This is a genomic window from Peptoniphilus ovalis (assembly GCF_018919265.1).
Classification (GTDB): Bacteria; Bacillota; Clostridia; order Tissierellales; family Peptoniphilaceae; genus Peptoniphilus_A; species Peptoniphilus_A ovalis.
Window position 1 is genome coordinate 173,015 of sequence record NZ_JAHLQO010000001.1, and the last position, 57,671, is coordinate 230,685.

Annotated in this window: 56 protein-coding genes, 2 pseudogenes and 1 other annotated feature (2 of these 59 running past the window's edge); of the genes and pseudogenes, 19 read left to right on the forward strand and 39 right to left on the reverse strand. The window is 30.4% G+C overall.

Annotated features, from left to right (window positions below):
- From KQI68_RS00785 to KQI68_RS00820, 8 genes are all read right to left on the reverse strand, one after another.
- A protein-coding gene (locus tag KQI68_RS00785; protein WP_216548068.1) for an FAD-dependent oxidoreductase crosses the window boundary here: on the reverse strand, positions 1-1,412 show its 5' portion. 1,036 nt of this gene lie to the left of the window's left edge; 1,412 of the gene's 2,448 nt are visible here — the first part of the coding sequence; its start codon is at positions 1,410-1,412; the stop codon falls past the left edge of the window.
- The gene (locus KQI68_RS00790) at positions 1,412-1,708 is read right to left on the reverse strand and encodes an ArsR/SmtB family transcription factor (RefSeq protein WP_216548070.1); all 297 of its coding nucleotides are present in this window, start codon (positions 1,706-1,708) and stop codon (positions 1,412-1,414) included. Before KQI68_RS00790 ends, KQI68_RS00785 begins: the two co-directional genes overlap by 1 nt.
- 117 nt (positions 1,709-1,825) lie before the next feature.
- Positions 1,826-2,281 carry an SsrA-binding protein SmpB gene (gene smpB / locus KQI68_RS00795; RefSeq protein WP_216548072.1) on the reverse strand — a complete coding sequence of 152 codons (456 nt, stop codon included), beginning with the start codon at positions 2,279-2,281 and terminating at the stop codon, positions 1,826-1,828.
- Entirely contained in the window at positions 2,274-4,376 is a 2,103-nt protein-coding gene (gene rnr / locus KQI68_RS00800; RefSeq protein WP_216548074.1) for a ribonuclease R, read from the reverse strand. Before rnr ends, smpB begins: the two co-directional genes overlap by 8 nt.
- Positions 4,377-5,549, reverse strand: a complete 1,173-nt coding sequence (locus KQI68_RS00805; RefSeq protein WP_216548076.1) for a D-alanine--D-alanine ligase family protein — start codon at positions 5,547-5,549, stop codon at positions 4,377-4,379.
- Positions 5,550-5,552: 3 nt separating this feature from the next.
- Positions 5,553-7,106 (reverse strand): UDP-N-acetylmuramoyl-tripeptide--D-alanyl-D-alanine ligase, encoded by a 1,554-nt coding sequence (locus KQI68_RS00810; RefSeq protein ID WP_216548078.1) that lies wholly within the window; start codon positions 7,104-7,106, stop codon positions 5,553-5,555.
- 9 nt (positions 7,107-7,115) lie between these two features.
- Positions 7,116-7,886 (reverse strand): alpha/beta fold hydrolase, encoded by a 771-nt coding sequence (locus KQI68_RS00815; RefSeq protein ID WP_216548080.1) that lies wholly within the window; start codon positions 7,884-7,886, stop codon positions 7,116-7,118.
- Positions 7,873-8,274 carry a hypothetical protein gene (locus KQI68_RS00820; RefSeq protein ID WP_216548082.1) on the reverse strand — a complete coding sequence of 134 codons (402 nt, stop codon included), beginning with the start codon at positions 8,272-8,274 and terminating at the stop codon, positions 7,873-7,875. Before KQI68_RS00820 ends, KQI68_RS00815 begins: the two co-directional genes overlap by 14 nt.
- A 108-nt stretch (positions 8,275-8,382) precedes the next feature.
- Here KQI68_RS00820 and KQI68_RS00825 point away from each other — a divergent pair, with 108 nt between their 5' ends.
- Positions 8,383-8,622 carry a glutaredoxin family protein gene (locus KQI68_RS00825; protein ID WP_216548084.1) on the forward strand — a complete coding sequence of 80 codons (240 nt, stop codon included), beginning with the start codon at positions 8,383-8,385 and terminating at the stop codon, positions 8,620-8,622.
- 118 nt (positions 8,623-8,740) lie between these two features.
- Here KQI68_RS00825 and KQI68_RS00830 read toward each other — a convergent pair whose 3' ends face one another.
- From KQI68_RS00830 to KQI68_RS00870, 9 genes are all read right to left on the reverse strand, one after another.
- Positions 8,741-9,625, reverse strand: coding sequence for a hypothetical protein (locus KQI68_RS00830; RefSeq protein ID WP_216548086.1), 885 nt, complete (start codon positions 9,623-9,625; stop codon positions 8,741-8,743).
- Between the two features lie 733 nt (positions 9,626-10,358).
- Positions 10,359-11,471 carry a 5-methyltetrahydropteroyltriglutamate--homocysteine S-methyltransferase gene (locus KQI68_RS00835; protein ID WP_216548088.1) on the reverse strand — a complete coding sequence of 371 codons (1,113 nt, stop codon included), beginning with the start codon at positions 11,469-11,471 and terminating at the stop codon, positions 10,359-10,361.
- A gap of 68 nt (positions 11,472-11,539) precedes the next feature.
- Positions 11,540-11,760: a binding site (T-box leader), on the reverse strand.
- A 74-nt stretch (positions 11,761-11,834) separates the two neighbouring features.
- The gene (locus KQI68_RS00840) at positions 11,835-12,239 is read right to left on the reverse strand and encodes a hypothetical protein (RefSeq protein WP_216548090.1); all 405 of its coding nucleotides are present in this window, start codon (positions 12,237-12,239) and stop codon (positions 11,835-11,837) included.
- 62 nt (positions 12,240-12,301) lie between these two features.
- Positions 12,302-13,903 carry a potassium/proton antiporter gene (locus tag KQI68_RS00845; protein ID WP_216548092.1) on the reverse strand — a complete coding sequence of 534 codons (1,602 nt, stop codon included), beginning with the start codon at positions 13,901-13,903 and terminating at the stop codon, positions 12,302-12,304.
- Between the two features lie 94 nt (positions 13,904-13,997).
- Positions 13,998-14,279 (reverse strand): hypothetical protein, encoded by a 282-nt coding sequence (locus KQI68_RS00850; RefSeq protein WP_216548094.1) that lies wholly within the window; start codon positions 14,277-14,279, stop codon positions 13,998-14,000.
- The gene (locus KQI68_RS00855; protein ID WP_216548096.1) at positions 14,276-15,466 is read right to left on the reverse strand and encodes a pyridoxal phosphate-dependent aminotransferase; all 1,191 of its coding nucleotides are present in this window, start codon (positions 15,464-15,466) and stop codon (positions 14,276-14,278) included. Before KQI68_RS00855 ends, KQI68_RS00850 begins: the two co-directional genes overlap by 4 nt.
- A 2-nt stretch (positions 15,467-15,468) precedes the next feature.
- Positions 15,469-16,431, reverse strand: coding sequence for an ATP-binding protein (locus KQI68_RS00860; RefSeq protein WP_216548098.1), 963 nt, complete (start codon positions 16,429-16,431; stop codon positions 15,469-15,471).
- Positions 16,415-17,416 carry a DnaD domain-containing protein gene (locus KQI68_RS00865; protein ID WP_216548100.1) on the reverse strand — a complete coding sequence of 334 codons (1,002 nt, stop codon included), beginning with the start codon at positions 17,414-17,416 and terminating at the stop codon, positions 16,415-16,417. The genes KQI68_RS00860 and KQI68_RS00865 overlap by 17 nt, the downstream gene beginning before the upstream one ends.
- Before the next feature lie 14 nt (positions 17,417-17,430).
- The gene (locus KQI68_RS00870; protein WP_216548102.1) at positions 17,431-17,991 is read right to left on the reverse strand and encodes a GNAT family N-acetyltransferase; all 561 of its coding nucleotides are present in this window, start codon (positions 17,989-17,991) and stop codon (positions 17,431-17,433) included.
- Between the two features lie 183 nt (positions 17,992-18,174).
- Here KQI68_RS00870 and KQI68_RS00875 point away from each other — a divergent pair, with 183 nt between their 5' ends.
- The 8 genes from KQI68_RS00875 to KQI68_RS00910 all read left to right on the forward strand — a co-directional run bounded on the left by KQI68_RS00875 (position 18,175) and on the right by KQI68_RS00910 (position 25,613).
- Positions 18,175-18,669: an Lrp/AsnC family transcriptional regulator gene (locus KQI68_RS00875; protein ID WP_216548103.1), complete on the forward strand. Its 495-nt coding sequence runs from the start codon at positions 18,175-18,177 to the stop codon at positions 18,667-18,669.
- A gap of 14 nt (positions 18,670-18,683) precedes the next feature.
- Complete coding sequence (locus tag KQI68_RS00880) at positions 18,684-19,388, forward strand: response regulator (protein ID WP_216548104.1); 705 nt, start codon at positions 18,684-18,686, stop codon at positions 19,386-19,388.
- Positions 19,388-21,199, forward strand: coding sequence for a HAMP domain-containing sensor histidine kinase (locus KQI68_RS00885; RefSeq protein ID WP_216548105.1), 1,812 nt, complete (start codon positions 19,388-19,390; stop codon positions 21,197-21,199). Before KQI68_RS00880 ends, KQI68_RS00885 begins: the two co-directional genes overlap by 1 nt.
- On the forward strand, positions 21,192-22,529 hold the full coding sequence (locus KQI68_RS00890) for a hypothetical protein (RefSeq protein WP_216548107.1): 1,338 nt from the start codon (positions 21,192-21,194) through the stop codon (positions 22,527-22,529). Before KQI68_RS00885 ends, KQI68_RS00890 begins: the two co-directional genes overlap by 8 nt.
- Before the next feature lie 4 nt (positions 22,530-22,533).
- A complete protein-coding gene (locus KQI68_RS00895) occupies positions 22,534-23,385 on the forward strand; it encodes a two-component system regulatory protein YycI (RefSeq protein ID WP_216548109.1) in 852 nt (283 codons plus the stop codon).
- A 49-nt stretch (positions 23,386-23,434) separates the two neighbouring features.
- Entirely contained in the window at positions 23,435-24,220 is a 786-nt protein-coding gene (locus KQI68_RS00900) for an MBL fold metallo-hydrolase (RefSeq protein WP_216548111.1), read from the forward strand.
- Positions 24,221-24,241: 21 nt separating this feature from the next.
- A complete protein-coding gene (gene surE, locus KQI68_RS00905) occupies positions 24,242-24,988 on the forward strand; it encodes a 5'/3'-nucleotidase SurE (protein ID WP_216548114.1) in 747 nt (248 codons plus the stop codon).
- Between the two features lie 139 nt (positions 24,989-25,127).
- Positions 25,128-25,613 carry a DUF4825 domain-containing protein gene (locus KQI68_RS00910; RefSeq protein WP_216548116.1) on the forward strand — a complete coding sequence of 162 codons (486 nt, stop codon included), beginning with the start codon at positions 25,128-25,130 and terminating at the stop codon, positions 25,611-25,613.
- 464 nt (positions 25,614-26,077) lie between these two features.
- On the opposite strand, the gene mgtE is transcribed toward KQI68_RS00910, so the two are convergent.
- From mgtE to KQI68_RS00925, 3 genes are all read right to left on the reverse strand, one after another.
- Entirely contained in the window at positions 26,078-27,400 is a 1,323-nt protein-coding gene (gene mgtE, locus KQI68_RS00915) for a magnesium transporter (protein ID WP_216548117.1), read from the reverse strand.
- Between the two features lie 286 nt (positions 27,401-27,686).
- Positions 27,687-28,220: a helix-turn-helix domain-containing protein gene (locus tag KQI68_RS00920; RefSeq protein ID WP_216548118.1), complete on the reverse strand. Its 534-nt coding sequence runs from the start codon at positions 28,218-28,220 to the stop codon at positions 27,687-27,689.
- Positions 28,221-28,318: 98 nt separating this feature from the next.
- Positions 28,319-29,524 carry a helix-turn-helix domain-containing protein gene (locus KQI68_RS00925; protein WP_216548119.1) on the reverse strand — a complete coding sequence of 402 codons (1,206 nt, stop codon included), beginning with the start codon at positions 29,522-29,524 and terminating at the stop codon, positions 28,319-28,321.
- A 133-nt stretch (positions 29,525-29,657) separates the two neighbouring features.
- Between KQI68_RS00925 and KQI68_RS00930 the strand changes: the two genes are divergently transcribed.
- Together KQI68_RS00930 and KQI68_RS00935 are read left to right on the forward strand one after the other, a co-directional pair.
- Positions 29,658-30,986: a YjiH family protein gene (locus KQI68_RS00930; protein WP_216548121.1), complete on the forward strand. Its 1,329-nt coding sequence runs from the start codon at positions 29,658-29,660 to the stop codon at positions 30,984-30,986.
- A gap of 22 nt (positions 30,987-31,008) precedes the next feature.
- Complete coding sequence (locus KQI68_RS00935) at positions 31,009-31,680, forward strand: flavin reductase family protein (RefSeq protein WP_216548123.1); 672 nt, start codon at positions 31,009-31,011, stop codon at positions 31,678-31,680.
- Positions 31,681-31,792: 112 nt separating this feature from the next.
- Here KQI68_RS00935 and KQI68_RS00940 read toward each other — a convergent pair whose 3' ends face one another.
- Both KQI68_RS00940 and KQI68_RS00945 read right to left on the reverse strand, forming a co-directional pair.
- The gene (locus tag KQI68_RS00940; protein ID WP_216548125.1) at positions 31,793-32,266 is read right to left on the reverse strand and encodes a hotdog domain-containing protein; all 474 of its coding nucleotides are present in this window, start codon (positions 32,264-32,266) and stop codon (positions 31,793-31,795) included.
- Positions 32,267-32,336: 70 nt separating this feature from the next.
- The gene (locus KQI68_RS00945; RefSeq protein ID WP_216548127.1) at positions 32,337-33,899 is read right to left on the reverse strand and encodes a BCCT family transporter; all 1,563 of its coding nucleotides are present in this window, start codon (positions 33,897-33,899) and stop codon (positions 32,337-32,339) included.
- A 202-nt stretch (positions 33,900-34,101) separates the two neighbouring features.
- On the opposite strand from KQI68_RS00945, the gene KQI68_RS00950 reads away from it, so the two are divergent.
- The 3 genes from KQI68_RS00950 to KQI68_RS00960 all read left to right on the forward strand — a co-directional run bounded on the left by KQI68_RS00950 (position 34,102) and on the right by KQI68_RS00960 (position 37,450).
- On the forward strand, positions 34,102-34,947 hold the full coding sequence (locus tag KQI68_RS00950) for a pirin family protein (RefSeq protein WP_216548129.1): 846 nt from the start codon (positions 34,102-34,104) through the stop codon (positions 34,945-34,947).
- Between the two features lie 59 nt (positions 34,948-35,006).
- Entirely contained in the window at positions 35,007-36,692 is a 1,686-nt protein-coding gene (locus KQI68_RS00955) for a DUF2207 domain-containing protein (protein WP_216548131.1), read from the forward strand.
- A 122-nt stretch (positions 36,693-36,814) separates the two neighbouring features.
- Positions 36,815-37,450 carry an L-2-amino-thiazoline-4-carboxylic acid hydrolase gene (locus KQI68_RS00960; RefSeq protein WP_216548132.1) on the forward strand — a complete coding sequence of 212 codons (636 nt, stop codon included), beginning with the start codon at positions 36,815-36,817 and terminating at the stop codon, positions 37,448-37,450.
- 192 nt (positions 37,451-37,642) lie between these two features.
- Here KQI68_RS00960 and KQI68_RS00965 read toward each other — a convergent pair whose 3' ends face one another.
- The 6 genes from KQI68_RS00965 to KQI68_RS00990 all read right to left on the reverse strand — a co-directional run bounded on the left by KQI68_RS00965 (position 37,643) and on the right by KQI68_RS00990 (position 42,860).
- Positions 37,643-38,926 (reverse strand): O-acetylhomoserine aminocarboxypropyltransferase/cysteine synthase family protein, encoded by a 1,284-nt coding sequence (locus KQI68_RS00965; RefSeq protein ID WP_216548133.1) that lies wholly within the window; start codon positions 38,924-38,926, stop codon positions 37,643-37,645.
- A gap of 356 nt (positions 38,927-39,282) precedes the next feature.
- Entirely contained in the window at positions 39,283-40,518 is a 1,236-nt protein-coding gene (locus KQI68_RS00970) for a carboxylate--amine ligase (RefSeq protein WP_216548134.1), read from the reverse strand.
- An 81-nt stretch (positions 40,519-40,599) separates the two neighbouring features.
- Complete coding sequence (locus KQI68_RS00975) at positions 40,600-40,818, reverse strand: hypothetical protein (RefSeq protein ID WP_216548135.1); 219 nt, start codon at positions 40,816-40,818, stop codon at positions 40,600-40,602.
- Positions 40,819-40,875: 57 nt separating this feature from the next.
- Entirely contained in the window at positions 40,876-41,256 is a 381-nt protein-coding gene (locus KQI68_RS00980) for a hypothetical protein (protein WP_216548136.1), read from the reverse strand.
- A 73-nt stretch (positions 41,257-41,329) separates the two neighbouring features.
- Positions 41,330-42,118: a class I SAM-dependent methyltransferase gene (locus KQI68_RS00985; RefSeq protein WP_216548137.1), complete on the reverse strand. Its 789-nt coding sequence runs from the start codon at positions 42,116-42,118 to the stop codon at positions 41,330-41,332.
- A gap of 97 nt (positions 42,119-42,215) precedes the next feature.
- Positions 42,216-42,860: a vWA domain-containing protein gene (locus KQI68_RS00990; RefSeq protein WP_216548139.1), complete on the reverse strand. Its 645-nt coding sequence runs from the start codon at positions 42,858-42,860 to the stop codon at positions 42,216-42,218.
- Between the two features lie 221 nt (positions 42,861-43,081).
- On the opposite strand from KQI68_RS00990, the gene KQI68_RS00995 reads away from it, so the two are divergent.
- Positions 43,082-46,912 carry an S-layer homology domain-containing protein gene (locus tag KQI68_RS00995; protein WP_216548141.1) on the forward strand — a complete coding sequence of 1,277 codons (3,831 nt, stop codon included), beginning with the start codon at positions 43,082-43,084 and terminating at the stop codon, positions 46,910-46,912.
- A gap of 53 nt (positions 46,913-46,965) precedes the next feature.
- Here the strand turns inward: KQI68_RS00995 and KQI68_RS01000 are convergent, their stop codons facing one another.
- The 4 genes from KQI68_RS01000 to KQI68_RS01015 form a co-directional block, all read right to left on the reverse strand.
- Entirely contained in the window at positions 46,966-47,922 is a 957-nt protein-coding gene (locus tag KQI68_RS01000) for a macro domain-containing protein (protein WP_216548143.1), read from the reverse strand.
- 150 nt (positions 47,923-48,072) lie between these two features.
- On the reverse strand, positions 48,073-48,594 hold the full coding sequence (locus tag KQI68_RS01005; protein ID WP_216548145.1) for a DUF308 domain-containing protein: 522 nt from the start codon (positions 48,592-48,594) through the stop codon (positions 48,073-48,075).
- Between the two features lie 336 nt (positions 48,595-48,930).
- Positions 48,931-49,179 (reverse strand): hypothetical protein, encoded by a 249-nt coding sequence (locus tag KQI68_RS01010; RefSeq protein ID WP_216548147.1) that lies wholly within the window; start codon positions 49,177-49,179, stop codon positions 48,931-48,933.
- A gap of 108 nt (positions 49,180-49,287) precedes the next feature.
- Entirely contained in the window at positions 49,288-49,455 is a 168-nt protein-coding gene (locus tag KQI68_RS01015) for a 2-hydroxymuconate tautomerase (RefSeq protein ID WP_216548149.1), read from the reverse strand.
- A gap of 857 nt (positions 49,456-50,312) precedes the next feature.
- On the opposite strand from KQI68_RS01015, the gene KQI68_RS01020 reads away from it, so the two are divergent.
- The 4 genes and pseudogenes from KQI68_RS01020 to KQI68_RS10295 all read left to right on the forward strand — a co-directional run bounded on the left by KQI68_RS01020 (position 50,313) and on the right by KQI68_RS10295 (position 52,762).
- Positions 50,313-50,564, forward strand: a complete 252-nt coding sequence (locus KQI68_RS01020) for a hypothetical protein (protein ID WP_216548151.1) — start codon at positions 50,313-50,315, stop codon at positions 50,562-50,564.
- Positions 50,485-50,961: a P-II family nitrogen regulator gene (locus KQI68_RS10520; protein ID WP_425516591.1), complete on the forward strand. Its 477-nt coding sequence runs from the start codon at positions 50,485-50,487 to the stop codon at positions 50,959-50,961. The genes KQI68_RS01020 and KQI68_RS10520 overlap by 80 nt, the downstream gene beginning before the upstream one ends.
- Positions 50,961-51,580, forward strand: a pseudogene (locus tag KQI68_RS10290) (DUF1538 domain-containing protein); the annotation flags it as partial. The gene KQI68_RS10520 and the pseudogene KQI68_RS10290, both read left to right, overlap by 1 nt.
- A 165-nt stretch (positions 51,581-51,745) precedes the next feature.
- Entirely contained in the window at positions 51,746-52,762 is a 1,017-nt protein-coding gene (locus tag KQI68_RS10295; protein WP_246541214.1) for a DUF1538 domain-containing protein, read from the forward strand.
- Between the two features lie 607 nt (positions 52,763-53,369).
- Here the strand turns inward: KQI68_RS10295 and KQI68_RS10300 are convergent.
- The 7 genes and pseudogenes from KQI68_RS10300 to KQI68_RS10525 all read right to left on the reverse strand — a co-directional run.
- Positions 53,370-53,516, reverse strand: coding sequence for a hypothetical protein (locus KQI68_RS10300; protein ID WP_246541200.1), 147 nt, complete (start codon positions 53,514-53,516; stop codon positions 53,370-53,372).
- 1,243 nt (positions 53,517-54,759) lie between these two features.
- A complete protein-coding gene (locus KQI68_RS01040; protein ID WP_216548154.1) occupies positions 54,760-55,323 on the reverse strand; it encodes a hypothetical protein in 564 nt (187 codons plus the stop codon).
- Positions 55,295-56,122 (reverse strand): hypothetical protein, encoded by an 828-nt coding sequence (locus KQI68_RS01045; RefSeq protein WP_216548156.1) that lies wholly within the window; start codon positions 56,120-56,122, stop codon positions 55,295-55,297. Before KQI68_RS01045 ends, KQI68_RS01040 begins: the two co-directional genes overlap by 29 nt.
- Before the next feature lie 212 nt (positions 56,123-56,334).
- Entirely contained in the window at positions 56,335-56,553 is a 219-nt protein-coding gene (locus KQI68_RS01050) for a hypothetical protein (protein ID WP_216548159.1), read from the reverse strand.
- Positions 56,554-56,820: 267 nt separating this feature from the next.
- Positions 56,821-56,979 (reverse strand): hypothetical protein, encoded by a 159-nt coding sequence (locus KQI68_RS01055; RefSeq protein ID WP_216548161.1) that lies wholly within the window; start codon positions 56,977-56,979, stop codon positions 56,821-56,823.
- Positions 56,969-57,325, reverse strand: a pseudogene (locus KQI68_RS01060) (recombinase family protein). The gene KQI68_RS01055 and the pseudogene KQI68_RS01060 overlap by 11 nt, the downstream one beginning before the upstream one ends.
- Positions 57,326-57,628: 303 nt before the next feature.
- Positions 57,629-57,671: the end of a recombinase family protein gene (locus KQI68_RS10525; RefSeq protein WP_216548513.1), read on the reverse strand. It continues 74 nt past the right edge of the window; 43 of the gene's 117 nt are visible here — the last part of the coding sequence; the start codon falls outside the window, past its right edge; it ends in the stop codon at positions 57,629-57,631.

Sequence of the window (57,671 nt, forward strand, 5' to 3'; positions counted from 1 at the left end):
ATTGTATAATTTGATTTATTTTCTTTTAATTCCTGTAAAGTAATTGGTTCAGTTAATCCCTCTAATATATTTGTCGCCACATAACCTGCAAAATTAACTGGATCTTTTGCACTTGAATAAGGCGGAGCATAGCCAAGTTCTAAATTACTTAAATCATATACATTTCCATTAAAATATATTGATGTTGCTATTGTATCTATTCTCTTATCCACTCCGTCATAGCCTACTATTTGAGCTCCCAATATTTTCGCACTCTTGTCGAAAATTAATTTAATAGTCATTGGAAGCGCTCCTGGATAGTAACCTGCGTGAGACATTGGGTGAACTAGGGAGATAAAATAATCCTCTTTGTATTTATAGCCATTTTTATTGAGCGTTTTTTCATTTGAACCAACTGTTGCAACTGTCATGTCAAATACTTTAGCAACACTTGTTCCCATTGTTTTTTTGTAAGGGTCCTCTTTTTTTGATAAAATATTTGACGCTACAGACCTTCCCTGTTTGTTGGCAGGACCAGCTAAAGGAATCATAGTATCTGTACCTAGTATAAAGTCTTTTACTTCAATTACATCTCCAACTGCATATATATTTTCATCAGATGTTTGTTGAAGTTCATTTACTTTTATGCCACCTTTTTCATTTAATTCAAGTCCTGCATTTTTTGCAATTTCACTATTTGGTCTGACTCCAATAGATAAAATTGTCATATCTGTTTCCAGTTTTTTTCCAGATTTTAATTTTATAATTTCTCCACTGTTTTCTGTCCCATCAAATCCTTCTCCAAGCATTAGATTTATGCCTTTATTTTCTAAGTGATTTTCTAAAATTTTTGCCATATCTTTATCAAGTGGTGGCATAACTTGATTAGACATTTCAACTAGAGTTACTTCAAGACCTTTTTCATATAAATTTTCTGCAGTTTCAAGACCAATGAATCCTCCGCCTACTACCACTGCTTTTTTTGGTTTTTCTTCTTCTATAAAGTTATAAATTGCATCTACATCTGGAACTGTCCAAAGTTTAAATATATTCTTTTCATTTATTCCTTGAACATCTGGGATGAAAGGACTTGATCCTGTTGATAAAAGTAATTTATCATAATTTTCTTCGTATTCTTTTCCACTTACATGATTTATAATTTTAACTTTTTTATTTTCTTTATCTATTGATAGAACTTCATTTTCCGTCCTAATTTCTATATTATATTTATCTTCGATTGATTCTTTAGTTGTTACAAAAAGAGAATCTCTCTGTTCAATTGCCCCACCAATATAATATGGAAGACCACAATTTGCAAAACTTACATACTTTCCTCTTTCTAATAAAAGAATCTCAGCATTTTCGTCAAGCCTTCTAAGTCTTGCTATTGCCGTTGCACCTCCAGCAACCCCTCCGACAACTATTATTTTCATTATGCACCCCTCATTATCACATTTACAATTGAAATCACATCTTCTCTTTCAATTGAATAGTAAATTAAATTTCCTTCTTTTCTCGCTTCAACTATTCCCAAGTCTCTAAGTTTTGATAAATGCTGAGATAAATTTGATTGAGTTACATCCATACAATCCACTATTTCAGTGACATTTTTCTCTCCTTCATTTATCAACTTATCAAGTACGCATAGTCTAACTGGATGAGCCATTGCCTTAACTAAGCTTGCTCTGTCTTCTATTAATTTTTTATGTTCTTTTGAAACTTTTTCCAAAATAAACTCACCTCTAATATTTAACTATATTAGTATATTAGCAATTTCTAATATGCTTGTCAAGTTAATATTTTTTTTATTTATATAGTAGAAATTAGATTAAAAAATAAGCACTCATCAGTACTTGAGTGCTTGGCGAAGTTTTTTATCAACTTCTCTTTTCTTAATTGTATCTCTTTTGTCCCAAAGTTTTTTACCCTTGGCCTTTCCTATTAGAACCTTAACTTTTCCCCTCTTTAAGTAAACTTTAAGTGGAATAATTGTGTATCCATCTTGAGTCTTTACCTTTTCAAGCCTTAAAATTTCTGACTTGTGAAGGAGAAGTTTTCTCTTTCTAACAGGATCGACATTGTAAATATTTCCCTGCTCATAAGGGCTTATGTGCATATTGTGCACGAATATTTCCCCATTTTTTATATCGCAATAGGAATCCTTTAAATTTATCTGTCCTGCTCTTATAGACTTAACTTCTGTACCCTTAAGTTCAATTCCAGCTTCATAAGTATCTTCTATAAAATAAAGATGATGTGCCTTTTTATTATTGGCTATTGCGTCATTTTTTTCTTTACTCAAAATTATCACCAACTATTTTGAAATCTATATTTCCCATATTTAAATCAACAGAGGCCACTTCAATTTCTAACTCATCACCAATGTGAAATTCAATTTTTGTCTCGTAGTCCACTGCCTTGTAATTTTCTTCATCAAATTCGTAATATCCGTCCATGGATTTGTAGCTCACAAGTCCTTCGATTAGATTTTCAAGCTCTACAAATATTCCAAAACTTGTAATTCCTGAAACACGTCCTGTATATCTTTCTCCAATTCTCTCAGACATATATTCAGCCATTTTTATTGACTCAACTTGTCTTTCTACATCTTGTGCAAGTTTTTCTGTGTTGGAAACTTGTTCTGCAATATCTGGAAGTTCTGCTTTTATTTTTTTTATATAGCCACTTGAAAGTCTGTCTTTTAAATGTCTTTTTATAATTCTGTGAATAGTTAAGTCAGAGTATCTTCTTATCGGAGAGGTAAAATGTGAATAGTGAGAAAAACTTAGCCCAAAGTGAATGTCATTTTCCGCTGAGTACTTCGCCTTTTGCATTGAGCGAAGTGTAAGAGTTGATATAAACATCTCCTCTGGCATGTCCTTTGCCTTTTTTAAAACTTTTTGAACATCTTTAGGTTTAACTTCATTGTCGTAATTTACCATGTAGCCCAAAGCTCTAATGTATGAGTTGAGTTCAGAAATTTTTTCTTCCTTAGGTCTTTCGTGAATTCTATACAGAAATGGAATTTCTTTGAAGTAATACTGTTTTGCAACGCAGACATTGGCAAGAAGCATGAAGTCTTCGATTAATTTATTGGCAACTCTTCTGTCTCTCTTGTGAATATCTGTTGGCCAACCTTTCTCATCTACTTCAATAATTACCTCTGGTATGTCAAAGTCAATGGCTCCATCATTTTCTCTCTTTTCTTGTAATTTTTTTGAAAGCTCATACATATTTGAAAGTATATCTTCAAGTCCTCTTATAGATTCGTGGACTTCGCCCTTTTCTAAGTAATCAGATACATTTTCATAGACAAGTCTTCTGTGAGAATTTATTACAGTTTCTTTTATTTCATAATTTATTATATTTGCATCTTTATCAAGCTCTGCAAGTACTGAAAGAGTAAGTCTATCCACTCCCTCGTTTAGAGAACAAATTCCATTGGAAAGTTCAAAGGGAAGCATTGGAATAACTTTGTTTAATAAATAAACTGAATTTCCCCTTTTGTATGCTTCTTCATCTAGCTCTGAACCTTCTTCAACATATTCTGCAACATCTGCTATGTGAACTCCAAGTCTGAAGTTTCCGTTGTCTAAAGTCTCAAGAGAAATCGCATCGTCAAAGTCCTTTGAATCAGCTCCATCAATTGTAAAAGTTACAAGATTTCTTAAATCAAGTCTGTTTTCGATTTCAAATTCTCTAACTTTTTGCGGGATTTGCTTTGCTTCTGAAAGTGCAGCTTTTGAAAATTCCATTGGAATATCCATTGCAATTGCAACACTTAGCACGTCTACATGTGGGTCTGTTGGAAATCCTAAAATTTCTATAATTCTTCCCTCTGGACTTTTATTTTTTTCAGGCCATTTTTCAATTTTTACTACAACTTTTTGGCCATCAATTGCACCATTCATTTTCTTTTTAGGGATGTAGATGTCCATTGCCATCTTGCTCTCATCAGAAATTACAAATCCAAAGTCCTTTTTCTTTTGAAATACTCCAACAACTTTGGTGTTATTTCTTTTAACAATACTTACAACTTTTCCCTCTGGCTTTTCTCCAGAAGTTTCAGAGTATTTTTTAACAATTACTGCATCGCCATTTAAAGCTGAATTTAAATTATCTCTAGCAATATAAATGTCAGTATCAAGATTTTCGCAAATCAAAAATCCAAATCCCTTAGATGTAGTTTGAACTTTTCCGTAAAAATATTTTTCATTGTCAACTATTCTGTATTTATTTCTCTTATCTAAAAAGATTCTGCCATCTTTTTCCAATTCTTCTAGTATCTTTATAAATTTTGACTTTTCTCTATTTTTAATTCCCAAATGTTTTAACAGTTCGTCTTCTTTTCTCGGTTTTGAATTTTCAATTATTTGTAAAATCTTTTCTTTAATCATTTATATTTTCGCTCCATAACTTGTCATATTGAATAAGTTAGAATCGTAGGAATAATTATTTTCTGCTCTTTCATCATGTCTTTTTCTTCCAAGTTCTATTAATTCTGTTATAAGATTTTTAATATCTAGTCCGTCAACTTCAAATAAATAGAAAGAAATTGATCCAGGAAGTGTGTTTATTTCATTTACATATGCTTTGTCATCTTTTACTAAGAAGTCAATCCTTGCAACTCCTGAACCGTCAATTGCTCTAAAGCTTTTCTTTGCAAGATTTTTAATTTCCTTTTCAAGTTCTGGGCTCAAGTCTGCTGGAAGTTTTTTGTTTTGGAATTTTTGTGATGACTTAGCTCCCTTTGATCCAGAAACATATTTATCTTCGTATTTTAAAAGGTCGTGAAAACCAAGTGGTTCTTCTGCTGCAGAAACTCTCAAGTCATTTTCATATCCTAGCACTGCAACATTTATCTCACGTGGCTCAACTACAGCTTCTTCTACAATTATTTTTCTATCATACATTGAAGCAACTTCAAGTGCCTTTGAAAGTTCAAGTGCATCTTTTACCTTTGAAATTCCAATTGATGAACCTAAATTTGCAGGTTTAACAAATAGTGGGAAGTTCAAATCTTTACACTTTTCTGTCACAGATTTTAAATTTTTAAGTTCTTCTTTGTAGAAATATTTGTACTTAGTCATTGGAATGCCCTCTGATTCAAAAACTTTTCTCATTGTTACTTTGTCCATACCAACTGCTGCAGACATTACGCCACAACCAGTGTATGGCATTCCCATAAGTTCAAAAAGTCCTTGAGTACATCCATCTTCGCCAAAAGTTCCGTGAAGTGCAAAGAAAATCATGTCTATTTTTTCATAAACTTCAATAGAATAAGTCTCAGGTTTAAAAAGTCCCTTTTCATTGTGTTTAATGTAGTATAAATTTCTATCGCCAAATTCTGGCTTAAAGAAAACTTCAGTTGCATCGTGGAAGTCCCCATTTTTGTATGATTTAAAGTTCTTTAGGCTTTCTCCTGATAAGAACTTTCCATTCTTATTTATATAAATTGGAATTGGATTGTATTTTGAACGATCCATATTTTCAATTATTTGCATGCCGGTGATAACTGAAACTTCGTGTTCAACAGATCTACCACCAAAAATTACTCCAATATTTTCCATAGATTACTCCTCGTTATAATTATCTGGCAAGTCATTTTCAAATAACACAACATCTCCTGCGTGAGAAATTTGTGCAAGTACAGTTGTGGCTTCATTTAGTGATGAAACTTGATATATTTTATTCTTGTCAAAACCCTTTTTAGTCATGCCTTCATAAATTGGCATTGTTCTCTTCTTCCCTACTAAAATTGCAAAGTCCACAACATCTGCCATGACCTCTCCAATTTTTTCATTTTCAGTAATTTCCATATCGCCAAGCTCAACCATGCCCGGTGTAATGATTATTTTTCTATGCTCTTTAAATTCTCTTAGCACATCAAGTGCCGCCCTAAATCCAACTGGATTAGAATTAAAAGCATCATCTATAACAATTGTACCATTACTTGATGGAATTAGTGAAAGTCTGTGTTCAACAGGCTCTACTTTCTTTATACCACTTGCAATTTTTTCAAGACTAAGTCCTAAAACATAGGCTGCAGTTGCTGCTGCAAGTAAGTTTGAAATATTGTGCACACCTAAAAGTTTTGTCTCGCACATTATTGAGCCAACTTTTTTAATGTGAAGCATAAAGTTTGAACCATTTTCTGTAACTTCAATTTTATCTGCATAGACATCTAGCTTTTCGATATCCTTAATTCCGTATCTATAAGTTTTCTTTTTAGTCTTATCTGCAAGTGGCTTTACATAATCATTGTCATAATTAAAAATTGCAATTCCATCTTCTGGCAAGTCTTCGATTAACTCATATTTAGTCTTTTGAATATTTTCAATAGTCTTAAAAAGATGCATGTGAGTTGGTCCAATTGCAGTTATAATTCCAATATCAGGTTGCACAAGTTCTGCAACTTCGTGAATTTCACCAGGCACCTTTGCGCCAAGCTCTGCAATAAAAACTTCTCTATCTCTTTCAAGTTCATTGTTTATAATTTTTGAAAGACCCATTGGCGTGTTAAAAGATGAAGGAGTGTTTTTAACCCTTAGTCCTTCACTAAGTATTGTATCAGATATAAATTTAACTGAAGTTTTTCCAAAGGATCCTGTAATTCCTAAAACTTTTAAATTTTCCTCTTCTTTAAACTTTTTAATCTTAGCTTGAGCCTGTTTATAAAATCCCATGTTGATTCTATCTTCCTTAGGCTTTGCAAGTTTATTTGATAAAATTAAAATTCTATATTGGTAAAAATAAACTAAGAACGAAAGAATAAGTGAAGCTAGCCCCCCAAAAAGTAAACTTCCTGTACGCAAATGAATAATACTTGACATAATCACTATAATTACAAATATAACAAAATTTACTTGTTTGTGTTTTTTTAAAAGTCTTTTTGCTCTGTCAGTCCATACAAGTGGAGTCTTTGGATTTTTCTCCATTTTGTAGACTAATTTATTCATCTTATCCTTATTATTTTTTAAAAATGTTTTGTATTCATTATTGTCGTATCCTTCAAGTTGAAGCATGTGAATTGGAAAATTGCTTCTTATATATGAATAAAAAAGTGCAACAATAATAATTACAAAATTTATAGCATCCATTGGCAAACCAGATAAAATATATTCCATTAAATTCTCCTATCCTAAAAAGTTATTTATTACTGCATTAAAAGTTCCATAATCATCGAGATAGGAATAATGTCCTGCATTCTTTAATACAACAAGACCTGAGTTTTTGATTTCCTTTTCAAAAATTTCTCCCATATAAAGTGGAGTTGCATCATCATTTTCGCCCCATATAAGTAGAGTTTCTGCATCAATATTTTTAAACTCTTCCCTTGTCGATTCATTTACAACTTTTACAAAGCATTTTCTCATTATCCCATCAGCTGCTTGATAATCATCTGAACCATGGCTTTTATAAAATTTCTTTAAACTCTCTTTGTCATTTCCATGAGTTAGCATATAAATTTTCTTTGCAAGCTTAAAACTATATACCTTGATATAATAAGACAATTTCCTCTTAGGAATAACTCCCGATGCATCAATTATAATGAGTTTTTCAATTAAATTTTTATTTTTTGATCCAAGTATTGTAAGAGTTTTTCCTCCAAAGGAATGACCAATAAAAGTTGCTTTCTTTATATTAAACTTCTCTAAAAAAGCTAGGAGAAATTTGTAGTAATCATAAGTTCCCATAACCTCAGTGGGATTATCGCTATCTCCAAATCCTGGTGCATCATAAGCATAAACTGTGTAATCCATTGGGATAGAATTTACAATTGGCATAATTGATTCAATAAATGCACCCCAACCATGAAGTATGACTACAACTCTATCTCCGCCATCTCTTTTTATATATGCAGTTTTTATATTATTTATCTCTACAAAATCTTTATTTACTTTCATCACTATCTTCTATAAATATTATAGACCCTTCACCTTCATCATCTTTTTTAATTTCCTCATCTTGAATCAAGGAAATATCATCTGTGTTTATATTTTTATTTATTTCATAACCCATCTCTAGAGAAGAAACTCTTGAAGTATGTCTTTCTATTTCTTTTACAATTTCTTCTACATCAAGGTCTGAATTTTCATTTTTCATAAGTTTATAACTATGAACTCCGAGCTTTTCATATAAATCTGAGAGAATTCTCTTTTCATTTAAGATTTCATATTTTAATTTCGCCGCTTGTTTTAAATCCTGCGACTCATTTAAAAGTTTCTTAGACAAAAATTCTAAATTTTCTCTTATATCTTTTAAATTTTCATCAAGATTATCAAAAAATCCCAAAAATATCACCTCGAATCTATGTTATTATATCAAAAAATAGCCATCTTTTAAATACTTCTAACTGTTTATGTTATCTTGATATGGGTAAATTATAAAGGGAGGTAGATTATGGAAAAATTAACACTTTATGTGGGTACAACTTGCCCATTCTGCAAAAAAGTTGAACAATTTATGGACGAACACAATATTGATGGTGTAGAAATTAAAAATATTGACGAAGATAAAGAAGCAAGAGAATACCTTGTAGAAAAGGGTGGCAAGAAACAAGTGCCTTGTCTATTTATTGGAGACAAACCTCTTTACGAATCTCTTGATATTATTAAATATCTTAAGGAAAATGTAGCTTAATTAAATTTCAATTATTACAACGAGCAGACCTAAGGGTCGCTCGTTTTTTCCTTTTGTTTTAAAACATTTTTCTGACCAGTACCTGAAATCACATTAACACATCAAAAAAGAGAAGGAATTACCTTCTCTTTTTGTTTTTATTTCTATTTCTCTTTTGTCTTGATATCAAGATGTTTTTTTCCTTTAAGATATAATAAGTATTTATAATTAGATTAATAACATTGCAAAGAATTATAATATTATTCATAAAAGTGCCAGGTATAAAATAACTTGAAAGCACAATAAAAGAAATAATTGTAAAAATATCAACAAAGTACTCAATATAGAGTATCCTTGAAAGAATTGTGTTCTCAGACATTTTAAGATTTGCCCTCAATACATTTATAAAAAACAAAAACATTATAAAAGTATAAGTGACAACGGAAATGTCAATTGTCGCCGTAATTATATATATTTGCAACATAAAAAACATTGTAAACAGCGTTACAAGTAAATAAATTGCATATTTTCCAATTTTAAAATCCTTGGATTCGTAAAGATTTTCAATATCCCACTTTTGCATCAATGCCTTTAAAATCTTCGTAGTCTTAATTTTTTCACAAATCCACGAAGGAAGTAAACTAAGGACAAAGATGCTAATTAAAATTGTCTTGAAAAGATCATATAAATTTATATTTTGTAATCTATTAAAATAATTAAAAACAAATAAAATAAAGCCTATTACAGCAGAAGCTGTAAGCATCTTTAAAAAACCTATAAAAAGCTCGTAATTTTTGCCACTTAATAAAAAATTTCCAATATCAGTGTAATTGCTAGCAAATTCATAGGGGTTTCCCATTTTATTTAATTCATTTTTTAAATCTTCTTCAGTAAAGTTTCTATCTAATCTATCAGTTAAAATACTCAGAAAATCCTCTTCAGCCTTTCTTTGCTTGTCATAAGGAATGTATCTTTGTAAATAATATATATATCTATCGACGAGTTCATGTTCTTTTAATTTCATAAAATCATCCTATCTAATAATTATATTATAAAGGATAGGGGATTCTTTTTAAATGATTTTGTGTGATTTTAAAATTTATATTTTTTTAATATTTTAAAAATTTATTATTAAAAGATAATCTTGGCTCTTCAAACGGGAGCTGTCCTTTCCTTTTAACTCCAAAATTTCTTAGGATATTATCTTTTAAGAATGAATACTAAATCTAATAAAAAGGGCTGTCCATTTCTTAATATTCTGTTTATTATATTCAAAATATAAATTTTATTTTTTAATTTTATTTTTGAATCCAAAGGATTCATTAATTAGGGGGAAGACTCTTGATTGTCTTCCCCCTAAAACCCCCTTTTCAACGCACTGAATGTCCAAAAAATAGACACATGCTAAAAATTAAAAACTCACTTACTTCACTCGTTCAAACAATTTAATTTTTTTAACGCATGTCTCTATTTTTTGCTTATGAAGCACAGTTGCCTACGTTTTGTAAATAATAAGGTTAATAAGAATATAACTACTTCTTAAAGTTTTAAAACTTAAATAGATTTTGCCAATAATTAACTAACTACTCGGTCGATAAGCAAATGAGCTGTCTCATTCATCCAGTTTCCAAACCAAATAGGACAGCCCCTTTTTATAAATTTATGCTTCTCTTTTATTATCTTTAATTTTCAATAACACTTCATTTCTATTTACAAGGGACAGCCCTCGGGCTTTTAATTCCCTATCGAAAAATAATTTAAATCAATACTTCTTCTGCAACTTCTCTAATGAGTGCTATCTTCTTCCATTGGTCTTCATCTTTTAAAGCATTTCCTTCTTCTGTTGAAGAGAATCCACATTGTGGCGAAATACAAATATTTTCTAGTGGTATAAATTCAGTGGCTTCTTTAATTCTTCTCTTAAGCTCTTCTTTGTCTTCAAGTTCTGGTCTTTTGCTTGTTACAATTCCAAGAACTACTTTTTTACCTTCTGGAATTTTTGCAAGTGCTTTAAAATCTCCACTTCTTTCGTCATCATATTCAAGATAAAATGCACTTACATTTTCCCTTGCAAGTACATAATCAGCTACATGATCGTATGCTCCTTTAAAGTGGAATGATGATTTGTAATTTCCCTTGCAGATGTGAGTTGTAATATTTAGTCCTTCTGGTGCATGGCTGATTGCCTTGTTGTTTATTTCAAGATAAATTTTCTTTAAATCTTCTGCACTTTTTCCATGTGCTTCGTATTCTTTTATTGCATCTTCATCTACAAGTGCACCCCATGTACAGTCATCAAGTTGAACATTTCTACATCCTAGTTCGTAAATTTCTTTGAAGAAATCTCCATATGCCGCAGCTATATCATCTACAAATTCTGATTCCTTTTCATAAACTCCGCCTTCTGTGATTTGTTTATACACGCCTCTTAAAAGTTGTGCAGGAGCAGGGATTGCTTGTCTTGCAACTGTGTTTTCATCTTCAAATTGTTTTACGAATTTAAAATGTTCTAAGAATGGGTGATTCTTTCCATCGACTTTTCCCACAATTTTAACTCCATCTGGACGAAGTGTTTCACCGTGGAATTTAATTATTTCATCTCCAGTTAATTCGTATTTTTCAATACCGTTAATTCCCCAGAAAAAGTCGTAATGCCACCAGCTTCTTCTAAACTCACCATCAGAGATAATTTTAAGTCCTGATTCTTTTTGTTTTTCAACAAGTTTAGTAATTTCTCTGTCTTCTACTTCTCTTAATTCATCTGCAGAGATTTTTCCATCTCTAAAATCTTCTCTTGCTTGTTTTAACTCCTTAGGTCTTAAAAAAGATCCCACTACATCGAATTTACTTGGTGCTAAAATATTTGCCATTTTTACTCTCCTTTTATTTTTTTTATTCTTGAGAAAGCAATAAAAAAGTCCTTACTGTTCAATTGAACAATAAGGACGAAATTTTTCCGCGTTACCACCTATTTTGCATAAAATGCCACTCTCAAGTACCAACATACTCTAGCTCTGTAAGGGGAGCTCCCCTATAAGTCTAAATATCGACTCATCCCATCAGAGGCCATGTTCATCTAATAGCTCTTTTGCCCTTCTCACCTAACGGGCTCTCTGTAAAAATTACTTACTAAATTACTCTTCTCATTCTTTGGTTTAAATTGGTTTTAATTTTTCATTATCATAGCATCATAATTTTTAACTGTCAACACTTATTTCAAAATTTTTTTATTTTTAATTTAATTTTTTTAAAATTTCGTCAACTTTTTCATCTAAATCCATTAGATTTTCTCTAATTTCTTTGATTTCTGAGTTGACCCTCAAATCAGTAAAAATATTGTCAAAAAATATATCAAAAAAATTATCCCAGCCTGTATCAGAAATTTCACTTTCAAAATTTATATCTACATCAGAAAGTTCTTCCTTAGCTACCATTAGTTTTGATTGTAATCTCTTTAAGTCGCTATTAATATCTTTTATTTTATTTCTTTTAACCATGCTTGTAAGCATTGAGTCCATAAAAATATCTGCAATGCCCCATCTCTTGGCGTTGTTAACTTTATCAAGAATATGTCCAATTTCTTCTTTGACATCTAAAAGTGCAGCTTTAGCTTCATTAATTTCTTTTAAATCGCTCATATTGTCACCTCAACTTATCTTTACCCAAATTATAAAAATAAAAGACTGCAAGAGCAGTCTAATTATTCTGGATCAGCTATTTCATTTATTTCTTTTGAAATGACAGCCCTATCTCCAGGATTTAAAATTGTATTTCCCCTAGGAACTATAATGTCACCATTAGGTTTTTGAATCATTATTATAAGTTCATCTTCATCAATGTCAATATCTTTAACTTCTTTATTAGACCATTTATGATTTTCGCCGATTTTTATTTCAAGTAAATCTTGACCAGTCTTGTCAAAATAGGCTTCTCCACCAATTACAATTGTGTCCCCATCGTGTAAAACAGTGTTTCCTCTTGGGACAATTGATTTATTGTCTCTTTCGATTTTTGCAATAATGACATTAAAGGCAATTTGAATCTCGGAAATTTTTTTGTCGACCCATGGTGATGCCTTTGTTACAGTTGTCTTAATAAATTCAATTGCAGTTTTGTCTGAATAATAATTAAATGTCCTTAAAACTGAATCATTTGGATCAAACATATCCAGTTTTTTAGTTGCAAAGGGAAGTATTGTCCCTTGAATTAATAATGAGAATATACATATTACAAAGACTATGTGATAAACATCGATTGAAAGATTTGCTCCACTGTTTACAGCCATAATTGCAAAGGCAATAGCTGCTGCTCCACGAAGTCCTGCAATTGAGATTAAAGCAAGCTGATTCTTTTTCATTTTAAAGGGCGCCATTAATCCAAAAACTGAAATTGGTCTTGCGATAAATAACATAAATAGCATAACTATTAGCCCAACTGGAAGTGCTTTTAAAATCATATTCACATCAGATAAAAGTCCCAATAGGAAGAACATTGCTATTTGAAAGATTGATGAAAGTCCGTCGTAGAAAAATACAACATCTCTTTTCTTTTCAAATTCGTGATTTCCTATGTAGATTCCAAGAATGTAAAGTGCAAGGAAACCATTACCTCCCAGTGTTGATGTTATTGAATATGTCCCAAGCATAATAGTTGCTATAAATACTGAAAATAATCCGTCATCATCAAGGGATAAAATTTCTATTATCTTGAAAAATATTATTCCAAGTAAAAATCCTGCCGAAATTCCTATTACTACCTGCTTTAATACAAGTACTGGAACAGAAATATCAGTGCCCATAATAAGCGATAAGAAAACCATTGTCATAGTATAAGCAGTAGGGTCGTTGGAACCACTTTCAATTTCAAGAAGTGGTGCTGTGGAATATTTTAAGTTTAAATTTTTTGAAACTAGTATTCCCGATACAGATGCATAATCAGTTGATGCAACAACTGAACCAAGTAGCATTGATTCTAATAGGCTAAATTTTAAAATAAAATAGCAAAATCCTCCAGTTATAAACGCAGTTAGCACAACTCCAAGTGATGCCAAAACTATTGCCTCTTTGGCAGTAGGCTTTGCCATATTCCAATTTGTACCAAATCCGCCGTAAAACATAATAATCATAAGTGCAACTGTTGCGATTTGTTCTGCTATGTGAAAATCATTAAAATTTATTCCCATAGCTGAAAATACTACTCCCAAAAATAAGAATAATAACAGCGATGGAAGTCCTGATCTATTAGATACATTTGTTGCTATAATTGCTAAAAATAATACCACTGTAATAATTAATAAATTCATGCTTTCCTCCAATCCTATTTATTTTTAAAAAAAAGAGCCGCAAGTAGCTGCAGCTCCTTTAAACAATTATATCATACTTTTTAAATATAAATCACTAAATTCTATTTGCTGATCTAAAAACAACAAAAAGTACAGACATTAATGCATAAAAAATTAATAAAACTACAATAAGAGATTTGTTCTTATCAATGATTGCCATTATTAGAGAAAGTACTGCCACTAAAATTATTAAAACAATTTGGATTTGTCTTAAATAAAGATTAATTGAGCCCTCACTTGTCTTAATATATTGATTTGCAAGAACTGTAATCATTATAAGTGTGACAATTCCAATTATAACTTTTTCTAAAATCTTCTTTATCTTTTCTTTATTCATAGGCTATTATACGCCTCTAATCCAAGTCTTAAAATTTTCATACTTCTTCTTATGGCATCTTCATTTAATACAAAGGCAATTCTAACCATTTGCTTGCCATCTTCAGCGTCTTTAAAAAATCCACTTGCCGGCGCAAACATTACAGTTTCTCCATCTACGTCAAACTCTTCTAAAATCCATTTTGCAAACTTTTCAGTATCATCAACTGGAAGCTTTGGCATTACATAAAAGGCTCCCTTTGGTTTTTTTACAGTGACACCAGGGATTGCTATTAATTCTTCGTAGATTACATCTCTTCTTCTTTGATATTCTTTGTTTACAGTTTCAAAGTAATCTTTGTCTATTCCGTAAAGTTTTGAAGCTGCAAGTTGTTCAATAGTAGGAGCTGCAAGTCTACAGTTGCATAATTTATTAATTCCATCTAAAAATTCTTTATTCTTTGATGCCACAGATCCAACTCTTGCACCACAAGCTCCAAATCTCTTTGAGATTGAATCGATTAAAATTAAATTTTCTTCAATTCCATCGATTTCTCCAAAAGAAGTGTAGTCGTTGTCGTCATAGATAAATTCTCTATAAACTTCATCTGCCACAATGTATAGATTGTGTCTTTTTGCAACATTCACAATTCTTTCGATTTCTTCTCTTGAATAAAGAGCTCCCGTTGGATTTGTAGGATTAGAAAGAAGTATTGCTACTGTATTATCAAGCACACAATTTTCTATTGCGTCTTCTTCAGGAATTGCAAACCCCTTATCTGGATCAGTAGGAAATGCAGATATTTCTATGTCTAGTTGTTCAAAAATTGTGCTGTAATTTGTATAAAATGGATTAGTTGTAAGAACAGTATCTCCATCATCTGCTATTGTTTGAAATGTAAACATCAGTGCTTCACTTGCGCCCATTGTGATATAAATATCTTCTGGTTCAAAGTTTATATTTCTATTTTTATAGTATTTTGAAGTTGCTTCTCTTAACTCTGGCATTCCAGCTGAAGGAGCATAAGGAAGTGGTCCTCTTTCTAAATTTTCAAAAGTTTCGTAATATTCATCTGGTACTGGAACATCAGGAGCTCCAATATTTAGATGATAAATTTTCTTTCCAGCTTTTACTGCCCTGTCTGCGTAAGGAGATAATGATCTCACTGCAGAATAATGTACATTTTCTATTCTTTTTGATAATTTCATCTTTATTTTTCCTCCTGCCATCTCAAATCTGGACCAAAAAATCTGACTGGCACAAATTTTTGAAATACTCTCGAAAAAACTCTGTCGGTATAAGTTATAGAAAGTTCCTTAGGTGATAAATTCGTTGAAATTAATGTCTTCTTACCCCTTAAAAGTCTTGTGTTAATGATGTTAAAAATCTCAGAATTAGTAAAAGCATTGGTCATTTCTATTCCAAGATCGTCTACAATTAATAAATCTGCTTCGAAGAATAAATTATACTTTTCAGTTTTTTCATTTCTAAACTTTCTGTCTTCAATTGTCTTTAAAATCTCATAAGCTGTCTGATAAATTACAATTGCATCAGTTTTTATTATCTCCTTTGCAATACAGTTAAGTAAAAATGTCTTGCCTTGACCAGTTGGACCCCAAAAAATTAGATTTACATCATTTTTTTCATCAAAGGTATTGATGAAATTTCTAGCAATAGTCAAAATCCCTCTCATATTTTCTCTAGGCGAAAGTCCAAACTTTTCATAAGTCTTTTCTGAAAAAACATTTAAATCAAAGGTATCAAAATTTTCTTTTTCAAGCATATAAGAAATTGAGCTCATATCGTAGAGTTCTTCTACAATTAGCTTTTGCATGCAGTGACACTTCTTGCCATTAAAGACACCAGTATCATGACAATCACTACAAGTGTAAATTTCCTCTAGATAATCTTTAGGATACCCATTTTTTGTGAGAATCTCATCTTTTTTTTGCTTTAAATTGTAAATTTCTTGAGAATCTTTTATAGTTTTATCTGAGTCAGGATTTTTGATTTGATAAATTGCAGCTTTTATCCCAATATTTTTTATCAAGGCGTCAATTTCTCGCATTTCTGGAATTTTCTTATAGACTTCTTCAACTCTTCTCTCGTGAATTTCTTCATTTTTTCGTCTATTATTTTCGTAATAATTGCTAATTTTAGTCCTCAGTTCCATAATCAACACCTAATTTTTTAAAGCCTTCTCTTTGCTTTCTCATGGCAACATCTTCAAGCTCTTCCTCAGAGAAGTTATCTGTAATTTGCTTGAAATTGTGAAAGGCTGTTGGTTTTCTAACTTTTTTCTTTTTGTCTTTTTCTTCTATATCTTCGACTTTTTCAATGCCAAGTCTTTTCCATTCTTTTAAAATTGCATCTACATAAGCCACATTTGGATTTTGAATTCTAGAAGTTCTGTTGCAAGCTGCAAGAATTACATCATTTGGAAGATTGTATTCTTCAAACCAAGAATTCACCATATTAAGATCTGCTTGTGAGAAACTCTTTTCCATTCCAATATATCTTTTGACTTTTTTGTATCTCAAGTATCTAATGTCATTTGCCAGATAAGATTTCTCAACATCTTCCATAGTTCTAATATTATTTTTAGACCAGTTCCTAACAACTTTTTCCACATAATTTACGGAATAAACATTTTTTATTTCAGTGGTATAAAAAAATGCCTCTTCAATTAAATCAACTGGCATATTGTAAACTGTAATCCAATTAATAATATCTATTTTTTTCATTGGGGCGATGGGCTCGCGCATTAAGAATTCAGCCCTTGTTAATAGATTTGCGTATTCTTTATTTTCAACTAACTTTGAGTAGGATTTCTCTTCTTTTCTATCTTCTTTTAAGTTGTAGACATTTTGAATATAAAGCTCCTTTAAATTTATAAACTCAATATTTTCTGCCTCTATTTTTACAATACCCATTTTTTGCCAGTATTCCCAAGCTCTTTTTACATCTGTTTCTAAAATTCCAAGAAAATCTGCAATAGTTCTATCGTCTATGTCCTCTTTTTTTTCCTTGGCAAATTTTAATCCCAATATATAAACTTTTACAAATTCTCCATTGGCACTTGGCATAAAATCATTTATAAAAATATTTTCGATGCTAGTTTCGCCTAGGTCGTATTTATTATTTTCAAGTAAAAACATAACACATTCTCTTTCTAAAGCTTTTTTTCCATTTTATAAACATAGAAAAAAGTTCTGTTTAACATTCTCTTAAAGCTATCTCTATTATTGTAAAAATCTGCATTTCTTTCGTCGTATTCGCCATTATTAAATTTCATAACAAATTTATATTTTATTTTAAAGCCAAGCTTTTTATAAACTTTAAGCGCCCTATTGTTATAAAGCGCGACGTTTAAATAAATTATTTTAAAATTTTCATCTCTTAGATAATCTAGAAATTTTTCTAAAATCAAGCTACCCAATCCATGATCTATGTATTTAGGATCCATGGCGATTCCTATAGTTGCAGTTTTTAAAATTTTATTTATATTTTTAAGTGACATATATCCAATTGGAGATTCTTTATAAATTATTGCATAATATTCTGTAAAGGGAACTTCTGTCTTCCACTTATACCAATTTTTTATATCTTCTTCAGTTTCCTCCATGAAATTATAATCATAAAAGAGAACTGATTCGTGTTTTTTCCAATTTTTAAATGTATATACGTCCTCAAGTCTTAGTTTTCTAAAATAAAGGTCAGATATATTTTTCATAAAAACCTCCGACAAATTAATTATATACTATTTTAACTTTTCTATAAAGAATATAGTAAATTTAATAAATTTTGATATCCTTCAAGAAAATATAATTTTACTTTGTTTAATTTTTGTTAAAATATGTTAAAATAAAGTAAGGTTTAAAAATGAAAATTCTACAAAAAGTAACAAGGAGAGTTTATGAGAAAAAATAATAATTTAGACGAGATTGATATCGAAATCTTGCAACTTCTTAGTGAAAACGGCAGAATGAGCCATGAAGATATTTCAAAAAAACTTAATCTTACAAGACCAGCTATCCACAGAAGAATTTACAAAATGGAAGACTCAGGATACATCAAGGGCTATAAAGTTTTAATAGATTGGCAAAAAATCGGCTATAATTTAGATACCTATGTGCTTTGCAAGGTTAATACAAATGATTTTGAAAGATTGATTTCAGAAATTATGGAAATTAAAGATCCTAATTTCAAAATTTTTGAATGTTATAGAGTTACTGGCGATCATTGTGTAATGCTTCGCATTAAGACCATTAATACAGCAGATTTGACTAGATTTTATGATATGATATTAAGAATAGAAGGAATTGTTGATACAAAGACACTTTTAATTTTATATTCAGAAAAAGGAAATGAAAAAATTTTCGAAAAGAGTGATGAGGATAATAATAAATAACAAAGGATGATTTTATGGACGAGAAAATACTCGTAGTTGATGACGAGACCGCTATTTCTGATATTATTAAATATAATTTTGAAAAAGAAGGATATTTTATTGATACTGCAAATAATGGTGTTGAGGCAATTGGGCTCACTGAAAAAAATGACTACGACTTAATATTATTAGACATAATGATGCCAAAGCTAAATGGATTTGAAACTCTTCGTGAAATCAGAAAAAATTCTGATATTCCAGTTATTATGCTAACTGCAAGAGAAGATGAAGTAGATAAAGTCCTAGGTCTTGAACTTGGTGCTGATGATTATGTAGTTAAACCCTTTTCAATGAGAGAGTTAATTGCTAGGGTTAAGGCTGTCCTTAGAAGATTTGATTCTAAAGAAAAGAAGGATGATGAAGAATCTACTTTAAAAATTAAGGATTTAGAAATCGATTTAAATAAATACCAAGTAATTAAAAACGGAGAAGTAATTGAGCTCACACTTCGTGAGTTTGAACTTCTAAAGTTTTTAGCAAATTCTCCAGGCAAAGTTTTTTCAAGAGAAGAACTTCTTGAAGAAGTTTGGGAATATGAATATTACGGAGATATTAGAACAGTTGATGTAACTGTGAGAAGACTTCGTGAAAAAATCGAAGACGAAAGTGGCGATTTTAAATACATCAAAACTAAAAGAGGCGTTGGATATTTCTTTGGATCAGATGATGGTGAGAGTTAATGTTTCATAGTATTAAATACAGATTTATTTTAATATATGTTGTTTTAGTTTTAATATCTATGTTTATAGCTTCAACTTTTATAGTTGATAGATTGGAAAAAGTTCAGATAGACACTGCAACTGACTCTATGAATAAAACCATGGATACTCTTACCACAACTATCTCTGCACTTTTTAAAGAAGATGCAAACAATACAAATAAAGATGTTAATACACTGCCCCAGCTTGACGAAACGCTCAAAGACTGGGGTATTTCCAGTGATGAATCAGTTTATATTATTTCAACTGGAGATAATCCCGTAGTTCTTGCAAGTACTAAAAATATTGAAGGGCGAGATATAAAATCAGCTTACAATATAAAATCACTTGAACCTAAACTAATTATGGATGGAGTTTCTGGAAAAGTCAGAGATAAAATTGTCTCATATGATAATGAATATAGAGTTGAAAAACACATTGTAAGACCTATTTTATCTCCTGAAGGAAGAATTTTTTGCATAATTTATATGACAAGAGATCTTAATTCAATTTATTCAGTAATTGAAGATTCAAAAGTAATTATAACTTATGCGACTTTAATTTCACTAATAATCACATCAATTCTTGGATATTTTATTGCAAATTCCATAGCAGGTCCTATTACGCTTTTAACTAGAAAGGCAAGACAAATGGCAAAGGGTAATTTCAATCAAAGAGTGGATGTTAAAAGTGATGACGAAATTGGTCAGCTTGGTCTGATGTTTAACTTCCTTACTAAGGAACTTTCTGAAACAATTGAAAAAATGGACCTTGAAAGATCAAAGCTTGATACAATTTTTAACTACATGGCTGAGGGCGTAATTGCAATAGATAAGAGCAATAAGCTAATACATGCAAATTCAGTTGCCAAGGGAATTTTAAATATTTCTGATAAGGATTTATTAAGAGAGATAAATCTAAATAGTATCAACCTTTCTAAGATTGACTACACTGAAGAAGAGAGTTTAAAGGGTGAAGAGCTTACAAAAATTGGGAATAAGTTCTACAAAGTTAAATACGCACCTTATAAATCTGATTTAAATATTAATTCAGGTCTAATTATTGTGCTTCAAGACATAGATAAGGAGCACATGCTTGATATAATGCGTAAAGAATTTGTAGCAAATGTAAGCCACGAGCTTAAAACACCTATTACTACAATTAAATCATACACTGAAACTCTTTTAGATGGAGAACTTGGAAACGACACTGAAAGAAAATTCTTAAAGGTAATTGAAAGAGAAAATTCTAGAATGTCTAGAATAGTGACAGATTTGTTATCTCTATCTAATCTCGATTACAACAGAGAAAAATTAAACTTTTCAAAAATTGACACTTATGAGTTTATAGATGAAGCAATTGAATCTCAATCACTTCTTATCACTCAAAAAAGACATAGAATTAAACTTGATATCGCCATGGACATTAACGATATTTATGCCGATAGAGATGGTGCCGACCAAGTTTTAAATAATATTATTTCAAATGCTTGTAAATATACAGAAGAAGATGGAGAAATTTCCATAACTGCAAAAAATTCTGGCAATTTTGTTGAAATTGAAGTTAGAGACAATGGTATTGGAATTCCAAAGGAAGACCTTCCAAGAATTACTGAGAGATTTTACAGAGTTGAAAAGGGCAGAAGCCGTGAAATGGGCGGAACTGGTCTTGGGCTTTCTATTGCAAATGAAATGATTAAAAGCTTCGGCGGAGATTTAAAATTAGATTCAGAACTTGGCAAATACACTTCAGTTACACTTTTATTCAAATCAGGTGATGATGATGATGAATAGAGTTAAAAAACATAGAGATATTTTTATAATAATATTCTTGATATTTCTTTTAATCTTTCAATCGAGAAATCTCTGGCTTTCCTTTGACAGAAAACCTGAGTCGAGAAATGCTGTAAATGACGTATCTGAAATACTTGATGAAATCTTAATGCCGCAGAGAATTATCTCAAACTTTGGCAACAGAAACCACTACATCTCTACAAATGTTTTGGACTTTTGGAAAGATTATGGAAATGATATCTCTAAGATTTTACAAGAAATAAATACAAAAAACCTAGAGGCAATTTCTCTTAAAGATTATTTAAATCTTCAAGATAAGGAGTCAATTATTTTTAAATTTAATTCTCCACTATCAGGTTCGATTTTTGTAAACTTTCTTGGCGATGACTATGGAGAAAATAATGTAAATATAAGTGTGGATTCAATTTATATTTCAAAAGATGGAGAAATTTATCTTACTGGAGTTGGAAATTATTATAAAATTTTGGACCATAAGGTTGAATTTTCCATTGACGATATGCTTGCTGATGGTGAGAAATCTGGTATCAAGGCCATAAATTTTTATGAGGCTTATGGCATTGAAAAAGATATTTATATACCAGTTGCATCTTACACAAGTGTTCAAAAAGTTTCCTACACTTCAGGACTTTTTAATCTCGATGAGAGAAGTAAATCAAATCTTGCAGAAAGATTTTTAGATACTCCAATTGACTACATCAGAGAAATTTCTGTTGCAGGTAAAAATACCTATGTCTACGAGGGCGAATATCTTTCAATTTCTGAAAATGGATTCTTGGAATATTCTCTTGAATCAGAATTTAATGTACCTGAGAGAAATTTATACAAATCACTTAATAGAGCAGTGGAATTTATTGCACAAAAGACAGGCATAAGCAGTGGAATTTATCTTGAAAACACTGAACAAATTGAATTTAATGGAAGTCTTGGATATAGATTTTTCTTCAACTTAAAAGAAGGGCAAACTCCAATGATTTTGACATCAAGGGATCACAGTTTTATAGAAATCGATGTGTTCTCTGATTATGTAAAAAATTACAGAGAATTTTATATAAGAAAAGCAGACAACCCAATATATGAAGAAGATGAAATTTATTTGGAATCTATTCACAAAATTTTAAAGAAAAATAAAAAAATCTTCTCCGACACACCAGTCATGGATATATTAAAAGAAATTGACAATTTATCAATAGTTTATCTCAGCTTTTCAAGCTTAGAATACGATGATTTGCTCCTAGTATATGAAATGGTCTACAAGGGCAACAAGTATTATCTAAGTGTTGATGAAGGCAAAATTGTAATGGTAAGGTAATAATATGGAATGGAATAAAATCAAAAAAATATTAATAATTGCCCTAGTCATTGCAAATATAATTTTATTTTTATACATTCAGTTCAATGACTTGAGGTTAAAGGACGAGTCTACGACAAGAGAATTTACAAATGAAGTAATTTCAATGCTGGATAAGAAAAATATAAATGTGGATACAAAAATACCTAGAAAAATAAATAAGCTTCCATCACTTTTTGTTGAGTTTCAAACAATGTCTGAGGACAAAATAAATGCAGACTTCTTCAATGGAGAGGGCGTTATATCAAGGCCTAGTACAGACCTTGCAGAAATTTCTCTAGGTGATGAGTATATAAACCTTGTTAACAACAGAAGAATTTATTACGAAAATCGTGTCAAAAAAAATAATTTCAACAAAATCAATAGCCTTGATAAGGCTCAAGAAATTGCCAAGAGATTTATGCTAGATAAAAAATTTGACATTAGAGATATTTTTCTAAGTTATTATCGTATCGAGGACGACATGTATATTTTAAATTACACAAAAAAACATGAAAATCTTCCAGTTGAAAGCTCCTATACAAATTTTATAATTGACTCTAGAGGAGTTGTCTCAATGGATAGACTCTGGCTAAATGTATTAGATAGTTCTGAGCAAAAGATCACTCTATACCCTGCACCCAAGGCACTTTTATACCTTTTAAACAAGGACGAGTACTATGACAAGACTATAAATAAAATTAGCCCATGCTTTTATTTTAATCCAGAAGATCAAGGTTATATTGAAGATATAACGCGTGCTGTAAATGGTCGTGCAATTCCAGCTTGGAAGATTGAATTTACTGACGGCGAATATACAGTTATCGACAACTACTGATATGGTAAAAGAAAACTCTCTGTGTTAAAATAAAAATGGAGGTTTGAGGATGAAGTTTTGCTCATTGGCAAGTGGCTCTAGTGGCAACTGCCAATATATAGAATATAAAGACACAAAAATTTTAATAGATGCTGGACTTTCAGGCAAAAAAATCGAAGAAAACTTAGCTTCAATTGGAGTAAATCCATCAGAACTTGATGCAATTTTTGTAACGCATGAGCATATTGACCATATTAAATCTGTGGGAGTGCTTTCTAGAAGATACAACTTAAAAGTATTTTCAAATATGATGACATTAGATGGAATGCTACCAACTATAAAGAAATTAGACTCTTCCAATGTATTCATCTTTGAAAATGGAAAGGACTTTACCTTTAAAGACCTTGACATCATGCCCATCTCTACCTTTCACGATTGTGCCAACGGCTGCGGATTTGTGGTAAAGGGAGACAAAAAAATATCACTACTAACTGACACTGGTTGGGTAAATAAAGAAGCAATGGATAATATGGAAGATTCAGACATATATTATTTAGAATCAAATCACGATGTGGATATGCTAATTAATGGAACATATCCTTATCCTACAAAACAGAGGATACTTTCAACAAAGGGGCATCTATCCAATGAAAATGCAGGAGAAGTCCTTTCAATGATTTTAAAAAAGAAGGGCGAAAAAGTTATGCTGGGACATTTATCCACAGACAATAATTTGCCTGAACTTGCACTAGATACTATTAAAAAAATACTTCTTTCTGAACACAAGGAAGAAAATGTAGATTATACAATAGAAGTGGCACCGAGATATGTGCCTTCTACTATTTTGGAAATTTAATTTTAGAGAGTGAGGATTTAATTGAATATTTTAGTTACAAATGATGACGGAATTAATGCTGAGGGAATAGAAATCCTCGCAAAAAAAATAATTGAAGCTGGACATAAAGTTACAATTTCTGCACCAAATGTTGAAAATTCTGGTAAATCTCATGCCATCACTTTTAAAAGTCCGCTTATGGTTCAAGATGTAGACATCGAAGGACTCGAAGATGTGAGAAGCCTTTGCGTTTACGGAACACCTGCAGACTGTGTGCGTGCAGCAGTTCATTTACTAGATGAAAAATTTGACTTTTGCTTTTCAGGAATCAACTCAGGATTTAACGCTGCGACAAATGTACTTTATTCAGGAACAGTTTCAGCTGCAATAGAGGCTAATCTTTTTGACATTCCATCAATTGCAGTTTCAGCACAGTGGATTAAGGGCCATTCAAAGTACGAAGCAGCAGCACAAGTTGCAATGGATGTATTTAATAATCTTGACGACTTAAAAAGACTTCAAGTATTAAATATAAATGTGCCTTATTTAGATTACGATGAACTTAAGGGAATTAAAGTTTGTAAAGTTGGCAGAGATGTAATGAGTATTTACGATGTATCTGAAGAAAAGGAAGGATACAATATGAGACTTAGGGGTTTTCCTAAGGACAATAACGAAGAGGATTCAGACATTTATTACCTAAATAGAAATTACGCAACAGTTAGTCCCCTTTTATACGATGTAACAAATACAACTTTAATCAATGAATTAAAGGAAATGTTAAAGTAAGAAGGTCGAAATGAGTTATAAATTAAGATTAATGTTTTTAGTAGTTTTAGTATTTGGACTATTCATTAAATCAATGATAATAGCATAAGTTTGAATCACTTAAATTATTTTGATTTAAGTGATTTTTTTATGAGGTAGTATGAAAAATAAAGTATTTATCATTTTGTTTTTGATTTTAATATCAATTTCATTTATAGCATGTAGTAAAAAAGAAGATTCTATTCTAGATTATAAAACAGATTATGTTGGAGATAATTCAAAGGTTGATAGAATTTTGGATATGCAAAAATATCCAAATAACGTGAGCAAAAAAGCTATACAAATACTATCAGATGAAGAACCATACTCTCTAAATGTATATTTAGATGGATATGAAGGTCTAAATGAGGATAACTTATTTAACAATGCAGCAATTACATTTTCTTTAATTGGCAATTTGAAGAATTTAAATTATCTATATCTTACAGAAGAAGATTATAAAATTAATAACTTCTCTAACCCTAAGCATATAGCAGAATTTAGTCGAGAAGAAATAGAAGTAAAGCTTAAAGAAAATAATTTAAGCTTAGAAGAAATATCAAAAGATGAAGAAAGTTTAAATAAATTTTTAAATCTTGATATGTAAAAGAGGGCTATCCTAAAGAACGCCCTCTTTTTTATTTAATATGATATGATTTATTTGAAATTTTTCATTAAATATTTATTTTTTTGAATCTAAGATTCAATTTTATAGGGGGAAGACTCTTGATTGTCTTCCCCCTAAGACCCCCCTTTCAACGCACTGAATGTCCAAAAAATCAGTCATGCTAAATTTTCAAAACTCACTTCGCTTCGCTCGTTCAAACAGTTGAAAATTTTATACGCATAACTAATTTTTTTGCTTATGATGCACAATTACCAACCTCACTATTATCAAAAGATATCTTTTGAAATAATAAATTTTATTTGTATATTACGGGGCTGTCCTTTGCATATTATTATGAAATTTTATTTTTAATCAAATTTATTATTTCTAAACCTAATATTATCAAAAGGGCTGTCCCTTTCTAAATATCAGAACAACCCTCAAATAAATTCCTATTTATTTTTTTATAACCCCATTAAAAAGCTTGCCACTTCGAAATATATCATTAGTACGAAAGTATCTACTATAGTAGTAATTAGTGGTCCCGCCATAATTGTTGGGTCTATTTTTAATTTATCTGCTATTAGTGGCAATACTCCACCAATTATTTTTGATAAAATTATTGTAAGAAGTAGTGTCACAGAAACTGTAAGACTTATTGTGTGACTTACTCCATCTAACAAATACATTCTTATATAATTTATTAAAACCAAGGCAATTCCTACAAATATTCCTATACTAAATTCTTTAAATATTACGCGGAAAAATTCTTTAAAGTTAACTTCTCCTGTGTATAGGCTACGAATTATTGTAGTTGAAGATTGTGTACCTGCATTTCCGCCAGAATCCATTAGCATTGGTATATAAGCTGTAAGAGCCACGCTCGCTGCCAAAACTGATTCATATCTTTTAATTATAAATCCTGTCATAGTTGCAGTTATCAAGCAAATGATTAGCCAAGTTGTTCTCTCTCTTGCAATTTGAAAACTTGATTTGTCCCAATAAGAATCAGAAGATGATTCGCTAATACCATGGATATTGCCAAGGTCTTCTTCGTATTCTTCGTGCAATACATCAATTGCCCATTCTGCTGGCACAATTCCCACAAGTCTTCCCTCAGAGTCAGTTACTGGAATTTCTCCCAAGTCATATCTTCTAGCAAGTTTTGCAACAATTTCTTGGTCATCAGTTGCAAAAACTGAAGCAGTGATATGATGGAAAAATTCTTCAATACTTTTATTTCGATTTCTAATAATATCTGCAAGATATACAAAACCCATTAACACAAGAGAATCATCTGTTATCCAAATTTGTTCAAGTCTGTCAGAATCAAGTTCTGATTTTTTAATTTTTTCAAGAGCATCTTCTGGGCTTGTGCTTATTTTAATAGACATAAAATCAACTGACATTATTGATCCAACACTTTCTTCAGGATAGCCTAGAAGTTTGTTAATAATAGGTCGTCTCTTGCTGTCTATAAATCTATTCATTAGATTTCTAACCATATTAGCAGGAAGTTCTTGTAATGTGTCTACAAGTTCATCTCCGTCAAGCTCTCTAACTAAGTCTTGAATATTTTCATCAGATAAAGACTCCATAACCTCTACCTTTTTATTTCTTGGAAGTTCTGCAAAGGCATCTGCCAATAAATCTTTGTTTAATAACTTAATCCAAATTGCAAGATCTTCGTTAGAAAGTTCAACTAATCTTTCTGCCAAGTCAACTGGGTTCATTGTGTTAATTTCTTCTTGTAAGTCTTTTAATTTTTCTACATTGTAATTAATCATACTTTCCCTCCTATTTAATTAAATTTGGGCATAAAAATACCGCTAGTCATAGCGGATAAATTGAGCATGATTAATAAACTTTCTTAAAAGCACAAAAACTCAGAAAGCCCAATCAGATTTTTATCGCTATAACTATTGAAATAAAAAATTTTATTCGGCCCACTGGCGTCCATGTACTTTCACCTCCATAAATTAGTACAAAAATTAACTACCAATTGATATTTTACCATAGAATTAGATATAAATCTATTTACAAATAAAAAATCCACTCTAATAAGTGGACTCTTTAAATAAATGATTTAACTATTTTATTAACCACAATAAAAGGAGAAATTATATAAACTATTGGCAAAACAACTTTAGAAAATAAATTATAATCTAAATCTTCTAACTTGTCCCCCACATAATCATAAGCCTGTGGAAATGATATAAGTGCAATTATCATATAAATTGTAATTAAAAGATAGGGCATCTCCATTGGATTTACTCCAAAAAATTCAGGCATTACCAAAAAGTAATAAGCAGCGAAAAATACAAAACCTATAAAAGCAGAAATCATCCAGAAAAAGAAATTCTTTCCTTCTTTTTTTAAGTCTAATTTCTCTTTATCATCTTCATTATTTTCAAAACTCTCTCCAATAAAATATGCTATATCTACATTAAAAACATCAGAAAGTTCTTTTAAATTCCTATTAGTTGGATCAGCTTTATTCATTTCCCATTTAGAAATTGCCTGCCTAGTTACATCTAATTTTTGTGCTAAATCTTCTTGAGAAAGTCTGTGAGATTTTCTCAAATCTCTAATTTTTTCTCCATACATAAAATCACTCTTTCTTAAATTCTGAAATAATGTTATCAAAATTTATAAACTATAACAAGAAAATATCCCGCAACTTTTGGTTGCGAGGCTATTTTTAGCTAATTATTTTCCCTATAATTTTTAGGACTCATTTTATAATGTTCTTTAAAGATTTTTGAGAAGTAAGAATAATCATTAAATCCAACTTCATTAGAAATATCTACTATTCCCTCATCAGAATTTTTAATTAGCTTTGCGGCATTTTCGAGTCTAACATCAATTAAATATTTTGAAAAATTAATTCCCATATACTTTTTAAACATTCTCGAAAAATGACTTTTGCTATACCCTGCAACAAGGGAAATTTCATCTAGAGTTATTTCTTTTCCATAGTACTTATTTATATATGAAATAGTATTTTCAAGTGCGATTTTCTTTTCGCTTTTTGTGGAAAGATTGCTGATAATAATATTTACAAATTCTTTTAAACTCTTTTCAATGTCATCGATTGTGTTTGCAGAAACTATTTTCTCAATTGACTGAATATAAATTATGGAAAACTGCTGATCTTTATTTTCTCTGTTAAAATAAGAAATAACTTCTACAATAAGCCTTATAATACTTGATTTAATGTAGTCACTGTTCATATCTTTGTATGTCATCTGTGCGAGGAGATTATCAATAATATTTTCTGATTCATCAATATCTTTAAAACCAATTTTTACAAGTAGGCTGTGAATCGATTTATCAAGTAAGGATTTATAATCATAATTTATAGAAATTTTTTCCTCATTTGGCCTTAAAATTTTTCCCTTTCCTTTAGTAAAAATATTTTCAAGAAGACTAAAAGATTCTTGATATCCTTTCATAATGTCAATATTATTGTTACAAAAGTTACTAATTGCAATACTTACAGAATTAGTCATATATTTCTTAAGTCCTTTTAAAATATCTTTAGCAATTTTTTCACTAGTGGCAAAATCTTCTTCGATTGAATTATTTTCACACTCCAAAAATATTATTATTTTATCTGTACCAGTTAAAGTTGTAGAAATTGTTTTATAATCTGTAATTATTTTTCTCACATCTTCAAGAAGTTTTCTCTTAACATTGTATCTAAATTGATTGTCTCTATTTTTGCAAATCTTCCAAAAATCATCGTACATCACTGTAATCACATAGTTTGTTTCTATAGCAATCTCATATTCTTTAAATCTTTCTTTAAAAAGTTTAGTCCTGTAAAAATCTCCATAAATTAAATTGTGTATGTATTCTTTTGTCAAAATATCATAAAGTAGTTGGTCTTTCTTAAATTTTTCTTGCATTTTTATCCTCACTTTTAATATTTCTAATCACTTTATCATTATAAAGCATAATCTTTAAAAAGAAAAGCAATATATTCCATGTGATTTTGTTTGTGAAAAGGTTATTATTTTATCAAAAGGAGGTAAGAATTATATGAACGATAACCTACATAAAGATAAAAAGCTTTATAAAGACCCAATGCTTTTATTAAAGTTTATAGTGCTAAGTGCCATTGGAATTTTTGCTTTTTTCATTCCAATTACAGTAGATGGACATTCAACTATTCCACTTGAGTATGTAATTTCACTATTTATTAACAACTTCCCTAAAATTGCAACAGCTTATGCTTTTATAATCATAATGATTGGAGCAATAAGACCTTTTGTCAAGGGAACTTGGAAATCAGACAAAGTTACAATGGTCTTTTCTTTCACTAAACTTATAGGTGCATTCTTTACTATTTACTTATTCTCAGGTTTTGCACCTGAAGCAGTTGCAAGAGATGACCACGGACCATTTTTATTTAATTCACTTGCAATACAAGTTGGTACACTTATTCCAATTTCAGCAATTTTTATTACATTCTTAATGGACTATGGTTTTATAGATTTTATAGGAAATTTCTTAAGACCTGTCATGAGAGCAATTTGGAAAACTCCTGGCAGAACAGCCGTAATTGCCGTAGCTGCATTCATGGGATCTACTGCTGTTGGAGTTATGATGACTGATGATTTATACAGAGATAGAAAATATACATTAAGAGAAGCAGTTGCTGTTGTAACAGGATTTACTACAGTTGCAATTTCATTTTTAATAGTTATTGCAAATACAACTGATCTTATGGATTATTGGATGGAGTATGTATTTGTTTCACTATTTGTTACATTCGCACTAAGTGCAATCACAGTGAGAATTCCACCAATTTCAAAAATGCCAGACACTTATTATAAAAATATGGAAGGATATCCTGAAGAAAAACTTCAAGGAAATATCTTTAAGGCTTCACTAAATGAAGGACTAACTCTTTGTAAAGAAGCTGGTCCTGTTATACCAAGAACTACAAAAAATGTTCTAGATTCATTTAACTTAGTATTTGAAGTACTTCCAAACTTTATGTCAATTGGTTTAGTTGCACTAATTATTGCTAACTATACACAGATATTTGACTACTTTGGATATATTCTTTATCCAGTTACACTACTTCTAAGAATACCTGAACCACTACTAGCGGCAAAAGCAGCAATGCTTGGACTAGCAGAAATGTTCCTACCAGTAATGGTAGTAACAAAGGCACCTCTTGTTACAAGATTTATCATATCTGTAATGAGTGTTGCACAAGTAATTATGTTCTCAACTACAATTCCAACAATTGTAGCTTCTGAAATACCAGTGTCAATTAAGGACTTAGTTATAATATGGTTTGAAAGAACTGTATTCTGTTTCTTAATCACTGCACCAATAGCTTACTTAATAATAAAATAAATAATTAAAAAGGAGAGATTTTATGTTTTACGAACCAAAAAATAATGACCACGGACTACCTAAAAACCCATTTAAATCATGTACAGTACCTAGAGTAATTGGATGGATTTCAACTAAAAACGAAGATGGAACAGACAATATTGCTCCATATTCACAATTTACAAACTTAACTTTCGATCCACCACTAGTATTATTCTCAGCTAATCAAAATGTATTTGACGATAGAAAAAACACTGTTAAAAACATTGAAAGAACTGGAGAATTTGTATACAACTTAGTGCCAGAATCACTAGCACAAGAAATGAATAAATCTTCAATTGCTGAGCTTCCAGAAGGTTTTAAAGATAAATTCGAATACTGCGGACTTGAAAAAGAAAAATCAAATGTAGTTGATGTAGCAAGAGTTAAAGGCTCACCTGTTCAATACGAAATCAAATACAAACAAACAATAAGACTTCCAGGAGTTGATACAATTAATACAATTGACATCATCATTGGAGAAGTTGTTGGAGTTCACATTGCTGACGAATACATCACTGACGAAGGTTTAGTAGATGTTGTTAAAATTAGACCTGTTGCTAGACTTGGTTACTTCGACTTCACAGTTGTAGACAATTCATTTACAATGGATACACCTAAGATTTCACCAGAAAAGCAAGCTCTCGTTGATAAGGGACTTGAAGGTAAGGTATAGGCTTTTAAGAAAATTAAAAAAAGAGTATTAATAATCAAATGAAATATTTATCCCAGGTTTCAGCCTGGGACTTTTAATTTAAAAAAGAGAAAGCCCACGCCTTCTCTTCTTATTACATATTATCTTTTACACCAACTGCAACCATCTTTGCCTTAGCACGAACTTCGCCATCAGCTTCCATAACCATATCAACGATTACTTTTCTTTCGCCAATTTCTTCTGCTGTTGCTGTTACAGTTATTTCTTTATCCATTGGTGTTGGTTTTTTAAAATCTATTTCAAGTCTTGCTGTTATAAATCTTCCTATTACAGTATCTTCTGTAAGCTCTTTACCAAGTACCTTGTGCTTGAAGTATGCTGCAGATGCTGTGCCGTGACAGTCAAAAATCATGGCAATCATTCCACCAAATAAATTTGCAGGAACTCCTCCTGTATACATTTTGTCTGGAGTAATTTTTGTAACGCACTCTTTTCCACTTTCACTTGGGTAAGATTTCATATGAAGACCATCTTCATTTTTAGGACCGCATCCCCAGCAGTGTTGAAATCTTTCGCCATAAGTTTCTTGTATTGCAATTTTATTCATTTAAATCCCCCTTTAAAGTAAATCAATAATAAATCTATTATATCATTATAATTAAATTTATCCTATATCATTAGTCATCGTAAGACTTGAAGGGTTGATCTTTCTTAGGGAGCCTTTCCGGCTTTATTTTAAGACCCATTTTATTCTTCTCATGATATAACTCTTTTAAGAGAGACAACACAATTAATATAATTACTAGAGAAAATGGAAGTGCTACTATTATTAATGTGTTTTCCAATGCTGTAAGTCCACCTGAAAATAATAACACTATGGCAATCGCTGCAAGTAATATTCCCCAGATTACTTTTTTTCGTCCCGTTGGAAGTAAGTCCCCATCTTCTGATAGCATTGCAAGCACATATGTTGCAGAGTCAGCTGATGTTACAAAAAATGTAACTACTAATATAATTGATATTAATGAGAGAATTGTGCCTCCAAAATAGTTGTTAAAGGTTGCAAAGAGAACTTCTTCGGTTGCAAAGGACCTAAGATCTATCCCCATATTTTGTACATGAGTTGAAAGTGTTCCAAAGGCTGAGAACCATAGAAAACTTAAAAGAGTTGGTATTAATAGTACAACTGTTAAAAACTCACGAATTGTACGTCCCTTTGAAATTCTTGCAATAAATACTCCTACAAATGGTGACCAAGATATCCACCATGCCCAATAAAATATTGTCCATGTGTTTATCCATTCTCTTTTTGTGCCATCAAATGCAGCTGATCTAAAGCTCATTCTAAAGAAGTTTTGCAAATATCCGCCTATTGATTCTGTCATATTGTCAAAAATCTGCACAGTTGGACCAACTACTATTGCAATTGCAAGAAGACCTATTGCCAATATTAAATTAATATTTGACAGTATCTTTACACCTTTGCCAAGTCCTGAAAGTGCAGACATTATAAATAATGCAGTGGCTATGATTATTATAATTATCTGAAGGACTATATTGTTTGGAATTTTAAATAAATACGAAAGCCCTCCATTTATTTGTGCAGCTCCAAAACCAAGAGTTGTTGCAACTCCTATTACCGTTGCTATTATTGTCACTATATCAATTGATTTTCCAATTATGCCTTCGGAGTGATTTCCAAGTATTGGCTTTAAAGTAACTGATAAGAGATACTTTTCTTGTTTTCTAAAGCCAAAATATGCAAGTGCAAGTCCTATTATTGCATAAACTGCCCAAGCATGAATTCCCCAATGAAAAAATGTAAACCTAAAGGAATCTGCCAACGCCTCTCTACTTCCTGCTGGTGCAATAGGGGTCATCTTTGCAAAGTGACTAAGTGGCTCTGCTGCTCCATAAAATACAAGCCCTATTCCCATTCCCGCTGAAAACATCATAGCTATCCATGAAAGTGTTCCATGTTCAGGTCTTGAATCAGGCTCACCTAATCTTATTTGTCCTATTGGACTTAATATTAAATAAACACAAAAAAACAAAATACCAGTTACTAATAATAAGTAGAACCAACCAAAGTTTGTTGTTATTTTATTTCTTAAAAGTTCTGTAACTTTTTGATATGGCTCAGGTATTGCAATTCCCATTAAAACTAAAATTGATAAAAATCCCAGTGATAGGAAATAAACAAAATGCTCACTAAAAATTCTACGAGTTTTCTTCTTCATATTGTTTTTCCTCCCCGTTCTCATAAAAATAATGCTTATCTAATAAATTAAATAAGCATTTTTAAAACATACTGTATTAGTGTACAGTAAAATTCCATCCCTTGTCAAAAATAGCAAACTTCTAAAAATCTCATCTGTTTATAATTTTCTATTACGGATATATTTTATTTAAAGTATGTTTTAAAATTATAGGAGTGATTTAATGGATAGAAAGATAATTGCAAAAGTTAGAGGGCAAAGAGCAGTTGATGGTGCAGGTGTAAGTCTTGTAAGGGTTCTTGGACTAAATACTGTTAAGGCCTTTGATCCAATCCTAATGCTTGATTCCTTTGACTCCACTGATCCCAATGATTATATAGCAGGTTTTCCTGAACATCCTCACAGAGGTATTGAAACAATCTCATATATTTCTAGAGGCAATATGGTTCATAAGGACAGCATGGGTAATGAGGATGCCATAAGTGATGGCGAAGTGCAGTGGATGAATGCAGGAAGTGGTGTTATGCACGAAGAGATGCTTCCAGCTTCTGAAAGAATGCTTGGCGTCCAACTTTGGCTAAATCTTCCAAGTGATGAGAAGATGTCAAATCCAAGTTATAAAAGCATTAAAAATTCTGAAATTGAAGAAATCGAGTTTGAAGGCGGAAAGATAAGGCTTCTTTCTGGTAGCTACAAAGATCACAAAGGTCACAAGGGGGAACACCTTCCACTTGATTATTATGACATTCATTTAGAAAAAGATGCTAAGATAAAAATAGATACAAATCGAGATGATTCTATTATGATTTTCACTCTACTTGGTGATGTCTACATTGGAGATGAATTAATAGAAGAAAAAACTGCAGTAAAATTTTCAGAGGGCGATTTTATAAATATTAAAAATGCTTCAGAATATGCACAAGTACTTTTCATAAGTTCTAAAAAACTTGACGAAGATATTGCATGGGCAGGTCCAATTGTAATGAATACTCGTGAGGAGCTCGAAGTTGCATTTAATGACTTAAGAAATGGAAACTTTATCAAAGAAAAAATTGATTATGAAGAATAATGGGGATTGTTTAGCTCCATATTTTTTGGGAATATATGAATTTAAATATCGAGGTGTTTATGAAAAATAAAATTTTAGCTTTAGTTACTATTTTTATCTTCGTGCCAAGTTTTGTCTTTGCAGAAGAATTTAAGTCTATTAATATTGATGCAAAAATAGATAAAAATGGCGTTGGTCATATTACAGAGACTTGGAAAATCCATGAAGATAACGACAACTACACAGAAAGATATAAAACAATAAATAATTTGCAGGGAATTAAAATCGAGGACTTTTCGCTAAATGCCTTGGGAAGAGACTTCACCGAATTATCTCCTTGGGATATTGACGCATCCTTTGATGACAAAAAATATCGCTACGGAAGAATTGACAAGGGCGATGAAATTGAACTAACTTGGGGTATTAGTGAATACTCAGACAATACTTATAATTTAAATTATAAAATAAATCCACTTGTTGTTGGACTTAATGACAGCGACATGTTGTTTTTTAATTTTGTAGGAGATAATTTTGACCCAGAACCTAAAAATATAAGCATTAAGATAAGCGGCTTTGAACCCTTTAAAGATGTGAAGATGTGGGGCTTTGGACTTCAAGGAGAAATTCACAATGTAAATGGAGATATTCTTTTAAATTCTACAGGAGATGTCAACTACGCAACAATTATGCTTAAATTTCCAAAGGGATACTTTAACACAGCTATGAAAATCGACAAAAACTTCGATGATTATGCAAAAGAAGCCTCTATTGGATCAGACTGGCAAGATAGAGAAGGCGAAGCTTATAAGCCACCTATGTCAACTGGCGAAAAAATTGCAGTAGTTGGTGGACTTGCAGGATTTTCTTTAATTTTATTTTTTATAGTTGGAGCATTTTATCTAACCTTTAGAGAAAAAAACATTCAAAATAAATCCATACTCCCAGGCAAGAAAAAATTTAAAAATAATTATTTAAAAGAAGTGCCTTATGATGGAAATATTGAAGATATAGCTTTCTTTATAAAAGAGGCAAATCTTGTGTATACCGATTTAGTTGGAAACTATATAAATTCTTTTATATTAAAGTGGCTTCTATCAAATAATATTGAATTTATTGAAGATTCAGGAATCTTTGCTGAAAATAAAATTAAAATTCTTTCAAGACCTAATGATATGGGCAAAATGGAAGAAGAATTATTTGAAATGCTTTCTGCTGCAAATGAAAAAACAGATTCAGAATATCTTACAAGTAAAGACTTTGAAAAATATGTAAAGAAAAATAAAGACGACATGGAAAATTATTATGAAAAGTTTGAAGATGAGTCCATAAAAGCATTAGAATATGGTGGATATCTTGAAGATTATGAATTTGAAAAGAAATTTTTTGGTTTTAAAAATACTGGAAAAGAATTAAAAATCACAGATAAGGGAATCAAGTTGTACGGCGATATAATTAAATTCTACAATTATCTAGATGATTACTATGAATTAGTAGAAGATGAAAAACTTCCAAATTGGGAGAATCTTTTAATCTACTCATCAGTATTCTTCTTAGATAAAGAATTTGCTAAGGGAGCAGAAAATTACAACAGCTCATTTAATCCTGCACTCTATGTTAATTTAACCTCAAATTCAAGAGATTTTTCAAAATCAATTAATCAGTCTTACGGAAGTGCAACTGGCTTTAGTAACGCTGGCTTTGGAGGAGCAACATCAGCAGGTGGCGGTGGCGGCAGCTTCGGCGGAGGAGGCGGCGGTGGCCGTTAATTTAAATTTTTTAAAACCCCAAAATCCAATATGGATTAAGGGGTTTTATTTTATAAATTTATTGTACTTTTAAATAAAATTGATAAAATTTAATTGAAAAATTATATCATTAGAGGTGTTTTATGAAATATAAACCTATTTTTTGGTTAATTGTGAATCCTTTTATAAAAAAGTATTTGAAGAAATATTTTTCAAAATCAGAGATTAAAGAAATTATGAAAAAGTCAAAGGCTGAATACATAAATTTACTTTCAAAAGCTGATGACATTGGAGAAAATAATCCCATGGCTTCAAATTTATATTTTGCCCTTTTATTTCTATCTTTTCACACAGCAAATCAAAATATTTTTTCCGAAGATATGTTAATTGAAATGATTAGATTTGTTCTAACTGATCCTTTTCTTTTAAAAATTATGAAATTTGACTTTAATAAAGAAAAAGACATGGCAAAAATGAAAAAGAAAATGGATATTGCTTATAAATGGTCTGAGGAAAATAAAGACAAGCATCCAGAAGCATGGCAGTTTGTATTTGACAATTCTCATGAAGACGGAATTTATTATTACTTTACAAAATGCCCAATTGCAAAATTTTTTAATGACAATAATTTATCTCATCTCACTCATATTTTTTGCGAAATTGATTATCTAAGTCTAGAAAACAGAGGCGGCAAATTAATTAGAAGTCACACAATAGCAGATGGTGAAGAAATTTGTGATTTCTGGATATTACCAAGCAAATTAAAAAATCCAAAATAGTTTTTATAAAAAAACCCAAGTGCGAACTCGAGGAAAACTTGTAAACAAAACCAGTATAACGCTCACTGGATTTCACTTTTATAGTGACCTTTGTTTATCAACAGTCTGACTTCAAATAAAACTTGGGGCTTTTTCATATTATATTAAAGAGGATTTTATTATATATTTAATGAGGATTTATATTTTTATGGCTTAGATGGCTGCAAATCCTTTTTCTAAATCTGCAATTATATCGTCTATGTGTTCTGTACCAATTGATAGTCTAATTGTGTTTTGTTTGATACCTTGATCTTTTAGTTCATCTTCACTAAGTTGTGAGTGAGTTGTAGTTGCTGGGTGAATTACAAGACTCTTAACATCAGCTACATTTGCAAGAAGTGAGAAAATTTCTAGATTGTCTATAAATTTCCAAGCTTCTTCCTTGCCACCTTTGATTTCAAAAGTGAAGATACTTGCTCCTCCATTAGGGAAGTATTCTTTGTAAAGCTCATGATCTGGGTGGGTTTCAATGCTTGGGTGATTTACTCTTTCAACTTTAGGATGATTTGTTAAAAACTCTACAACTTTCTTTGTATTTTCAGCATGTCTTTCAAGTCTTAATGAAAGTGTTTCAGTTCCTTGAAGAAGTAAAAACGCATTAAATGGTGAGATTGTAGCTCCAGTGTCACGAAGTAAGATTGCACGAATGTATGTCACAAATGCAGCTTCTCCTGCAGCTTCAACAAAGGAAATTCCGTGATAAGATGGATTTGCATCAGCAATTGGTGCGTATTTGCCAGCGGCTTTCCAATCAAATTTTCCTGAGTCAACAATAATTCCGCCAAGTGTAGTTCCATGTCCACCGATAAATTTAGTTGCAGAGTGAACTACGATGTCTGCTCCATGTTCAATTGGTCTAATTAAATATGGAGTTCCAAAAGTGTTGTCGATAACTAGAGGAATGTTGTGTTTGTGAGCAATTTCAGAAATCTTGTCAATATTTGGTATGTCGGAGTTTGGATTGCCTAGAGTTTCTAAATAAATTGCCTTTGTGTTTTCTTTGATTGCTCCTTCAACTTCGTCAAAATTATGAGCATCTACAAAAGTTGTTGTCACTCCGCTAAGTGGTAATGTGTGAGCAAGAAGATTGTAGCTTCCGCCGTAAATTGTCTTTTGTGCAACAATGTGATCTCCTTCTTGTGCAAGAGCTTGAATAGTATAAGTTATAGCAGCTGCACCTGATGCTGTTGCAAGTGCTGCAACTCCACCTTCAAGTGCTGCAATTCTTTTTTCTAACACGTCTTGAGTTGAGTTTGTAAGTCTTCCGTAAATATTTCCAGCATCAGCAAGTCCAAAACGAGCTGCTGCGTGTTCTGAGTTGTGGAATACATAAGAAGTAGTTTGGTAAATCGGCACTGCTCTTGAATCAGTTGCTGGGTCTGCTTGTTCTTGTCCTACATGTAATTGTAATGTTTCAAATTTTAATTTATTAGTCATCTTTTTTCTCCTTTTTTCTTTTTTCTTCTCTTAAATCTTTTTTCTTCTTTAAATTATTTTAACTTCATCATCTTTTTTTAATCCGATTTTAAGCACAAAAAAACCGGAAGCAATTAAGCTCCCGGGCAAATGACTAATACCAAAAATTAAATTTGGTTATGAGGCGAAGAGTCTATGCAAAATGCGCGCACGACACTAGCCCAGTCATTATTATATGCCCGGGAGTATTGCATTCGCATCATCATGTTGTTTATATTAAATAAGTTTTTCATAGCTCTCGCCTCCTTTACTAAATGATTTATGTTTTCAATGATAACAAGATTTAAAAATGTTGTCAACTATTTTTTAAATAATTATTAATCTTCAATTCTATAATATTCCTTATAATGCTTTATAGATCCGTATTTTCTTCTCCAATAAGTCATCTTTCTGCTTAAGCTAAAGTCCTTTTTATTGTCAATAGTAAACTCATAACCATTCCTTAGGACTTCATCGATTATATCGTAATGTTTTTTATCAGAATATTCTTTTAAAAGTTTTGGATGTGCATTCATCCATATTTTTTTAGTTTCTTTATGATAATAACATTCCTCTTCAAAACCTAAATCAAGTAAATCTCTGATGTAGAAGTCAAGCACATTTACACCACCTGCTGCCATGAAATAATGTGACTGTGGAAGTCTCAAATTCATTTCAAAAGCCTTGTAAGTGTCATCTCTGTAGTCGTATTTTAAATCGATATTTGAAAATCCAGTGTAGTTAATTGACTCTAGCTTTTCTCTGTAAAAATCAAAAATTTCTGGCATGTATTTTGTATAAATTGCGTCATTATTTCCAATTCTAAGTGGAAGTGGATCTGCGAGAAGAATTTGACCATATACAAACATTCTAACCTTTCCATTTTTGTCGCAATAAGCATTAAGTGAAGCTTGGTTAGAAGGATCTCCTGGTATAAATTCTTGCACCAGCATTGTACCTTCGTAATTTAAATCATAAATTGTCTTTACAACTATTTTAAGTTCATCTTCTGAGTGAATTGTGTAAACTTTGTACTTTCCTGGGAAAGATAATTTTAAATAGCTAATTGAATCATTAGGTTTTAAAATTAGTGGAAATTTAAGATTAAGTCCTTCTAACTCATCAACTGATTTTATAATGTCAAACTTAGGATATGGAATTCCAAGTTCTTCACAAGAATTGTAAAAATCAATTTTATTTTCAAGCCTTTCGTTTAAGCTAATATCTGGAATGTTGAAAAGATAGTACTTTTTAAGCTCTTCTGCATTCTCACTTAAAAGCCTAGAATAGCCATCTCCACAAGGTATTGTAATTAAAATTGCGTTACTATTTTCTTTTGCATAGTCCACAAGAGTTTTTACAAAGACATCTCCTTCACCAAAATTTTTAACAACTTTTCTCTCTAAGATTTTAGAATTATCAGTTGCAGGAAGAGTGTCTTGGCAGAAAAGCATGGGATGAATTCCGTAATTATCATCTAATAGTCTTGCAACTCCATAGGCATTTTCATCAGAACCAAGGACTACAAATTTCACATTTCTCTCTTTTAATATATCTCTAGAAATATTTTTCATATTACCTCCGAATCTATGTATAAATAAGAATAATCAAACTTTATCTTTATATTATACACTATATTAGGAAATAATTTTTTACTAGTCTTCAAACTTTTTCTTAAGTTTTGGAATATCATCTAGATCAATCCATTCTTCAGAAAAACCACAGTTGCAACACACATAACGCTTAACTTCAACTATATTTAACATTGTTATTCCAACTCTAATAACATTTCCATAAGCTGAACTTTCCATGCCACCATAGATAAATAAAATATCTTTAGAGCCACATTTAGGGCAAATATTTTTATTTTTCATAAATTCCTCTAGACAGGATTATATTAAAAAAGAGCAAGATTGCATCTGTCTTTACCACTAATCGCCTAAGCCAATTAAATTATATTGATTTTCTACTGCATAATCGCAGACAGAATTTAATTTATCCATGTATTTTCTAATTTTAGAAAAAGATAGATTAAATTCATTTATAATCATATTTTCTTTATTTCTATTCAACTTTAAAAAATTTAATACAGAATCTGCAAATTCAGACAAATCTTCTACTTCAAAATTATCAATTTTAGATAGTCCATCAGGATTTAATTTATAATAAATATTATAATTTTTAAATTTATTTCTATATTTAAATGCAAAATCTTGGAAATTTTTTATTTCCACCACATAACTTTTCTTGTTTTTAACTGTAACTACCTTATTAGCCTGTTCTACATCTATTGCTGCAACTATATAAAGCACATTATTCTCCTAATCTTCAATAATACAGAATACAAATTGTTTAAAGAAATAATTTAAAATATTTCTAATTTACTCATTTTATTCCTACTAATAATTTTGAACCTTTTAGCATAAGTAATTTTGCTTCTCTTCTGTCAATAAATTTCCCATTATCAGTGTCTATTAATTCTACTTTTTCATAACCCATAGGTTTTAATTTATTTACAAAATCATTCATATCTCCATATCTTTTTTCAGTCATTATATCATGAATTGCAAATGTGCCGCCCTTCTTTAAGACTCTTAAACTTTCTAACAACAAATTCTTTTTATCTACGCCATTAATATTGTGATAGACATAATTACTCATTACTGCATCGAAATATTCATCGGGAAAATCCAGTTTAACAGCATTTCCTGATTGAAATTTTACATTTAATGCGGATTCTAATTTTGCATTTTCCTCACATAAGTTTTTATTAAATGAAGCATATTCTTTCCCCCACTTATCTATCCCAAGTAAATTTGCTTTAGGATTTTTCTTTGCAACAGAAATTGTAAGTGCCCCACTTCCACATCCAACATCAAGACCCTTACCTCCTAAAGGAATATTTACAAAATTTGAAATTCCATCAATAATTTCCATTGAAAGTTTTCTGTTTCCATTATAGGAAAATTTATTGTAAGCATAAATGCACCACAAACTTGATATTAAGAAAAATAAAAATAATATTAAAAAAATGATTCTTAATATATTATTTATTTTTTCGTTTTGAAAATTATATTTTCCAGATAATATAAATAAAAATATTGTAACTAAAGTACCTGTAATAAATGATAAAATCAATCCTTTTGGCACCCAGTTTTTATAATTAGCTTTCATATTACACCTCTTTTGATTTTCATTATCATTATAATTTTCTCTTAAGTTAATTGTAAATAAAAAAAGCGAGATTTACTCGCCTTTAATAATTATTAAATTAACCTCTATTTTTATAATCTCTTCTTATCTCATTAAGACTGGATTTTTCAATTTTTCCACTTCTTCTATAATCGCTAATAGTATCTGCCATTACTTTGTAATTTAGCTCCGTTCCTTTTTTATCTGCGTGATAATTGACTGCGTTGTCTTCATCTATTCCAAGGATTCTTGCTGTTTCTATTGAATCTATATTTGCTCCTAAGAAAATAAATTCCCAGTTGTAATTTTTTCTTTGGTTTTCAATCATTGTTTTTATTTGTGATAGTGAATATTCTCTGCTTGAATTTTCCATGCCGTCAGTAATTATTACAAATAAAATTTTCTCAGCTTGATATTCTTCTTTAGTGTGTCTTTCTACGCTAACCATATTTTCAATTGACTCGCCTATTGCATCAAGAAGTGCAGTGTTTCCGTAAACTTCGTAATCTTTTTCTGTAAGTTTTCTCACTTCATTCATGTCAACTCTATTGTGAATGACTTCAGTCTTATGATTAAATAGAACTGTCGTAATCTTGCACTCTCCTTGGATATTTTTTTGCTTTTCAAGCATTGAATTGTATCCGCCGATAGTGTCTTTTTCCAATCCATACATTGATCCGCTTCTGTCTAGTATAAAAATTAATTCTGTTAAACCTTTTTTCATTTTAAAGCCCCCTTTGATTAATTAAAGGATAGCATCTTTAGAAATAAAAAAGGTCGCTTCTAAAGCGACAAATAATGTGAAATTTATTTTAATCTTACAAAGAATTTACATTGAGTTTACATGAGAACTACAATTTATATTTACAATAATTGTGGTATGTGTTTATATAAATACACTTATTCATAAGATGAAAGGTTTCAAAAACGGGAGGTTTTAGAAAAATGAAACAAAGTAAAAGATTTTTATCGCTTATATTAGCTTTTGTGCTAATTTTAGGAGCGGGACCTGTGCAGGCTGCCGAGGCTTTGAGTAATAATATAGCCATTTCAGACAGGGCTGCATCAGAAAGACTAGAAAGCGGAAAGTACGTCCTAGTAGATTCTAATAATCAAGTACCAGGAGTGTTAGGGAAAAATTGGGTTACAAGAAGTGATGTAGCTGCTGACCCTACTTCTATGACTAATTTCATTATGACTTTAGAAATAAGTGGCGATAAAGTTAAGATTAAGGACTCAAGTGGAAAATACCTTGCTCCTAATGGAGGAAATAATAATGGTATTAAAGAAGGTGAGTACTCTTGGCTACTTGTAGATAATGGAGATGGAACTTATTCCTTTAAAGGTCAAGGAAAAGATACTGTTACATTTGCAAATAATACAATGTCAAATTCTTCTGGTTATAGAGCATATAAAAATACAACAGTTTCAGGAAATCAAAAAAATAATTACTTTACTGACTTTAAATTAATACAAGTCGAAAAATCAACAGAACCTACTGACCCTACACCAACTGATCCTACTGATACAGAAAATCCTGGCGATAATAATCCAACAGAACCAGAATCTAATGTATTAACTATTAAAGAAGCTAGAGATGCATCTGGCGAAGTTACAACAAAAGGTATTGTTACATTTTTAGATGGTAAAAATATTACTATCCAAGATGATACTGCTGGTATTGTATTTAGAGTAGAAACTTATGACCATGGTTATAATTTAGGTGATGAAATAAAAGTTACTGGAATTCGTGGTAATTTTAATGGAATTGAGCAAATTAATGGAAATACTTCTAATACAGAAAAAATTTCTACAAAAGAATTGCCAACACCAAAAGAAGTAACAATATCTGAAATTCTCACAAATGGAGAAAATTACGAATCTCAAAGAGTTATATTAAAAGATGTTCAAATTGGTTCAGAATCAAATAACAACACTCCTATAACTCAAAATGGAAATACAATAAATATCTACAGATTAAATCCTACTTTTGCACCAAATGCAAATTCAAAAATAAATTTAATTGCAGTTGTTGGCCAATTTAACGATTACCAACTAAGGGTTGCCCAAAAAAGTGATATTACTATATTAAGTGAAGGGGAAGGACCTCTTCCATTTGAAAATTATAAAAAAATATCTGAAATTCAAGGAACTAAACTTGTATCACCAATGGTTGGACAAAATGTAGAAATCAAAGGTGTAGTTATCTCAGGAAGCGATGATTACTTTAATAAAGGATATTATATCCATTCATTAAAAGAAGATATGGATGAAGACCCTAGAACATCTGAAGCACTTTTTGTACAAACTAATTGGAGTGGTGCTAACAGAGGAGATATAGTAACTGTAAGTGGAACTGTAGCAGAAAGAAAATTTATGTCTAGCTGGTCTGACCAATTAACAGTTACATCTCTAAGCAATGGATATGTAAATTTAATTAATGAAAAATATGACGAAGCTCAACTAGACGAACTTGTAACTCATATTAATGTAGTCGATATACCAACAAAAGTGTCTAGCGTAAATTTTGACAAGGCAAGTCATGGAAATGTAGAAATAAATAGAGATGACGCAATAGGTTTCTATGAATCACTAGAAAATATGCCAGTTAAAATCTCTGATGCAGAAATTGTTGCACAAGTAGAAGGTCATGGAGACATCACTGTTCTTCCAAATAGAGGTGAAGGTGCAAGTGTAATTAGAACAGAAAGTAAGGGAGTTAAATACACTTACGAAAATCCAAATACTCAAACAATTACAATTTCTGATAAGATTATTCCAATTACAAATAACAAGCAATATATAGACTCTGAGTTTAGACCATACCCAGGCAAAGTTTTTGATGGAGATATTGAAGGTGTATTTGTATACGCATTTTCATATGTAAAGTTATTAAATTATAAGCCACTTCCAGAACTTAAAGGTGAAGGTGTGGGACCAGAAGGACCTTCAGAACTTAAAACAGATTATGACTCAATTACAGCAACAATTTATAATGTACTAAACTTCTCTGCAAAAGATACAGACAGAGCACCTATGATTGCTAAACAAATTGTAAATAAACTAAATGCACCAGATTTAGTGGCTCTTGTTGAAATCCAAGACAATGACGGTCCTGGTAAAACAAATATCCAAGATGCAACAGAAACTCTAGAATTATTAGTAAGTGAAATTGCAAAAGCTGGCGGACCAAAATACGAATATTTAAATATTGATCCACAACCTGGAAATAAAGAAGGTGGTCAACCACATGCAAACATTAGACCAGCATTTTTATACAATCCAAAAAAACTAAAGCTTGCAGAATCTAAAACTGGAGGAGCTTCATCACCAGAAGAAGAAATCGAACTTATAAATGACAATGGAGCACTTAAATTAAAACAAAATCCTTCAAGATTTGGTTTATCTCTTCAAGGAAGTTCTTTCAAATCAACAAGACTTCCACTTGTAGGACAATTCGAAATTCTTAAAGGAGAAGGTGCTGGAGAAAAAATAACTTTCATCAACAATCACCTTTCTTCTAAGGGCGGAGACACTCCAATTATTGGACCTGTATATCCACAAGTAAGAGGTTCAGAAGTAAAAAGACATGCACAAGCAGAGGCACTTGCTGGACTTGTAAATGAAATGAGAAAAATAAATCCAGATGAACACATTGTTGTTATGGGAGATTTAAATGATTATGAATTTTCAGAAACTTTAGGAATCTTGACAAGTAAGGCAAAGCTTGCAAACTTAATTGAAAAACTTCCTGAAAATGCAAGATCATCTTATAGCTACCAAGGAAATTCTCAAGTTTTAGACCATATACTTGTATCTCCTAGCTTAAATAAGTTATCTCCAGAAGTTGATATGGTAAATATCAACGCAAACTACAGAGCTATTGATGGAAGTGCATCAGACCACGATCCAGTACTTGCTAAATTTTCATTTAAAGCAAAACAAGAAGATGACAATACTGATAAACCAGTAGTTAATCCAGATGAACCTACTGATAATCCAGATACTCCAGTAGTAGAACCTGAAAAACCTATTGATAAGAAAGAAGAACCTATCGTAAATCCAGTAAGACCAGTTGAAACTGATGAAGATCCATTTGCTTATCTAGTAAATAATGACTCAGACAAAGATAGAGAAACTGCAAAAGTATTTGTAAGCACTTCTCCAGTTAGAATCGATTCTAATAAAGATGAAACAAAATCAGAAAATAAATACCATGCAGAAGTTAAATCAACTGAAGTTAATTATATAGAAAAAACTGAAAACTTCAGACCAAATGACAAAGCAACAAGAAATGACATTATTGAATGGCTTGATGAAATTCTAAAATTCACAGGAACTAAACCAGAAGTAAACTTAGAATTTTCTGACTTAAATAAAGAGCAAATGAATGTATTAGAAAAATTCATCGCTGCAGGTGCTGTAGATGGATATCCAGACGGAACTTTTAGACCAGAAAACCCAATTACAAGAGCAGAATTTGTAAAAATCCTAGAAAAATTATTTAATTTGGGAATTGAAGATGGAAGCACTAACCTAAGTGATATTAGTGGACATTGGGCAGAAAAGAGCATAGTAAGTATGGTTCAAAAAGGATTAATCAAGGGCTATCCTGATGGAACTTTTAGACCAGATGAAAATATAACTAGAGCCGAAGTTATAACTTTAATAAACAGAGTTGCAGGCCTTGATACAAAAGTTTTATCAGACCATAACTTCGCTGACCTAGATGAAAACCACTGGGCTTATAAAGAAATTATGGCATCAGTAAAATAATTTCAAAAATATTAAAACCTAGACCTTTAAATAGGCCTAGGTTTTTTACATAATTATAAAATTGGTTGATTATAAGAAAATAATACATCATTTATTTCAAAAATATCGTAATTTTCATTTGTTAAAAAGTACTCAATTATTACATCAAATAATATTGAATGAGAAAGAGCATAACTTGCGATTTCCAGAAAGTTTTTTGTTTCATCTAAGCTAAGTCTTAGACTAATTGCAAGGGCGATTGCAGTATTTTTGCTAGGTTTATAATTTTTCTTGTTCTTAATTTTTGAAAAAAGCTTTCTGTCGATGTTGGCTCTTTTATAAACTTCCACATCTGTCATATTTTTCTCATCAATTAAATTTAAAAGTGTTTCAGAAAAAGATTTTTCAAGATTTGGATTAAATTCAAAAGTTTGACAGTCATAATCTAAACTTTCGCAATAAATCCTCTCTCTATTACTAAATTCTAAAATATTTTCATCTATATAATTCTCATCAATATAACTTTTTACATCTCCCATTAGTTTCTCGCTGATTTTAAAAGATTCATTGTCATATACCACAAGATAAACATCAATATCGTGGTCTCTTATAAAATCTTTAATTGCAGAACTTGCAACTTTAATAGCTTCATCTTTAGGAAATCCATAATGTCCACTAGATATCAAAGGAAATGCAATGCTCTTGCAATTATTCTCGCAGGCTCTTTTCATAGAATTTATGTAAGATTTATACAGTAGATTTTCATTATCTCCATTGTGAGTTTTAGTATAAATTGGTCCTTGAGTGTGAATTACATATTTTGAATTAAGATTAAATGCAGAAGTTATTACAGCTTCTGATGTTTCAATGGGAAATAACTTCTCGCAAGCTTTTTTTAACTTCTCAAAGCCTGCAGCTTTAAAAATAGCAGCACTAACACCGCCAATTTCACTTAAATCTCCACTTACAGTATTTACAATTGCATCAACACTTATTTTTGTAATATCATCTCTTACAATTTTAAATGGCATTTTATCCCTCTTATTTCTTATTACAAAATTTTTTCTCTGGAGTTAAAATCTTTATACATTTCATCTCCTCTTTGATTAATTACATTTAGCTTATCACAATATTTTATATTTTAAAATTAAAAAACGGCAAGTCAAAACCTGCCGCAAATATTAAAATGCCGTTATAATTTGTCTTACTCCTGCCAGAAGAAGATAAAATCCTGCCAGCCAAACTATAGTAAACATAGCTGATATAGGATTATTTAGCATGAAAAATCCTATTATAATTCCAATAATATTTAGAATTAAAAGAAGTACAAATACTCCTGTTGAAATATGTCTAATTGGCCAAACACCAACAAGCCCCACAATTGATGAAAAAATAAACCAAAAAGCAAAAATAAATGGAAGAGACACAATAGTTCCTTCAAGATTAAAAAATAAAAAAAGTCCCAATAAAATTTGGATAACTCCTGAAACAATTCTAAGAGATGAAGCATCTCCTCTGTACTTTTTGATTTTATTTCTTAAAATAATTTCTCCAACACCAGACAAAATAGCCATAATTGCAAAAAGCATTGCAATACTACCAAGAGTTGCCGCTGGATTTCTAAATACACTAATAGCTCCAATAATTAAAATAATCCCAAGAATGAGATTAAACCATGAAAAATTTTCAGTTTTGCTGTTCATATTACTCCTTTCTTACATAAAAAATTTTAATAACTTTCTATAAGTAATATACCCTAATATTGTAAAAATAATATATATTTAAATATATATTTATATGAAAGATGTTTTTGCGAAAAAAACTTTGAGTCTATAAAACCCAAAGCTTAACTTATTATTTAACAATATAATAATTTTTCACATATGAAATTATTGGATTAAGAGTATTAAAATCCACAAAATTAACTTTACTATAAAAGACTAAATTATAATTATGCCACCTATTAAATAAAAAATATTTTTTACAGTTTACTATTAATCTCTTTTTATAAAAAATAAACCTTGAGATTGAGCATAATCTTACATATCTTTTAAAAACTCTTCATCTTCTGAATAAAAAGTAGTGTCAAAACCAGGTTCAATTGCTATAAGACTGTTTTTGCAAGGAATATAAATATTCATGCTCGTTTTCCCTTTTATGATAACAAGATCTAAAGCTCTTGCGATTTCATCTAAACCCTTGTCTCTAAAATTTTCATATTCATACTTTTCGAAACTTTCAAGAGAATTCCCTTCATAAAAATCCCAGTTTCTAAGAAAAGATGACAAACTTTGCTTTCAAAGTAAAAACCCACTATAAAGAAACCAAATCAAGCTTCTCTATAGTGGGTTTTCAAACAGCTTCAAGAGAGCCTATTCTATATGCTCTCTTTTTATTTAATCTTCATTAATATAATCAGTCTTCTTCATGTCTTGGAAAATAACGTGAATATGTTCCCTTGGAGCATTTGCATTTTTGTGAACTGATTCGATTATATCTTTGGCGATTTGCTTTTTTGCTTCGTCAGATCTTCCTTCGACTAGCTCTACATGAATAAATGGCATAAAAAACCTCCTAATTTCATTAGTCTATTCTATAATAGTATAATAAAAATTACCTATAAACAATATTTTTTCTTGATTTAAGTACAACACATTCCCTATGCATCCTTCTAGGGAATTGGTCAAGTCCAAATATTTTTTCTACCTCATAACCTGCTTCTATAAATTCTTTTAATCCTCTGCAAGAATCGCTGGGTTACAAGATATATACAAAATATATACAAAAAATCCTCAGGTTTAAATTCCAAAATCTTTCACAACTTAGTATATCTAAATCTATTAGATTTTCAACAATTTTTAATAAATCTCTTCCTGGTTTAAAATTAATTCCGTTTTGGATTTTATCTAAGTTTAGAGTATAAGATATTCTCATTAAACTCAATCCTATTTAAAAATAATTCCATCTAGGATATATTTCTATATCAAATTTTTAACTTTTTCCTTCAAGTGTTTATCCATAATTCATTCAAGTGTTTGTTTATTCATTATTATATATTTAAATCTTTATGATATAATATTTGTATAAAAAGCCTTACATTAAAGTAGGGCTATTTTTTCAATCAAAAGAGTGGACTTTGTACGCTTTAATATTAGAGGTATGTTAATACTGTTAATATTATTCTAAATTTATCTGACTATTTTGCAGATAGTATGTTTTCTTCGAAATATTAAAGCAAGAAATTTAAAGGTTAAAATATTTAAGTCTTAAGAAACCAGACTCAAATATTTTTTATTGTTTTTGGTATAAAGTCCAACTTTTTTGGGGTCATCTTAAAATCCTTATTAGCTTTTTATTTTAAACTTATTCTTAAAAATTACATTAGATACTTAATATACTTAAATAGTAAAAGAAGTGTGATATGAACAAAAACAGCTTATTTTTATCTATAGTAGATAGAGGAAGAGCAGAGGATATATTAAAAGAACTAAGGGTATTTGGCATTGACCATGGATTAGTAATTCATGGTGAAGGGACAGTTTCTAATAAGATATTAAAATTTTTAGATTTAGATGATACAGAAAAAGATATAGTTGGCACAACTATTTTGTCTAAGGACACTGAAAGACTCCACCTATTTATGGAGGAACATTTTAATATGGAAAAAAAATAAGGGTATAGCCTTTTCTGTTCCCCTTAGTCACTTTGCAAGAGATAGTTATTTACAGAGCAATGAGGTATATAAAAGCGAGCAGTTTCAATACCATTGTCTCTTTGCCATAGTAAAAGAAGGAGAAGGAAGGACTTGCGTAGATCTTGCCAAATCAATTGGTGTCTATGGCGGAACTATAATACATGGTAGAGGCAGAGGGGTAAGGCAAAAAGCAGCATTTGACCTTGTTTTACAACCCAATGAAGATATAGTCATGATTATATCCTTTAAAGAAAATCTTTTAAAGGTTAAAGATTTGATAAAGGACTGCCAAAGTGCTAATTCTCAAAAGGAAACAGCCATTTTTATCCTTCCAGTTTCACATGTAACAGGTATTTATAAGGAAGAAGATAAATAATGAATTTATTCCAGTCAAAAATAAGAGAAGTTCTTCAATCTCTTGTACCAGTAGTTATCTTTGTAAGTATTATAGCCCTTATCTTTATACCTGTTAATCTCCAAGTTACACAACGTTTTTTACTTGGATCTATTTTTATATTTTTAGGACTTTCTATATTTTTATGGGGTGTGGACAAGTCCATGGAACCTATAGGTAAGCTCATGGCTGAGGAAATTGCAAAATCAAAAACAATGTTATTTGCCATTGCACTATCTTTTTTACTAGGATTCCTAATAACAGTAGCAGAGCCTGATTTACTTATTTTAGGAATCCAAATAGAAAGTGCATCTGGAGGAAAATTGGGGCAAGTCTAATAGTATATACAGTTTCTATTGGAGTGGGGCTAATGATATCTATAGGATCACTTAGACTTTTACTCTCAAAAAGATATAATATCTTGATGGCAATTATATATGGAATTGTAGCCCTGCTATCAATCTTTATATCCAGTCAATTTTTAGCCATAGCTTTTGATGCTTCTGGAGCGACAACTGGAGCGTTGACAACTCCATTTATATTGGCAATATCTTTAGGGTTGTCTAGGATGAAGGGTGGATCAAATGAAGCAGATTCATTCGGTCTAGTAGATGTCATGTCTACGGGACCTATACTGGCGGTATTACTACTTTCTATAATAACAAGGCAAGATACAATCCAGGAAACTAGCCAAGATATAGAAATGGCAAAGGGTGTAATTTCGCCAATGATTGAATCACTTGGCAATATCTTTATGGAATCTCTAATGGCACTATTGCCGATTGTGGCTCTATTTTTAATATTTAATATCTTTAAATTTAAACTAAAAGGACCGGCTCTCTTTAGAATTTTTAGAGGACTAATATACAGTCTTATTGGACTTACATTTTTCTTAGCTGGTGCCAATCAGGGCTTTATGGATATGGGAAGACTTTTAGGTATGGGACTTGCAGAAAATTACAGCCAATTTTTAATAATATTGGGATTTATCTTAGGTTTTATAATAGTATTGGCAGAACCAGCAGTCCATGTCCTTTCAGATCAAATAGAAGAGGTAACTGCAGGGGCTATCCCAGGAATGGTTATTTCTAGAACTTTATCAATTGGAGTAGGTTTAGCAGTTGCACTTTCCATGGTAAGGATTATGGTACCAGCTGTTCAATTATGGCATTTCATCCTACCAGGATTTTTGCTTTCTATAATATTATCCTTTTATGTGGATCCTATCTTTGTAGGAATAGCCTTTGACTCAGGTGGTGTAGCATCGGGACCTATGGCTGCTACATTTGTACTAGCATTTGCTCAAGGAGTGGCGGATAAGATAGAAACTGCAAGTGTAATAGCAGATGGCTTTGGAGTTATAGCTATGATAGCCATGACACAAGTCTTGAGTATAATGATACTAGGAGCAATGACCAAGGCTAATGAAAAGAAGAAAGAAGGATATGAGACAAAACCTGAAGAAAAGATTCTTATAAAAGAAAAAATAGAAAGAGAAGAAGTCTTAACAGATTTATTAATAATAGAAGTAAGAGACGGATTGGCTGATCAAATCATAGAATATGTACATGGCATTACAAAATCTGGCCCAATAAAGATACATGGTCGTGACACTAGAGCAGAAGCTTGGAGAAAATACTCATTTGATGTGACTAGCGATTTAGATATAATATGGATTCTACTTCCATCAGACCAAACAAGCCAAACTACAGAAAAAATATTAGATGAATTTGGACCTTTGAGTATTTATGCAGTACAAACAGAATTGATGGAAAAAATATAAATTTAAAAAGCTAATTTATACAAAAAAGCAGCCTAGAGAGGCTGTTTTTTTGAAAAATCTGATAATTTAATAATTAGACCTAAGTCATAATAGTTAATATGGCATAGACTATATTAATAGTTAAAGCGTAAAATATAGTAATAAAATTTATAAATTTTCCTATAAATTTCCCTAGATAAATTAAAAGTGAGATTGATGCTACAGCCTCACTTTTAATCTTTCACTATAAAAATAATGCAGTAATGATTTTTTGCATTCTTCAAATGATTCTTTCTTAGTAGCCTTTAAATCTAATTGGCACTGCATAAATAAATTCATCTCATTATTTATCTACCTATTTTCATGACATAAGTACTACACATGGTTTGAGTGGTCATTATGGATAAAACTCTTGATTTTTAAAAAGTATAGTATTTGAGAATAGGTCAATCACTATCAATTCATCAAATTAGTTCCTATATATCTAAGCTAATTCTATCTAATAAAAAGTCAAATAAATTAATTGTCAGAATACCATATTCATCCAAGAATGGTTTAATTCTATCTTTTACTATAATAATTTTTTTAAATGAATCATCAATATTTAGAAAAGATGATTTTTCTTGATTTATTTTTTTATAGATGGAATGTTATAAGCTGATTGTATATAATATTTTTTACTTCCAAGATTGGCTATGAAATCAACTTCCAGCTGTTGTTTTACATTTTTATTATTATCATTTTCTCTTTTTATAACCATTCCTACATCTAGCATATACCTCTGTATCTTAGCTAGTTAAAGATAATATTTTCATTAGATGTGTTGGATCTATCTATCTAAAATTTAATCGTGCATTTCTAATCCAAATATCTTCATAATATATCTTGTAAGGTGTTCCTATATATTTTCTCCCTTTTACATCGTACCTATACTCTCTTTTTATAATAAAAGAATCTTCAAAATAGCCTATAAATTTATCAATAGTATTTGCCCGCAATCTATTCAAATACTTGGTTATTTTTATTAAATTATTTGAAATTTATACATGAGAACCCGACTTTCATATCTTTAGGAAATGTGTCGGGTAGTGTTTATTTCAAAGAGTTAATTATTAATATTTTTACAATTCAGTTTTTCTAAAATTTTTATTTGTATGAAGTAATCTCTTATAATATTCATTATAAGACCTACTAAATTTTTTGATAAGTGAAATTTTAACTTCATAATATTGATTGCTTAGCTTATAATTTTAAAATTAACTTGTATTATCTTAAGTATACTATTTAAATAAATACTTATTACTTTTTTATAATTTTTATATTCAGCAATAACTTTTTTCATTATCTTTGAACTATTCTTAATCATTATTCACCGCATCAATTTTTGACGTTTTTAATTTTTCTTCATCCTCCATCGAAAAAATTTTGCTATATTTTCAACATATTCATTTCATCATTTGATAACACGAATGCTGATAGATTATCTAAATATATAATATATTTTACAAAAGCTTCTTCCTCTTCTAATTTTCCTTTATAAATGATTTCTACAATGAAAAAAATAGCTGACCAAAATATCCTGTAAATCTATCAGTTAAACTCTGATAAAAAATTTTATTAGTCTCTAATAAAGTTAGTAAAGTTAGCTTTTTATTTAATGATTTTCTTTTTTAATATTAATTTCAAGAATTTCTTTCTTCTTTTATTCAATATCAAGTGCATATTCTCTTTTTCTTAAAAAAGTAGATAGCGATGAATCCTTTTTCTTTAACACTTTTTTATTCCATCTATACTTAATACAATTTTAGAAAATATATAAATTTTTCTAAAATTGTAAGGTCTCATCATTATAATCTCTATAATCATTTTCAAGTCTTAAGGATTGAATAGTGCCTTTTCTTCATAATATTTAATAGCTTTTCTTGTAAGACCTGTTTTATTTTGAACTTTCACTTCTAAGCATAATATACCTCCTGTATTTAAAGGATACTATCGTCTCTTTGGGACAAGTCAAATAATTATATAGCATAGTCTAAATTTCTAGCTAAAACAACATCATTTTCATCTTGATATATTGGTATAGCATTAATATCAAGTAACTCATTTATTAAATGTACTCTATCTGATTTATTTAGGTTTAAAATTAATGCTTTAGACATAAAAAGTAATGTTCCTGTCCCAATTATCTGTAATTTTTCTATTGTTTTAGCTAAAAAATATTTGATGATTTGTATTTTCTCAGATAAATCTTTTGTGTCTATTGTTAATCTAAATTCATCTATTATAGCAACAGATCCTATTCCTCCACTATCATCACTATAAGCAATATATGCATTTGCTACATACTCTAAATCTGAAGAAACACAGTCAGCTAATAGCAATATATCTTCTAAATTATAATTATTGAAAATAAAAAAATTTATTGTAGCTATATTATATTTAATTTCCCCATTCTCTAAGTCAGTAAAATCAGAGAAATTTATACATCCATCCATCATATCATCGTCATAGCTAGAAGTTAAAAAAATATCATAACTAGCTAGCTCATATTTTTTAGAAAATTGATTTAATTGAAATTTCATCTAAGCCCCCATATTCTGGTAGAATCATAAGTTTAATATATTTAGCTATTACATTTTGATCAAGAATTTCTCCCTCAAATGCGATATGACTTAAATCATCCATCAAATAAGCATATTGTTCAGACTCTATCTTCTTTTTTATTTCAAACTTATTCAATAGTTTTATTTTTTCTACATCAATGAAATTCCTTTTACTTTTAAAAGAAACAAGAAAAGAGCTAACAAGTCCAGTTATAAATAAATGTGGGTAATAAATTTTCCCCTTTTTTTCGACTTTGTATTCAAAAATTATTTTATTATACCTATTATCATCACTATCGAAAGCTAGGCACTCTGAAAATTGATTAAGAATATATGCGGTATTTCTAATATAATTCCATATATATTCCGATAAAGATAAACAATCATTAGCTGAAGGAGGTAAATGGTTTTCATGCTCAATTAAATTTCTAATTTTAAGATATTTACTTATTGTTACTGTTTTTATAATTTCAAAATACTCTAAATCGCCTAAAAAATCTTTGCTTTTCTTTTTAGAATCATATTTAATTTTATCAATAGCTAAATTCTTTCTTAATTCTATGGAAGTTACGTTAAATGCCCTCTTTAAAGATAGAAATCCTTGATTTAATTTTTCCTCATTGTTGTTACAGTTTAATATGGTATTATTTGCTTCTTCCCATATTCTATAAGCGCTATCTAATCCATAAATCTTATTAATGTTTATACTTTTAAGCATCGAAGCATTTTCGAAAATTTTTGTATCTATCCATATATTTTCTATAAAATTATTTCCCATATTCACTTCCTTAATAAAAATATAATTTATCATAAATTAATTATCAACAAATCCATTACAGTCTTAAATTGATTCATAGTTGATAATATCTAGTAAATACTGCTTTCAAGAAATTCTTGCACTTAATCTAGATTTTTTAATAAGGCAGAATTCAGTCCTTATTAATAAGTGTTATAGCTTCCACATGTGATAGTTAGGTTATATCTTACTTTTTATTTATCATGTAAGATAGCTGATTTACTTTGTCTATCATCTTTATAGTCTACACTGACTTTAATTTTTAATTCGGCTATTTTATACTTAACTGATAAGTTGACACTCGAATATTTTGATAGGGTCATTTTCACATAATATGGATATTCTATAAGCCTTAAGTAATTCTTTGATGCTAGGAGTATTTCTGCTTCGTCTCTTCTAGTAACAGTATTCACATAAATCCCTTTTCTTGGTTTGGGATTGAATCTGCAATTTATTATTTTTTATTAGCTCATTAATGAAAACATCATTTACTACCCTGTAAACAACTATATCATCCTTTATTTTAGGAGCGGAGCACAACGTCATTATCAATATGTCAACCATCTTATCATACAAGTGTTTGTCTTAATGATGTTCAAACCTTAAAAGTTCGTTGATTTCTCTATAGGTATCGCCACAGTAACACTCAATTGTTAATGTTTCTATAGAGCGATTATTATTTATTTTTTTGCCAATGACATTACTTCTTTATATCCTCTGGCCCAATTAGAATAATAATCTCCCCATTTTCTACACTCTTCCACAATTAAAAGCTCTTTGTATCTAGATTTATCATCTATTTTTGAATATAGGTCTCCGTATATATGTTTATTCTTCATATTTATTATACATCTCTTCATTTTTACTAATGAATTTAGAGCTATATTTTCTACTCTTTCTATTATTTTCCTCATCAAGATTATTCCTGCTTGATTTTTCTTTTTGGACTTTATTAAATGCTTCCTCTGTAATAATTGCTTCGTGATTATCTTTTAGAAGATAATAATTTTCTTTATTTACTGAATCTAATAGTTTTACAGAACCTGTATACTTTTCATTTTCTAGCATGGTTTTAACACTTCTTTTTGGCCATTTATTTTTCCTTGTTGGGGATTTAATATTTTATTTTTCGAGTTCTTTGACAATGGCTATGACACTTTTTCCATCTAAGTACCATTCAAATATTTTCCTGACTACTTTTTGCTTGTTGGAAGTTTATAATAATTCTCCATTTTCATCATGATCATAGCCATAGAACTTTCGATTATAAAGTTTTGATGTGCCTTGTGCTGCTCTTTGCTATAGACCCCATTTTATATTTTCACTTCGTTGTTCATTTTCTGACTGGGCTATTGATTATACTATGGATATAATTAAGTCGGCATCATCTTCTTGACTATCTAAATTTTCTTGTTCAAAAATAACTCTTGCACTTGCTTGCCTTATTATTTTTAACGCTTCTAAAGCGTCTAACGTATCTCTACCAAATCAGCTAACGCTTTTGGTCACAATGATGTTTAAATCTTCTTTC

Coding starts and splice junctions, on each gene's coding strand:
- rnr (WP_216548074.1), bottom strand. CDS start 4,376: ATGATTAAAGAAAAGATTTTACAAATAATTGAAAATTCAAAACCGAGA.
- KQI68_RS00805 (WP_216548076.1), bottom strand. CDS start 5,549: ATGGAAAATATTGGAGTAATTTTTGGTGGTAGATCTGTTGAACACGAA.
- KQI68_RS00810 (WP_216548078.1), bottom strand. CDS start 7,106: ATGGAATATATTTTATCTGGTTTGCCAATGGATGCTATAAATTTTGTA.
- KQI68_RS00815 (WP_216548080.1), bottom strand. CDS start 7,886: ATGAAAGTAAATAAAGATTTTGTAGAGATAAATAATATAAAAACTGCA.
- KQI68_RS00825 (WP_216548084.1), top strand. CDS start 8,383: ATGGAAAAATTAACACTTTATGTGGGTACAACTTGCCCATTCTGCAAA.
- KQI68_RS00830 (WP_216548086.1), bottom strand. CDS start 9,625: ATGAAATTAAAAGAACATGAACTCGTCGATAGATATATATATTATTTA.
- KQI68_RS00835 (WP_216548088.1), bottom strand. CDS start 11,471: ATGGCAAATATTTTAGCACCAAGTAAATTCGATGTAGTGGGATCTTTT.
- KQI68_RS00840 (WP_216548090.1), bottom strand. CDS start 12,239: ATGAGCGATTTAAAAGAAATTAATGAAGCTAAAGCTGCACTTTTAGAT.
- KQI68_RS00845 (WP_216548092.1), bottom strand. CDS start 13,903: ATGAATTTATTAATTATTACAGTGGTATTATTTTTAGCAATTATAGCA.
- KQI68_RS00850 (WP_216548094.1), bottom strand. CDS start 14,279: ATGAATAAAGAAAAGATAAAGAAGATTTTAGAAAAAGTTATAATTGGA.
- KQI68_RS00855 (WP_216548096.1), bottom strand. CDS start 15,466: ATGAAATTATCAAAAAGAATAGAAAATGTACATTATTCTGCAGTGAGA.
- KQI68_RS00860 (WP_216548098.1), bottom strand. CDS start 16,431: ATGGAACTGAGGACTAAAATTAGCAATTATTACGAAAATAATAGACGA.
- KQI68_RS00865 (WP_216548100.1), bottom strand. CDS start 17,416: ATGTTTTTACTTGAAAATAATAAATACGACCTAGGCGAAACTAGCATC.
- KQI68_RS00870 (WP_216548102.1), bottom strand. CDS start 17,991: ATGAAAAATATATCTGACCTTTATTTTAGAAAACTAAGACTTGAGGAC.
- KQI68_RS00875 (WP_216548103.1), top strand. CDS start 18,175: ATGAGAAAAAATAATAATTTAGACGAGATTGATATCGAAATCTTGCAA.
- KQI68_RS00880 (WP_216548104.1), top strand. CDS start 18,684: ATGGACGAGAAAATACTCGTAGTTGATGACGAGACCGCTATTTCTGAT.
- KQI68_RS00885 (WP_216548105.1), top strand. CDS start 19,388: ATGTTTCATAGTATTAAATACAGATTTATTTTAATATATGTTGTTTTA.
- KQI68_RS00890 (WP_216548107.1), top strand. CDS start 21,192: ATGAATAGAGTTAAAAAACATAGAGATATTTTTATAATAATATTCTTG.
- KQI68_RS00895 (WP_216548109.1), top strand. CDS start 22,534: ATGGAATGGAATAAAATCAAAAAAATATTAATAATTGCCCTAGTCATT.
- KQI68_RS00900 (WP_216548111.1), top strand. CDS start 23,435: ATGAAGTTTTGCTCATTGGCAAGTGGCTCTAGTGGCAACTGCCAATAT.
- KQI68_RS00910 (WP_216548116.1), top strand. CDS start 25,128: ATGAAAAATAAAGTATTTATCATTTTGTTTTTGATTTTAATATCAATT.
- mgtE (WP_216548117.1), bottom strand. CDS start 27,400: ATGATTAATTACAATGTAGAAAAATTAAAAGACTTACAAGAAGAAATT.
- KQI68_RS00920 (WP_216548118.1), bottom strand. CDS start 28,220: ATGTATGGAGAAAAAATTAGAGATTTGAGAAAATCTCACAGACTTTCT.
- KQI68_RS00925 (WP_216548119.1), bottom strand. CDS start 29,524: ATGCAAGAAAAATTTAAGAAAGACCAACTACTTTATGATATTTTGACA.
- KQI68_RS00930 (WP_216548121.1), top strand. CDS start 29,658: ATGAACGATAACCTACATAAAGATAAAAAGCTTTATAAAGACCCAATG.
- KQI68_RS00935 (WP_216548123.1), top strand. CDS start 31,009: ATGTTTTACGAACCAAAAAATAATGACCACGGACTACCTAAAAACCCA.
- KQI68_RS00940 (WP_216548125.1), bottom strand. CDS start 32,266: ATGAATAAAATTGCAATACAAGAAACTTATGGCGAAAGATTTCAACAC.
- KQI68_RS00945 (WP_216548127.1), bottom strand. CDS start 33,899: ATGAAGAAGAAAACTCGTAGAATTTTTAGTGAGCATTTTGTTTATTTC.
- KQI68_RS00950 (WP_216548129.1), top strand. CDS start 34,102: ATGGATAGAAAGATAATTGCAAAAGTTAGAGGGCAAAGAGCAGTTGAT.
- KQI68_RS00955 (WP_216548131.1), top strand. CDS start 35,007: ATGAAAAATAAAATTTTAGCTTTAGTTACTATTTTTATCTTCGTGCCA.
- KQI68_RS00960 (WP_216548132.1), top strand. CDS start 36,815: ATGAAATATAAACCTATTTTTTGGTTAATTGTGAATCCTTTTATAAAA.
- KQI68_RS00965 (WP_216548133.1), bottom strand. CDS start 38,926: ATGACTAATAAATTAAAATTTGAAACATTACAATTACATGTAGGACAA.
- KQI68_RS00970 (WP_216548134.1), bottom strand. CDS start 40,518: ATGAAAAATATTTCTAGAGATATATTAAAAGAGAGAAATGTGAAATTT.
- KQI68_RS00975 (WP_216548135.1), bottom strand. CDS start 40,818: ATGAAAAATAAAAATATTTGCCCTAAATGTGGCTCTAAAGATATTTTA.
- KQI68_RS00985 (WP_216548137.1), bottom strand. CDS start 42,118: ATGAAAGCTAATTATAAAAACTGGGTGCCAAAAGGATTGATTTTATCA.
- KQI68_RS00990 (WP_216548139.1), bottom strand. CDS start 42,860: ATGAAAAAAGGTTTAACAGAATTAATTTTTATACTAGACAGAAGCGGA.
- KQI68_RS00995 (WP_216548141.1), top strand. CDS start 43,082: ATGAAACAAAGTAAAAGATTTTTATCGCTTATATTAGCTTTTGTGCTA.
- KQI68_RS01000 (WP_216548143.1), bottom strand. CDS start 47,922: ATGCCATTTAAAATTGTAAGAGATGATATTACAAAAATAAGTGTTGAT.
- KQI68_RS01005 (WP_216548145.1), bottom strand. CDS start 48,594: ATGAACAGCAAAACTGAAAATTTTTCATGGTTTAATCTCATTCTTGGG.
- KQI68_RS01015 (WP_216548149.1), bottom strand. CDS start 49,455: ATGCCATTTATTCATGTAGAGCTAGTCGAAGGAAGATCTGACGAAGCA.
- KQI68_RS01020 (WP_216548151.1), top strand. CDS start 50,313: ATGAACAAAAACAGCTTATTTTTATCTATAGTAGATAGAGGAAGAGCA.
- KQI68_RS10295 (WP_246541214.1), top strand. CDS start 51,746: ATGGCACTATTGCCGATTGTGGCTCTATTTTTAATATTTAATATCTTT.
- KQI68_RS10300 (WP_246541200.1), bottom strand. CDS start 53,516: ATGCTAGATGTAGGAATGGTTATAAAAAGAGAAAATGATAATAATAAA.
- KQI68_RS01040 (WP_216548154.1), bottom strand. CDS start 55,323: ATGAAATTTCAATTAAATCAATTTTCTAAAAAATATGAGCTAGCTAGT.
- KQI68_RS01045 (WP_216548156.1), bottom strand. CDS start 56,122: ATGGGAAATAATTTTATAGAAAATATATGGATAGATACAAAAATTTTC.
- KQI68_RS01055 (WP_216548161.1), bottom strand. CDS start 56,979: ATGAAGAATAAACATATATACGGAGACCTATATTCAAAAATAGATGAT.